General features: G+C 41.2%; 51 protein-coding genes, 1 pseudogene and 1 other annotated feature (1 of these 53 cut by a window edge). Of the genes and pseudogenes, 42 read left to right on the top strand and 10 right to left on the bottom strand.

What is annotated here, in order from left to right:
* The 10 genes from IEW82_RS03750 to IEW82_RS03795 all read left to right on the top strand — a co-directional run.
* Positions 1-891, top strand: the 3' portion of a protein-coding gene (locus tag IEW82_RS03750; protein ID WP_188689403.1) for a flavin monoamine oxidase family protein. It extends 564 nt beyond the left edge of the window; 891 of the gene's 1,455 nt are visible here — the last part of the coding sequence; its start codon lies off the left edge, out of view; it ends in the stop codon at positions 889-891.
* Between the two features lie 972 nt (positions 892-1,863).
* On the top strand, positions 1,864-2,652 hold the full coding sequence (locus tag IEW82_RS03755) for a DeoR/GlpR family DNA-binding transcription regulator (RefSeq protein ID WP_188689406.1): 789 nt from the start codon (positions 1,864-1,866) through the stop codon (positions 2,650-2,652).
* Positions 2,653-2,675: 23 nt separating this feature from the next.
* Positions 2,676-3,482, top strand: coding sequence for a BtpA/SgcQ family protein (locus IEW82_RS03760; RefSeq protein ID WP_188689409.1), 807 nt, complete (start codon positions 2,676-2,678; stop codon positions 3,480-3,482).
* 58 nt (positions 3,483-3,540) lie between these two features.
* Entirely contained in the window at positions 3,541-3,819 is a 279-nt protein-coding gene (locus tag IEW82_RS03765; protein ID WP_188689412.1) for a PTS sugar transporter subunit IIB, read from the top strand.
* 33 nt (positions 3,820-3,852) lie between these two features.
* Complete coding sequence (locus IEW82_RS03770; protein WP_188689416.1) at positions 3,853-5,211, top strand: PTS galactitol transporter subunit IIC; 1,359 nt, start codon at positions 3,853-3,855, stop codon at positions 5,209-5,211.
* A 48-nt stretch (positions 5,212-5,259) separates the two neighbouring features.
* Entirely contained in the window at positions 5,260-5,748 is a 489-nt protein-coding gene (locus IEW82_RS03775; RefSeq protein WP_188689419.1) for a PTS sugar transporter subunit IIA, read from the top strand.
* A gap of 20 nt (positions 5,749-5,768) precedes the next feature.
* Complete coding sequence (gene rpe, locus IEW82_RS03780) at positions 5,769-6,440, top strand: ribulose-phosphate 3-epimerase (protein ID WP_188689422.1); 672 nt, start codon at positions 5,769-5,771, stop codon at positions 6,438-6,440.
* Between the two features lie 52 nt (positions 6,441-6,492).
* Positions 6,493-7,590: a M42 family metallopeptidase gene (locus tag IEW82_RS03785; RefSeq protein WP_188689425.1), complete on the top strand. Its 1,098-nt coding sequence runs from the start codon at positions 6,493-6,495 to the stop codon at positions 7,588-7,590.
* A 40-nt stretch (positions 7,591-7,630) separates the two neighbouring features.
* The gene (locus tag IEW82_RS03790; RefSeq protein WP_188689428.1) at positions 7,631-8,407 is read left to right on the top strand and encodes a Cof-type HAD-IIB family hydrolase; all 777 of its coding nucleotides are present in this window, start codon (positions 7,631-7,633) and stop codon (positions 8,405-8,407) included.
* 149 nt (positions 8,408-8,556) lie between these two features.
* Complete coding sequence (locus IEW82_RS03795; RefSeq protein ID WP_188689431.1) at positions 8,557-9,195, top strand: hypothetical protein; 639 nt, start codon at positions 8,557-8,559, stop codon at positions 9,193-9,195.
* Between the two features lie 307 nt (positions 9,196-9,502).
* Here IEW82_RS03795 and IEW82_RS03800 read toward each other — a convergent pair whose 3' ends face one another.
* Entirely contained in the window at positions 9,503-11,026 is a 1,524-nt protein-coding gene (locus IEW82_RS03800) for an NAD-dependent epimerase/dehydratase family protein (RefSeq protein ID WP_188689434.1), read from the bottom strand.
* Positions 11,027-11,377: 351 nt separating this feature from the next.
* On the opposite strand from IEW82_RS03800, the gene IEW82_RS03805 reads away from it, so the two are divergent.
* On the top strand, positions 11,378-11,935 hold the full coding sequence (locus IEW82_RS03805; protein WP_188689437.1) for a TetR/AcrR family transcriptional regulator: 558 nt from the start codon (positions 11,378-11,380) through the stop codon (positions 11,933-11,935).
* Between the two features lie 432 nt (positions 11,936-12,367).
* Positions 12,368-12,547 (top strand): hypothetical protein, encoded by a 180-nt coding sequence (locus IEW82_RS03810; protein WP_188689440.1) that lies wholly within the window; start codon positions 12,368-12,370, stop codon positions 12,545-12,547.
* A 155-nt stretch (positions 12,548-12,702) separates the two neighbouring features.
* On the opposite strand, the gene IEW82_RS03815 is transcribed toward IEW82_RS03810, so the two are convergent.
* A complete protein-coding gene (locus IEW82_RS03815) occupies positions 12,703-13,335 on the bottom strand; it encodes a cupin domain-containing protein (RefSeq protein WP_188689443.1) in 633 nt (210 codons plus the stop codon).
* A gap of 675 nt (positions 13,336-14,010) precedes the next feature.
* Positions 14,011-14,634: a helix-turn-helix transcriptional regulator gene (locus tag IEW82_RS03820; protein WP_188689445.1), complete on the bottom strand. Its 624-nt coding sequence runs from the start codon at positions 14,632-14,634 to the stop codon at positions 14,011-14,013.
* A gap of 214 nt (positions 14,635-14,848) precedes the next feature.
* Here IEW82_RS03820 and IEW82_RS03825 point away from each other — a divergent pair, with 214 nt between their 5' ends.
* The 7 genes from IEW82_RS03825 (at position 14,849) to IEW82_RS03855 (ending at position 20,704) form a co-directional block, all read left to right on the top strand.
* On the top strand, positions 14,849-15,469 hold the full coding sequence (locus tag IEW82_RS03825) for a superoxide dismutase (RefSeq protein WP_188689449.1): 621 nt from the start codon (positions 14,849-14,851) through the stop codon (positions 15,467-15,469).
* Between the two features lie 195 nt (positions 15,470-15,664).
* Positions 15,665-15,901: a ferredoxin family protein gene (locus tag IEW82_RS03830; protein WP_188689452.1), complete on the top strand. Its 237-nt coding sequence runs from the start codon at positions 15,665-15,667 to the stop codon at positions 15,899-15,901.
* Between the two features lie 33 nt (positions 15,902-15,934).
* Positions 15,935-16,792, top strand: a complete 858-nt coding sequence (locus IEW82_RS03835; protein WP_188689456.1) for a hypothetical protein — start codon at positions 15,935-15,937, stop codon at positions 16,790-16,792.
* 85 nt (positions 16,793-16,877) lie between these two features.
* Complete coding sequence (locus tag IEW82_RS03840) at positions 16,878-17,414, top strand: YwhD family protein (protein ID WP_188689460.1); 537 nt, start codon at positions 16,878-16,880, stop codon at positions 17,412-17,414.
* 248 nt (positions 17,415-17,662) lie between these two features.
* On the top strand, positions 17,663-18,712 hold the full coding sequence (desA, locus tag IEW82_RS03845; RefSeq protein WP_188689463.1) for a Delta(5) desaturase DesA: 1,050 nt from the start codon (positions 17,663-17,665) through the stop codon (positions 18,710-18,712).
* 259 nt (positions 18,713-18,971) lie between these two features.
* The gene (locus IEW82_RS03850) at positions 18,972-20,108 is read left to right on the top strand and encodes a sensor histidine kinase (protein ID WP_188689466.1); all 1,137 of its coding nucleotides are present in this window, start codon (positions 18,972-18,974) and stop codon (positions 20,106-20,108) included.
* Positions 20,105-20,704 carry a response regulator transcription factor gene (locus IEW82_RS03855; protein ID WP_188689468.1) on the top strand — a complete coding sequence of 200 codons (600 nt, stop codon included), beginning with the start codon at positions 20,105-20,107 and terminating at the stop codon, positions 20,702-20,704. The genes IEW82_RS03850 and IEW82_RS03855 overlap by 4 nt, the downstream gene beginning before the upstream one ends.
* A gap of 535 nt (positions 20,705-21,239) precedes the next feature.
* On the opposite strand, the gene IEW82_RS03860 is transcribed toward IEW82_RS03855, so the two are convergent.
* On the bottom strand, positions 21,240-22,103 hold the full coding sequence (locus IEW82_RS03860) for a LysR family transcriptional regulator (RefSeq protein WP_188689471.1): 864 nt from the start codon (positions 22,101-22,103) through the stop codon (positions 21,240-21,242).
* A gap of 167 nt (positions 22,104-22,270) precedes the next feature.
* Between IEW82_RS03860 and IEW82_RS03865 the strand changes: the two genes are divergently transcribed.
* From IEW82_RS03865 to lacZ, 4 genes are all read left to right on the top strand, one after another.
* On the top strand, positions 22,271-23,461 hold the full coding sequence (locus IEW82_RS03865) for a M20 family metallopeptidase (RefSeq protein WP_188689473.1): 1,191 nt from the start codon (positions 22,271-22,273) through the stop codon (positions 23,459-23,461).
* 23 nt (positions 23,462-23,484) lie between these two features.
* On the top strand, positions 23,485-24,930 hold the full coding sequence (locus IEW82_RS03870; RefSeq protein WP_188689475.1) for a YfcC family protein: 1,446 nt from the start codon (positions 23,485-23,487) through the stop codon (positions 24,928-24,930).
* Positions 24,931-24,961: 31 nt separating this feature from the next.
* Positions 24,962-26,677, top strand: coding sequence for a M28 family peptidase (locus IEW82_RS03875; RefSeq protein ID WP_188689477.1), 1,716 nt, complete (start codon positions 24,962-24,964; stop codon positions 26,675-26,677).
* Positions 26,678-27,355: 678 nt separating this feature from the next.
* A complete protein-coding gene (gene lacZ, locus IEW82_RS03880; RefSeq protein ID WP_188689479.1) occupies positions 27,356-30,520 on the top strand; it encodes a beta-galactosidase, LacZ type in 3,165 nt (1,054 codons plus the stop codon).
* Between the two features lie 135 nt (positions 30,521-30,655).
* Here the strand turns inward: lacZ and IEW82_RS03885 are convergent, their stop codons facing one another.
* The gene (locus tag IEW82_RS03885; protein WP_229672263.1) at positions 30,656-31,888 is read right to left on the bottom strand and encodes a DNA glycosylase AlkZ-like family protein; all 1,233 of its coding nucleotides are present in this window, start codon (positions 31,886-31,888) and stop codon (positions 30,656-30,658) included.
* A gap of 131 nt (positions 31,889-32,019) precedes the next feature.
* Between IEW82_RS03885 and chcB2 the strand changes: the two genes are divergently transcribed.
* The 14 genes from chcB2 (at position 32,020) to IEW82_RS03950 (ending at position 46,081) form a co-directional block, all read left to right on the top strand.
* Positions 32,020-32,763 carry a cis-4-hydroxycyclohexanecarboxylate dehydrogenase gene (chcB2, locus tag IEW82_RS03890; protein WP_188689482.1) on the top strand — a complete coding sequence of 248 codons (744 nt, stop codon included), beginning with the start codon at positions 32,020-32,022 and terminating at the stop codon, positions 32,761-32,763.
* A 149-nt stretch (positions 32,764-32,912) separates the two neighbouring features.
* On the top strand, positions 32,913-34,103 hold the full coding sequence (locus tag IEW82_RS03895) for a M20 family metallopeptidase (RefSeq protein WP_188689484.1): 1,191 nt from the start codon (positions 32,913-32,915) through the stop codon (positions 34,101-34,103).
* Positions 34,104-34,378: 275 nt separating this feature from the next.
* Positions 34,379-34,459: a putative holin-like toxin gene (locus IEW82_RS20360; protein WP_373285694.1), complete on the top strand. Its 81-nt coding sequence runs from the start codon at positions 34,379-34,381 to the stop codon at positions 34,457-34,459.
* Positions 34,460-34,901: 442 nt separating this feature from the next.
* Entirely contained in the window at positions 34,902-35,225 is a 324-nt protein-coding gene (locus tag IEW82_RS03900; protein ID WP_188689486.1) for a PadR family transcriptional regulator, read from the top strand.
* On the top strand, positions 35,218-35,781 hold the full coding sequence (locus IEW82_RS03905) for an HAAS signaling domain-containing protein (RefSeq protein WP_188689488.1): 564 nt from the start codon (positions 35,218-35,220) through the stop codon (positions 35,779-35,781). Before IEW82_RS03900 ends, IEW82_RS03905 begins: the two co-directional genes overlap by 8 nt.
* On the top strand, positions 35,771-36,568 hold the full coding sequence (locus IEW82_RS03910) for a DUF4097 family beta strand repeat-containing protein (protein WP_188689490.1): 798 nt from the start codon (positions 35,771-35,773) through the stop codon (positions 36,566-36,568). Before IEW82_RS03905 ends, IEW82_RS03910 begins: the two co-directional genes overlap by 11 nt.
* A 414-nt stretch (positions 36,569-36,982) precedes the next feature.
* Entirely contained in the window at positions 36,983-38,062 is a 1,080-nt protein-coding gene (locus IEW82_RS03915) for a Gfo/Idh/MocA family protein (protein WP_188689493.1), read from the top strand.
* A 597-nt stretch (positions 38,063-38,659) separates the two neighbouring features.
* A complete protein-coding gene (locus tag IEW82_RS03920; RefSeq protein WP_188689495.1) occupies positions 38,660-39,961 on the top strand; it encodes an ABC transporter substrate-binding protein in 1,302 nt (433 codons plus the stop codon).
* Positions 39,962-40,011: 50 nt separating this feature from the next.
* Complete coding sequence (locus IEW82_RS03925) at positions 40,012-40,956, top strand: carbohydrate ABC transporter permease (RefSeq protein WP_188689498.1); 945 nt, start codon at positions 40,012-40,014, stop codon at positions 40,954-40,956.
* A 32-nt stretch (positions 40,957-40,988) separates the two neighbouring features.
* Positions 40,989-41,816 carry a carbohydrate ABC transporter permease gene (locus IEW82_RS03930; protein WP_229672265.1) on the top strand — a complete coding sequence of 276 codons (828 nt, stop codon included), beginning with the start codon at positions 40,989-40,991 and terminating at the stop codon, positions 41,814-41,816.
* 376 nt (positions 41,817-42,192) lie between these two features.
* A complete protein-coding gene (locus IEW82_RS03935; RefSeq protein ID WP_188689784.1) occupies positions 42,193-43,614 on the top strand; it encodes a YVTN family beta-propeller repeat protein in 1,422 nt (473 codons plus the stop codon).
* Between the two features lie 39 nt (positions 43,615-43,653).
* Positions 43,654-44,184 (top strand): hypothetical protein, encoded by a 531-nt coding sequence (locus IEW82_RS03940; protein WP_188689500.1) that lies wholly within the window; start codon positions 43,654-43,656, stop codon positions 44,182-44,184.
* 155 nt (positions 44,185-44,339) lie between these two features.
* Positions 44,340-45,041, top strand: coding sequence for a response regulator transcription factor (locus tag IEW82_RS03945; RefSeq protein WP_188689503.1), 702 nt, complete (start codon positions 44,340-44,342; stop codon positions 45,039-45,041).
* Positions 45,038-46,081: a sensor histidine kinase gene (locus IEW82_RS03950; protein ID WP_188689505.1), complete on the top strand. Its 1,044-nt coding sequence runs from the start codon at positions 45,038-45,040 to the stop codon at positions 46,079-46,081. Before IEW82_RS03945 ends, IEW82_RS03950 begins: the two co-directional genes overlap by 4 nt.
* Before the next feature lie 96 nt (positions 46,082-46,177).
* Here IEW82_RS03950 and IEW82_RS03955 read toward each other — a convergent pair whose 3' ends face one another.
* Positions 46,178-47,260, bottom strand: a complete 1,083-nt coding sequence (locus IEW82_RS03955; RefSeq protein WP_188689509.1) for a Gfo/Idh/MocA family protein — start codon at positions 47,258-47,260, stop codon at positions 46,178-46,180.
* 19 nt (positions 47,261-47,279) lie between these two features.
* Positions 47,280-48,155, bottom strand: a complete 876-nt coding sequence (locus IEW82_RS03960; RefSeq protein ID WP_188689512.1) for a sugar phosphate isomerase/epimerase family protein — start codon at positions 48,153-48,155, stop codon at positions 47,280-47,282.
* Between the two features lie 405 nt (positions 48,156-48,560).
* On the opposite strand from IEW82_RS03960, the gene IEW82_RS03965 reads away from it, so the two are divergent.
* The 5 genes and pseudogenes from IEW82_RS03965 (at position 48,561) to IEW82_RS03985 (ending at position 53,380) form a co-directional block, all read left to right on the top strand.
* Positions 48,561-49,697 carry a GntR family transcriptional regulator gene (locus tag IEW82_RS03965; RefSeq protein ID WP_188689516.1) on the top strand — a complete coding sequence of 379 codons (1,137 nt, stop codon included), beginning with the start codon at positions 48,561-48,563 and terminating at the stop codon, positions 49,695-49,697.
* Positions 49,698-49,859: 162 nt separating this feature from the next.
* The gene (locus IEW82_RS03970) at positions 49,860-50,513 is read left to right on the top strand and encodes a cupin domain-containing protein (RefSeq protein WP_188689518.1); all 654 of its coding nucleotides are present in this window, start codon (positions 49,860-49,862) and stop codon (positions 50,511-50,513) included.
* Positions 50,514-50,654: 141 nt separating this feature from the next.
* Positions 50,655-50,873, top strand: a binding site (T-box leader).
* A 94-nt stretch (positions 50,874-50,967) separates the two neighbouring features.
* Positions 50,968-51,472, top strand: a pseudogene (locus IEW82_RS03975) (SLC13 family permease); the annotation flags it as partial.
* A 127-nt stretch (positions 51,473-51,599) separates the two neighbouring features.
* Positions 51,600-52,643, top strand: a complete 1,044-nt coding sequence (locus IEW82_RS03980) for an NAD(P)-dependent alcohol dehydrogenase (RefSeq protein ID WP_188689520.1) — start codon at positions 51,600-51,602, stop codon at positions 52,641-52,643.
* A gap of 341 nt (positions 52,644-52,984) precedes the next feature.
* Positions 52,985-53,380, top strand: a complete 396-nt coding sequence (locus IEW82_RS03985; protein WP_188689523.1) for an acyl-CoA thioesterase — start codon at positions 52,985-52,987, stop codon at positions 53,378-53,380.
* Positions 53,381-53,456: 76 nt separating this feature from the next.
* Here the strand turns inward: IEW82_RS03985 and IEW82_RS03990 are convergent, their stop codons facing one another.
* The 3 genes from IEW82_RS03990 to IEW82_RS04000 form a co-directional block, all read right to left on the bottom strand.
* Entirely contained in the window at positions 53,457-54,467 is a 1,011-nt protein-coding gene (locus tag IEW82_RS03990) for an LLM class flavin-dependent oxidoreductase (protein WP_188689526.1), read from the bottom strand.
* Positions 54,468-54,703: 236 nt separating this feature from the next.
* Positions 54,704-55,843: a hypothetical protein gene (locus IEW82_RS03995; protein WP_188689529.1), complete on the bottom strand. Its 1,140-nt coding sequence runs from the start codon at positions 55,841-55,843 to the stop codon at positions 54,704-54,706.
* Positions 55,844-56,470: 627 nt separating this feature from the next.
* Positions 56,471-57,661 (bottom strand): histidine kinase N-terminal domain-containing protein, encoded by a 1,191-nt coding sequence (locus IEW82_RS04000; protein ID WP_188689533.1) that lies wholly within the window; start codon positions 57,659-57,661, stop codon positions 56,471-56,473.
* Between the last annotated feature and the right edge of the window lie 10 nt (positions 57,662-57,671).

Here is a 57,671-nt window from a genome sequence, read left to right on the forward strand (position 1 = left end):
GCTTCACTTTCTTCAGGCGCTGTGGAATTATGTAAAGTTTTACTGGGACTTGAGGGGTTTCCTAATCTCTCCTTCCCGGCTATTCTTCGTGAGCTTCTTCCTTTGCTTACACCAAACATGCTATTTTACGAAATAAAGGGGGGAAACGACCATCTCCCTCAAGCCTTTATGTCGCAATTAAAGGATAATATTTTTTTAAATCAACAAATGATAAAAATCTCCCAAGAGCCTCATCAAGTGACGATCCACTCCATTCATACACAAAGTCAGCGCCCGTTACAAACAACGGGTGATTTGGTCATCTTAACCATTCCTTTTACAATGCTTAAATTTGTCGAGATAGAACCGCGTCACTCTTTTTCCCATAATAAACGCAAGGCGATTCGCGAGCTGCATTATGTCCCTTCGACCAAAATTGGTTTGCAATTTCGTCATCGTTTTTGGGAAGGAGAAGGTCTGAAAGGAGGAAGCTTAGCCACAGATTTGCCCATTCGCTTTGCTTATTATCCAAGCCATCTTATTGGTTCGACAGGCTCTGGGATTGTATTGGCGAGTTATACGTGGGAAGACGATACACTTTCTTGGGATAATATTCCTGAACCAGATCGGATTCGCAATGCCTTGGATAATTTAGCTACCGTTCATGGCGAGCAGATTTATGACGACTTTTTAGTTGGTGCCTCTCATAGCTGGTCGCAATACCGCTATACTGGCGGGGCGGCTTTTTCCATGTTCAAGCCCAATCAAGAAACCGATCTTTACCCGTCTATCTATACCCCTGAAGGTAGAGTCTATTTTGCTGGTGAACATACCTCCACCCATCCTGCATGGATCGAAGGCGCTGTTCAATCAGGAATCAGAGTGGCCAATGATGTGAATTACTTACTATAGTGCCGTCTTTTGAGTAACTATTTATAACTTTAAAAAACAAATGGACTTCAATGTGGTGCGTGGATGTTAAAACCCCATATCTAGTGTTTATTGCTTTTTTAGGGACTCCGATAACGGAGTCTATTTTTTACTATCGGAATTTATAATTTCGTTGACGCTCTCAAAGGAAGAGAGTATAAGTGTAACTTTGGCTTTTACCTTTTAAGGCTTGGCGAAAACCTAAGTGTGTGATTTGCAAAAATCACATCAGGAGTACCAGCGAAGTGGTGCAAGCCAAGTTTTCTAAAAAGATAAGAAACCACTGTGGCTTCGCATTCGCGTAGCCACCCTCCCCCATGAAACTTTTGATAAGCGTGTATGTCTTCGTTCAGTATTGACAAGACTATGTAGGTTTTACTAGATGACATACGTTTGTTTTCATACAAAAGTATAAAATTTCTGATCATGAGGACAGCAAACGTTTCTGCTCCATGCCGCTCGCTTTCCGCGGGGGAGTGATAAGCCCTTTGCGCCGCGCGTTGCGGGGTCTTACCGATTTCCTACTTCACGCAGGACTCTCGTATTGCATCATGAGTCAGCGGCGCTCCAATCCGCTTGACCAGGCAATGAAGCCTCTTCCATATCTGATGATGCTCTTATAGCTAGACCAGGACCGGGCACGCTTTTAAGCCTGGTTTTTCTCATGATTAGAATGTATAACTTTGCGGGATGTCCTTATAAGTATGCCTTGGCTTTTGCAACATGAAGATTGCCAACAACATTAGTGTATGATTTGAAAGATCACATCAGGCTGTGCCTAGCGAAGTGGTGAAGTATAATCTAAGCTTTTTTAATTTAAAATAAGAAAATATTAAAAAGTCATAAAATAATGTTGTGATTCAAAACAAATCATGATATTATCAAATTAAATCATAATAAATCATTAAAATTCATAAAATGATCAAAGTAAATCAAAATAATAGGTGATTAAATATGCTTCCAATTGAACGCTTAGAAAAGATTTTAGAGTATGTAGATGAAAAAGGAACAGTCAATATCCAAGAATTAACTGAAGTGTTTAATGTCTCCAAACCAACTGTACTTAGGGACTTAAAGGAATTAGAGGGGCAAGATTTGATTATTCGAGTGCATGGTGGGGCAACAAGTAAAAGGAGAAAAGGCACCAATTTTGAGCCTAAAAATGCGGTAAAAGAAAAAGAAGCAAGAGAAGAGAAAGAAAGCATAGCAGAGATGGCTCTTAAGCATATTCATTCAGGTGAGACAGTCATTTTGGATACCGGTTCAACAACATTGATGCTAGCAACGAAGATGCTTTCGGTGAAAAATGTAACTGTAATCACCAATGATATAAAAATAGCAATGATTCTTAGTGATAATGACGATATTGATCTCGTCGTTATCGGTGGGCAAAAAAGAAAGGGGGTTTATAGTCTAATAGGCCCACTAGCTGAAAATGTATTAAAACAATTAAATGTTGATAAGGTCTTTTTAGGAGCTGATGCTGTTGATTTTAAAAAGGGAATAACCAATTCCAATATTGAAGAGCTCAATATCAAAAGGGCAATGCTCTCTGTTGCCCAAGAAAATATTTTGCTCGTAGACAGCAGTAAATTTAATAAAACGGGTTTTGCAAAAATTGCCGACTTGGACATTTTAGATAGGATCCTCACTGATGATTGCATTTCTGAAGAGGATGTTCAAATGCTTCAAGAGCGTCAAATCATGGTAGAGACACCCCGTGTTGGGCTAGAAAACAAATAGGATTAGATAGAGGAGAGAATACGATGACTTGGTTAAAAGAAATAATAGGTTCAGAGAAAACAATTATTGCTATGTGCCATTTTCAACCCTTACCTGGAGACCCATCTTACAATAAAGATAAGGGCATGGAGTATGTTGTAGAAATGGCGAGAAAGGATCTTTGGGCCTTGCAGCGAGGGGGCGTTGATGCCGTTATGTTCTCCAATGAGTTTAGTCTCCCTTATTTGACAAAGGTTGAACCAGAAACTGTGGCTGCAATGGCGCGAATTATCGGTGAATTAATGAGTGAAATTGAGATTCCATTCGGCGTGAATGTTTTATGGGATGGAAAGCTTTCCCTTGATTTAGCAGCCGCTACAGGAGCAAAGTTTGTACGTGAAATTTTTACAGGAACTTATGCCAGTGACTTTGGAATTTGGGATACAAATGTTGGAGAAACCGTAAGGCACCAGCATCACATCGGTGCTGAAAAGGTGAAATTGTTGTTTAATATTTTGCCTGAAGCCGCAAAGTATATTGCCGATCGTGATATAGAAGAGATTGCGAAATCCACTGTCTTTAACAATAGACCCGATGCTTTATGTGTTTCTGGATTGACAGCGGGAGCAAAAACCGATTTGCAAATATTAAAAAAGGTTAAAAATATTGTTCCTGAAACAGTTGTCCTGGCCAATACAGGAGTAACAATAGATAACCTAGAGGAACAGCTGAGCATTGCTGATGGTGCAGTTGTGGGCACGGCATTTAAATATGAAGGAAAGTTCGAAAATCATGTAGACCAAAAAAGAGTAGAAGCGTTTATGAAAAAGGCGAAGGCGTTTCGTTCTTAGCACTCAAATTTATCAAAAAAAGATTTTAATCTATAAAAATATTAAGGGGGAAAACAAATTGAAAAATGTCATAGTGGCTTGTGGCGGGGGAATTGCGACATCAACAATTATTGCGGATAAAGTACGGGCGGTATTGGATGAAGCAAATATTGAGTATACTATCACTCAATGTACTTTATCGGAGTTGACTTATGAAGTCAGTTCAGCAGATTTGATTGTAACGAGTATGAAGGTTGAGACAGATTTTGGTGTACCCAATGTCTTAGGAGCACCCTTTTTGACTGGATTAGGTGAAGAGGAAACAAAGGAAAAGATTATAGAGATTCTGTCAAGGTAGGTTAAAAAACTAAATAAATGAGGGGGAAAAACGATGCATGCTGCAATGAATTATATTTTATCCCTTGGAGGGACCATTTTTGTACCGATAGTTTTGATTATCATTGGTCTTTTATTTCGGTTAAGCATTTTAAAATCTATTAAAGCAGCAGCAACTGTTGGTATCGGATTTTTAGGACTTAATTTAGTTGTAAGCTTGATTAGTCAGTATTTATCACCTGCTGTTCAAGCAATGGTTGATCGATTTGGCTTAAATCTAACCGTTATTGATGTCGGCTCAGGTACTTCAGCAGGTATTGCCTTTTCAACTACAGTGGGAGCGCTGATTATTCCTATTATATTTGGCTTAAATGTGCTTTTACTTCTCCTTAGATTAACCAAGACAATGAACATCGACATTTTCAATTATTCTCATTATGCATTGACAGGCTCCATTGTAACCTTGATGAGTGGGCATCTTATTTATGGCCTGATAGCTGGCATGTTCCACGCCATATTTTCTCTTATTATTGCAGACTTTACCGCAAAAAGAGTACAAAAAGTTGTTGGGATCGATGGTATTTCTATCAGTCAGGGGTACGCCACTTCAACCGTTCCTTTATATGCTTTGTTAGATAAAGTGTTCGATGGCATTCCTTTTCTTAAAAATCGAAACATGGATACTCAATTTATCCAAAGAAAATTCGGAATGTTCGGTGATCCGGTGATTATTGGGGTCATTTTAGGCCTGATTTTAAGTCTTCTCGCTGGAACAGGCTTTAAGCAAGGTGCAAATGTTGTTATTGTCGTTGCCGGTATCATGATCTTATTTCCGAGAGTTATTCGGATTATTGTCGAAGGCTTACTTCCGATCTCAGATGCTGCGAAAAAATTCTTTAATAAGAGATTCCATGGCAAAGAGCTTTTTATCGGTTTGGACTCTGCTGTTACGCTTGGACATCCAACAACAATAACCGTGGGCATATTGATTATTCCCATCACTCTATTACTTTCAGCGCTTTTACCAGGAAATCATGTGCTGCCTCTTGCTGATTTAGCATTTGCTCCCTTCTTTATTTGTATGGCGACGATTATGCATAAAGGCGATGTGATTCGCACATTAATTAGTTCAACAATAAATATGGTACTTGTTCTATATATTTCAACCTACTTTTCGCCTTATTATACGAACCTTGCAAAGAATGGTGGATTTGATGTTGCTAAAAATGGAACAAAAGTGTCAGCGCTTTATGTAGGAAATGTATTTGACTTCGTAATTGTTCAACTGATGAGGCCTGGGATTTTAGGTATAGTGGCATTAATTATTATTTCAGGATTAGGGATCTATTTTTCCATTAGAAGACGGCAGAGTCAATCAGAGAAGCATGACAGCAATATTACTATTGACCAATGATCACCAAGGAAATTTTATAATGTCAAAGAGGGCTGGAGGAAAATAAGTATGACCATTGACCATAGCAAAAGTCAATTAATACTAAATGAAGAATTAATTCGGTTATCTATACAAGCTCATCATTCTGAAGAAGTGCTCATACAATTAAGTGAAAATTTTAGAAGGAAGAATTACGTAAAGGCGTCTTTCACTGACGCATTAATTGCAAGAGAATTAGAATACCCTACTGGTTTATTAACGCAAAGCGTTGGAATAGCAATTCCACATACAGATCCTAAGCATGTGAACAAAGGGAGTATTGGAATTGGTGTCTTAGAGCACCCAGTTCTATTTAAAACAATGGATACGCGTGAGGAAATTAATGTAAGTATCGTGATTATGCTGGCCATTACCCATCCCTCAGATCAACTGAAAATGCTTCAAAAGGTAACAGCTATCATTAAGGATAATCATGTATTGTTAGATATGATGCATGCTCAAAGTGCTGAAGAGGTGATGCGTTTATTACAGCCCTTCTTCGGTGAAATGATCGAGTGATAGACAGTTGAGGTGATGTAATGAAGAATATGATAGCGCCTTCGATATTAAATGCTGACTTTGCCAATCTTAAAAGGGAAGTGGAGGCCGTTGAAAACGCAGGTGTTGACTATCTTCACCTTGACGTGATGGATGGCGAATTTGCGCCTAGTATTTCTTTTGGTGATCAGGTGATTTCAGCTCTTCGCAGTCATTCTCATTTATTTTTTGATGTTCATTTGATGATTCAGCATCCAGAAAGGTACATCTCAACATTCATCGCTGCGGGGGCTGACTCAATTACGGTGCATGTAGAAGGAAACGCTCATTTGCATCGTTTGATTTACCAAGTGAAAAGTGCCAATAAACAAGTGGCGGTCGCCTTAAACCCTGCAACACCACTAGAAGTCATTAAGCACATCATCAGGGATGTGGATATGGTATTACTCATGAGCGTTAATCCCGGCTTTGGTGGCCAACGGTTTATTCCTGAAGTCATCCCCAAAATTCAAGAATTACGGGATATGATTGAAAAAAGTCATGTTGAAGTCAACATTGAAGTAGATGGTGGAATCACCCCTGAGACGGCGAAACAATGTTTAGACGCTGGTGCCAATATTTTTGTGGTAGGTTCATACATTTACAAGCATAGAAATGATGCAGATAAGAAGCACGCTATTAAGACGATAAGACGTGCCATTAATCATCCATGAGAGAAAGAAAATTATTTAAATTGATAGCCTTTAAAAAGATAGGGTGATAAAAATGAAAGCAACGAAGACGTATTTGCAGGAATTGACGGCATTAAATGCAGTCAGTTCAAAGGAAGATCCTGTGATTCAATATATGAAAATGCATTTTTCTGAGTATTCAAATGAGGTCACGGTTGATAGGATTGGTAATGTGATTTGCCATTTTCCTTCCAATAAAGAGGACAGTAAGAAAGTAATGATTTTTGGTCACATGGATGAGGTTGGTTTTATGATTAGATATATTGATGAGAAAGGATTTATTTATATTGAACGGATAGGTGGATCAAATATCAATGTTCTGCCAGGTTCAAGGGTAGATATTATTGGTGAAAAAGGTACGGTTATCGGCTTATTTGGAACAAAGGCCTATCACTTTTTAAAGCCTGAGGAAAAAGGGACATTGCCTAACCAACAGAGCCTTTATATTGATATCGGCGTGAAGTCTAAAGAAGAGGCAGAGGCTATGGGGGTCAAAGTTGGGTGTTGGGCTTGCTACCATTCTGATTTTATTGAGAGAGAAAATGGTTGGGTGACCAATAAAGCGATGGATAATCGTGTGGCTTGCACGATTCTTCTACAATTAGCAGAACAACTGTCAACGGTTTCAACCCCCTTTAATTGGGATATTTACCTCGTTGCATGTGTTCAAGAAGAATTTAATATCAGAGGGGTGTTACCAGCTGTCCGTAAAATTAATCCAGATGTATCGATTGGAATAGATGTGACGCCTGCTTGTGACACACCTGATCTTAATCATTATTCTGATGTTGTTTTAGATGGTGGGCCCGCTTTGACATTTCTTAACTATCATGGCAAAGGAACGCTGGCAGGGGTATTGCCTGATGAGCAATTACTCCAGGCATTTATACAGATTTCAGAAGTAAATAATGTGCCTTATCAGCGGGAAGTTGCTGTAGGGGTTATTACTGAAAATGCGTTTATCGTATTTGAAGAATACGGGGTTGCTGTGGCCAACGTTTCCATCCCAACACGCTACACCCATACACCTATAGAAACGATTAGTTTACATGATCTAGAACAAACGGTGAGGTTACTTTTTAACTTTTTAACTCATTTGGATGAATCAAGCCATTTTGGAAAAAACCATTGAACATGTGAGTGTAAAACTAGATGATAAAGGTAGAGACAAAATGTATAAAATTGTTTTTATAGATATTGATGGAACATTAGTGAATGAAGATAAGATTGTATCGAACGAGACAAAGGCGGCAATTAAGCAGTTACAGCAGTCTCGTGTAGAGGTTGTTTTATCAACAGGAAGGCCCCCCTATCATTTTAGTGCATTAGCTAGAGAACTAGGTATTCATTCCTATGTATCTTTTAATGGTGCGTATGTGTGTTATCGGGGTAAGGGCGTTAAATCCTTTACAATGAATAAAGTATATATCCAAAGATTAGTTGAACTATCAAGTGAGCATGGCCATCCCTTAGTATTTTTAGACAATGAAAAAGCCGTCTGTAACGAAGAGAATCATCCGCACATTATTCAATCCTTCAATGATTTGAAATTAGCTTATGCACCTAAATGTAATCCCGATTTTTGGAGGGAGACAGAGCTCTTTCAAATGATGCTTTATTGTCAAAAACATGAGGAAAGGCTTTATCATGAGCAAATGTCAGAGCTCTCCCTTGTGCGTTGGCATGAATACGCCTTAGATGTTATGCCAGCTCATGTGTCTAAAGCAGTAGGCATTCATTATTTGCTGCACTATCTTGACATTTCCCCTGATGCTGCCGTAGCAATAGGAGATGGCCTAAATGATAAAGAAATGCTGGCCTACGTTGGCATGGGGGTTGCAATGGGGAATGCTCATCCAGACCTCATGGAGCATGCGAACATGATCACTAAGGATGTCAATCATGATGGGGTGTCGTTTGCACTAAAAAAGTTACGGTTAATAACTTAGTGGCAAGAGTCAAAAGCCGGTTGCTTTCCTTTTATTTCTTATATTAATTTTCAAAAATCAGGATGCTCTCAATTATAATTTGCGAGCATCTTCTCTTTTTGTATAAACTAAAAGTAAACTTGAATCACTAGGTATAAGGAGATGCTGATTTGTATCAACAAAACTATGTATGGTATGCGTCATATGGCTCTAATATTAATAGAGATCGTTTTCTTTGTTATATAAAAGGTGGAATCCCTGTTGGGTCTACTAAAATGGAGCGCGGGTGTCGTGATCAATCACTCCCAGTGGATGAGCAAGCATTTATTATGCACCATCAGCTCTATTTCGCAAAAGAAGCAGAGAGATGGAACCGGCAAGGGGTGTGCTTTATTGACCTGGAGTGTGATCAACGCTTTAAGACGTATAGTCAGATGTATTTAATTACAAGAGCGCAATTTTTAGATGTTCTTGGTCAAGAAAATAACATGGAGCAGGTTGAGCTTGATCTGGAAGAGGTAATGGGCAAGAAAAGTAAGGTTTTTAGAGCGTCTTGGTATGGCAATATTTTATATCTAGGCGATAAGGGGGGTTCACCTATTTTTACCTTCACCACCACCTCCCCTCTAAATAGAGAAGAACTTAACCGGCCATCTAGTGAGTATTTAAGAACGATTGTTATTGGCATGAAAAAAAAGTTAGGACTCACTCAGTCTGAGATTGTGGATTATTTTATCGATAAGCCAGGCATTCAAGGGAATATGGATAGAGAAGCATTAGAAATGCTTGTTGATGATGCGAAAGAATAATGTCGTTTAATAAGTCTTTTGCCACTGCTCGCGTTTGCTATTGAAGCGTTAGATCACAATCTAATCAAAGTTGAGGTAGAAGATATAAGCTTCTACCTCAACAAGTATTTTCCGTACGCATCTAATTACTGATGCTTTTGTCACCTAATCCAATAAATTGTTCTGTCATAAATAGAGGAGCTTCCACAAAAATACTTTCAAGCGTTATCCTAATTATCAGTGGATTGAAGGTTCATGTTAAAATTATTGATTAATAAAGCGCGATTTATGCGACTCAATTATTATGAATTTACTCACTTATAAACAATTAAACATCCAATTCCGTAATAATTTTAGTATATTCCCTTTCCGGTTCACTCGTATCATGAAGAGGATTCCAAACCTGTGCAAAAAATGGATCGACTTTTGCTCTTGCGGAATAATTCCAACTGTCTCTTTCGCAGTGGGGACACCAGTGTCCACCTTCTAAAACCAAGCGAGGGCTTGCCGTAAACTTGTGCCCAAAAGCACATTTGAAATTGAGCTTGCTTCTCCAGTCCCCTTTATTCATAATATTTGATAGGCATTCTCCCCCCCTAAAAGTGGCAGCGCCTTTCATGTCTGAAAGGTCCAGTTCACTTTCTGGCTTTGTTTCGTCATATCCGTGGTCGATTCTGATGACCTTATCCCAATTTGTAAAAGGCTTAAAGTCGTCAATAGTGTCAGGTGTATTTTCCCAATTTTTACGACTCCCCCAATAAGCGTCGATTCTATCCTCCATATTATCTTCAATAAACCGCACCGTTCCGTGTTGGCTTCTGGCGTCCTTTAAGAACATCTTTTTCATGATATTACCCATAAATCTCTGCCCACCGGGTAATTTACAGATGAATCGGGATACCACAGCTGTAAATCCGAGATTTTTAATGTAGGCATCATAGAAATACTGCATGGAATCATTTCGGAAATGTAGATAGTCATCCAGTTTGTCCGAATCCAGATAATACTGACCGTGAAAATTGCGGGTCGCATACCATTTTGGTGAGATGACATATTTTAAGTCCTTAAAGCCAATTGCCCCATACATCACTTTATACATGGTATAAGTATCCACACGGCAACTTTCCCCGCCACCGATGTTATAGATATGTCCCCAAAACTCCTCCGGCAGCTCCCCAGTGTAATCGTAAAGGGCAAGGTTGCGCAACAGAATCCCAGAATCTCGGTCGGAAACATATTCCAAAACATTATCAAGACAGTTGTGAAACATAATAGCATCTCGAATCTTGCTCATGGCAGGCCCCATAATGCCGGTCTGTCGAAGGCTCACCCAGTATGTCAAACCCGATTCAATCAACAGACGTTCCGCCGCAATTTTAGATACAGCGTAATAATCGAACATACTTGGCTTTATTGGATCTCCAACACGCCCCCAATGGAGTGGAGGCATCCTATCGCCAGTTTCAGCAATTGTACCAATGGAAACGAGCTTAACTGTATCCATCCGGTTCTGCTCTCTGATTGCTCGGATGAGATTTTTCATTCCGCCGTAATTGACCTTCATTGCAAGCTCGGGGTGGTAATCAGCGGCTGGAGATACCAACGCCGCGACATGCAAGATAATATCCGCGTCTTTTACACATGAATAAACATCATCATAATTTGTCAGGTCACCCCAGTGAATGGTCAGTCCTTTTCGATTTTCATAGCCGTCTAGCTTCTTTCTATCACGTTCTGTATCTTGGACTAGAATCACAATATCTTGTTTATCCGTATCTTTCAATAGTTCGTTGAGACCGTTGAAACCCATACCACCTGTGGCTCCAGTTAAGAAAACTTTTTGCTTCTTCATAAATTACTCTCCTTCTGTGTTCAGTGTCTAAAACCTTATGTCTATAGTACGTTGCATAGCTTGATTGAGGCTCTGCTAGCTTGGTCAATAGCGTCCAACCGTACGCCGATTTTGTCTGAAGTCTGGCCGTCTAGTTCACCAACATATATCGTTTCATGATGACTACAACCAGTAGATTTGTTATCTGTTGACCATTTCGCCCGATAATTTTATAATAGTGACACTGTGTTGATTTCACAACCATCAGTTGATTTTCTATTGCTTTGTAATAAACATTTTTGTTAAATTTGTTGGATCTACAACAAAATGAATAAAATTAATCTAAACTTACTCAAGAAAGGATTATCCATTATGGTCACTAAGAAGCAAAACCAAAGAGTGAAATTGACGAGACAGCTACTTAGAAATAGTTTGATAGAGCTGATGGGCAATAAGCCTATTGGAAAAATAACAATTAAAGAAATATGCGAGAATTCAGATATAAACCGTTCGACATTTTATGCCCATTATACGGATCAGTACGCCCTGTTATGTGAAATTGAAAATGAACTGATAGAGCATGTACAAGAGCATTTAAAGAAGATTGATTCCAATGCCGGCAGTGTACAATATTTAGAGGCGTTGCTATCATACATTGAAGGACATGCGGACATTTTCCGTATATTATTATGCAAGCAGGAGAACCTATCGTTCCAATCGGTGTTTATCGAGAATTCTTTTTTTAACTTAAAATTAAATCTTTCTCTCAATTGTTCTGAATCCGTTGCTAGTTACGTCTACAATTACCTAATTATGGGGTGCCTTAGTGTGATTAAACAGTGGATTGAAGCGGATTTTGACATGTCTAGTAAGAATTTAGCGGACTTGATTTTTCGATTATCTGACAAGGCGGCATCCGTTGTTTATTAGACCAAATTTTTGTGGGGAAATGCGATTCAACAACATTGTGGAGAGATAAAAACAAGTCAGGTGTTGAAGTGATTGTGGTAGCTTAATCGTGTTCTTGAATTACAAATCCATCTTAAAGACCACTGCCAGAGGGTGGTCCTTACGGCTTCTTATGATGTAATCAAAAAGTGACGTGAATATGAAAGAACGAACACAGTGATTCTTAATGTTTATGTCAAACCCATAGCGAGTGACTATATAGATTGGATTAAAAGTTGAAGGATCATCGTACTAATAGCTTCAATGACATTATGTAATCTAATGGTGAGACAACGACCTTTAAACATTCAAAAATTTCCCTGATTAACATGGTTGGGTCTAGTCAATCGCCATCTTGGGGTGTTTCTGGCAGGCATCGAGGTTCCCCCAATCGTTTGTTTATAAAAAGAAAAAATGGTGAAAAAGTCGGTCCTCTTGGTATGCTTTCTCGGTGTCACCTTGATCACAGCTACTGGTGGCGGATATGGATTGCCTGAACGTAGGCCTATTGAAAAGATCCGACATGATATGAAAAACGGTTATTTTACAAAGGAGCAGGTGGAACGATTATTTTATTTGGAGCATACAGATTAAAGAAGGGTTGGGCCATATCTTTGGAAGGTAACCAATTAAACTGCTCCCCCAATGAGTTGACATCAACACCAATTGGAGGTGCAGTTTTCCATGAATTTGTTTCCATTCTCCTGAGTTTTTTTACATACAGTTAAGAGGTAAATGAGAAATCTTTGCTATAAATCAATCGGCTTATGATTAATGTTGACGCTGATTTCATGATTTACTTTATCGTTTGCATGCTGGTGAGCATTCGCAGGCTTTGTAGGTGGTCCAATGACCACGGAGTCAGTAATAGAGGAGAAGGCCTCTGCTACCTTTTCGCTATTGACACCATATGCGGCTTGAAAAACCTCGGGCGGAGTTAAACGCAGTGTATCTGAGCCTTCGGCTGATTCAAATTGATCGTTGTTGAAAAATAAGTGGAGGTGGAGTTTAGCGGATAAGGGCCTAATCCAATGCCACCATGCCATAGGGATAAAGACGACCTGTCCTGCTGTGGCTTTATAGTTGTGCAAAGTTCTCGTATCGGGATCGACGATGGAGACCATTGCTTCCCCTGAAACAATGACATCAAGCTCCCAAGCATTAGGATGCCAATGCGGTTCACGCATGTGTCCTTGTGTTAGATAAAGGTCAACAAAAGCGCCTCCGACCATGGCAGGGAGTTGTGTAGAGGTCACTTTATAAGCGATATTATGGGCATTCCTTTTAAAAAAGAGGCTATCCTTTGTGTTAAAAAACAGATTGGGTGTTCCACTTGTTTTCTTTAGATTGGAATTATTAGGGACAAATCCAGAGTTCACCATGTCATTTCACCTTTTATATGGAATGTATCGGCGTTAATGAGTGTTTAGCCTATTACATTTGTATATGTGTGGAGGGGATAAAAGGTGACACGAGCAGCCTGTCCCTTTGTTTAGCAGGAAAATTGCGCATGAAGGCATTGCCCGAAAAGAGGTATTTCTAAGTAAGGATTATTTAAGGGGCTGGGACAAATGTATTCAGTACATAGAGAATCTAAACGCATTCATAATTTTGAAGGGATGCGTTCGAATTTTTAAGTAAGTCATGAAGCGCCCCATCAAAACACTCCGGTTTCCAAGGACACGGCCTCAGGGCGTACAATCGGGTTCTCGAAAAGTGTCCTTTACTTTTTGGGGTGGGAGTGATGTGCTAGCTTCGACGTTGTCACATGAATGTGATGCTTTTAGTCGAAGTGCCTTGAAGGATGTAAGGCACCTAGAGAAACCTTTTTATAAGGGCTCCTAAGATTTATGACCAAAAATCCCCTGTTCCTGTGTCGACTCGTATCGCTTCAACGTCAGCTTCCTCGGAACAACGCATCGTTTATTCGTGAAATCACGCCACCGCGTCCCCCGTAGGCGTCTCCGTATTTTGACTACATTCCCGGTTTCACTGGCACCTTTAACAATCTTATCGTTCGGTATAAAGGTGGTCTCTTTTCGTTTTGTCTCGCCCTCTTATTTAAACTGTATCACGAACTTACAGTGTGCATGACCTTCGGTTCGGCAGCAGGTTCTGTCTATCTGATCGGCGGTAAGAACGCGTTTGAGCATGCTTGTTTCAGAGCGGCAGGCCACTTTAAACTCATTGGCAATCGCTAGAATGGGACAGTTGTATTCCGTTATCTCAAAAGTCCTTTCATCAAGCTGCTTCAGTTCAGCCATATAGCCTTTTTCATTTTGAATATTGATAATTTCATGGAGCCTCTCAACCGGGGATTTGTTCGCCATGCGCACAAGATAATTTTCACTCTGACGTGTTTCTCTTCTTTTGAATAAATGATGGATCGAAGCTTCGCCATGTAAATCTTTGATATCCTGTAAAAATTCGACGCTTAATCCTTCGTAATTGTTAGGAAAGAGTCTTTCGCCTTTATCAGATAAGGAATAGGTTAATAGGGGGCGTCCCATGGCCTGTTTGACCTCAACGGATTTAATCAGTCCGTCCTTTTCTAAGCTATTGAGGTGCTTGCGGACAGCCATGTGAGTAATCTCTAGGTGGGTAGTTAACGCACCTACAGTTAGCGTGACTTCTTTTTTTAAGAGCTCAAGAATTTTATCCTTCGTTGTTATGGTTGCCATCCGAACCTACCCCCTTAACGTTCTTTACTTAAAAAATAATTATATATTAAAGTTGGACAGAGAAAAAGTATAACACTCTTGATGAATGAAGAGCTCAAATAACATTGAGCAAAATGTTTGCCTTTTTTACTTGAGATCATTTATTCTATTTTTATACTTTATATACTTTTTTGTATATAAAGTATAAAAACTATATCCTAGGAGGATGATGAAGATGGCGAATTACATATTACCAAGCTTAAACTATGGCTTTGATGCATTGGAACCTTATATTGATAAGGAAACGATGGAAATTCATTATAGTAAGCATCATCAAACCTATGTCACCAAATTGAATGCGGCGCTTGAAGGACAAGAAGCGTTAGCGAGCAAGTCTTTAGAAGAAGTGTTGGCTGATTTGACTGCCGTACCAGAAACTATCCGTACAGCAGTCAGAAATAATGGCGGCGGACATTTGAATCACAGCTTATTCTGGGAGGTCATCGATCCTTCCTCCGGCAATGCTTTGACAGGCCAATTAGCTGAGGCGATTACCGGTACTTTTGGCAGCTTTGAGAAATTTAAAGAAATTTTTGCAGATGCTGCTGCGTCGCGTTTTGGTTCAGGATGGGCTTGGCTAGTAGTGAATGCAGACGGTAAACTTGAAGTGATGAGCACACCTAACCAAGACAACCCAATTATGGAAGGGAAAACAGCCATTCTTGGTTTAGATGTTTGGGAACATGCTTATTATTTGAAGTACCAAAACCGTCGTCCTGAATATATCGAAAACTTCTTTAAGATTATTAACTGGGATGTTGTCTCAGCAAAATATTTGCAAGCGATTGGTCAGTAATAGATGAGACAAATGTTTCAGAAGCAGAAGGCCTAATATGGGTCTTCTGCTTTTGTGGTGTTTAGATTTTATAAATCTTAAAAACACCTGGTGTTAATCATGGAAGATCCTCATGCCTGAACGTAAAAACACGCTTCACCTCAGATAGGCATAACGAGAAAAGGGGAAATGATTGTTTTAAGGGGTTGTATAAGTGTGGCATTTGTCGTAACATCACGTTGTGTAGGTGAAAAATGGGCAGAATGTGTTGAGGTCTGTCCTGTTGATTGTATTAAAGAAGGCAGTAACATGTACTTTATCGATCCGGATGTGTGTATTGATTGTGGAGCCTGTGCCAGCGCATGTCCTACAGAAGCAATCTATGAAAGCTCAGAAGTTCCTAGAGAAGAGCAGGCCTTTATACGTTATAACAAGGAATTTTTTTCCTTTTGAAGATACAAAATATAAATGAATGGTGTTAAAACGATGGAAGTCATTGATATCACATATGAACCGCCACGCAATCAGGAGCCTATTGTCCTTTGTATTGGGAAATTTGATGGCGTGCATTTAGGCCATCAAAGGTTACTGCGGGTTGCTGCGGATTTAGCTGCGGGAAAAGCCGAAATGGCAGTGATGAGCTTTTCTCCACATCCTGCTTGGGCGCTCACCGGCAATGAGACATATAAAAAAGCCTTAACGCCAATTGATGAAAAGCTACGCTTGCTAGAAGCGTTAGGGGTTTCGCGTTTTTATCGCGTTCGTTTTACAAAAGAATACGCCAAAACCGATGTGGATACTTTTGTTTTTGAGCATCTCTCGCGCCTTAATGTTAAGGCAATTGTTGTTGGTGAAGGCTTTAATTTTGGTAAGCCTTATGACTCTGGAACGGAGGTATTGTCTAAGCTTTGTCAGCAGATCGGTATATCGGTTATCGTCGTTCCAGTAATTCGTGATGGAAATAGTAAATTGAGCAGTACGATCATTCGTCATTGTGTCACGAAGGGAAGCTTTGAGAAAGTACAAACCTTGCTAGGTCGGCCGTATCAAATAACAGGAACGCTGGTTGAAGGGAGCCTTCCCGGAGATTATTTGCTGCACTTAACCAGTGAGGGGAATGATGGTATTGAGGATTACATCTTACCGTGTGAAGGCAGCTATAAAATGAAAGTGTGGGCACGCTCAAAGAAAATTGTGGCAGCCTCCCATTTTTATGCTCAGGGTTCTTGCTTAGCTGATGAAGAAAATAGCTATCGGCTTAGTTGTCCTGAAACGGAGGTTGCCCTGATCAAGCCCTTTATCAATCAAGAGGTTTGCGCAATGTTTATTCATCGATTAGGATAAAAGGAGAGAGCATGTATAGTCTCAGCTTGTGTGTAAGCAGCAGGCGTACTAAAATGAATATATCCTGATTGAGTGGAGGTTAAGTATGTCAAACGATATCTTTGATAAGAAAAATAAAGAACAATTTACGATATTGAGCGGCGATTCTACTGGTGGGGATGGAAGCTTTGGTGTTGGCACGATCAACTTGGATAATGTCACACCTGTTATTGTCGATCCACAACGAGAAGACGTGTTTATTGATATGCAGGCGATGCATGGGCGGAGCCGAGTGGAAAAAAGAGTGCGCTTTAAGCCGAGTAAAGAAGGCTTAGAGGATGCTGATTTGTATTGGATTGTATGGGTGGTTGTTGATCGCGATAAGAACGGCCCAAAAATTAGCGGGATAGCCGCCTGTGAGATTTTAGTATCTACAGAAGAAAGACGAATCAGACCCGGGTATAAGTCAATGCCAGAGCATGTGAACCATCTCGATAAAGCACTAAAAGGGAAAATTATTGTGGAGCAGATGGATGCCCCATCGAAACAATTGTTACGGGCCTTTTTAGAAAAAGAACACGACGATTTATGGAATAATTCAAGCGATGCCGTCAAGCAGTCATTGGAAAGCGAGTCATTTTAATATAGGGAAATGCTTTAAACGCTTATTAAAAGCTGAACGGATAAGAACATAACTAGCTAAACTAATGAAAAAGGTTCCGATTATCGCTCTTTGATGATCGGAGCTTTTTGCGGTTAATACGCTTTAATGCCATTAGTGCCTATATGACATTTGTCATAATCGATTGCTGACGTTTGTGTCTGTTAGTAGGAGACTCCCCCCGTTAGAATGAAGGAAAGCAGGGGGTTTACCCTACTAAGGAGGAAGACATGAGCAAACAAAAAATCATGGAGCTACGAAAAGCGGTGGCTCCTTTTGCCAAGTCTGATAAAAAAACAAGTATTGGACAATTGCTGAATACATTTATCCCTTTTTTCTGTTTATGGTTTCTTGCTTACGAAAGCTTACATGTATCGATCATCTTGACGATACCAATTGCTGTATTAGCAGCGAGTTTTGTAATTCGCATCTTTATCATTTTTCATGATTGTGCCCATTTAGCCTTTTTTAAAAGCAAGAAGGCCAATCGTATTCTTGGAATGATTACGGGGATCATCACGCTATTTCCTTACGAACAGTGGAAACATGAGCATGCCATTCACCATGCAACCAGCAGCAATTTAGATAAGCGTGGGATAGGTGATGTTTGGGTGATGACTGTGGAAGAATATGTTCAGGCATCATTTTGGAGAAGATGGCAATATCGGCTTTACAGAAATCCTTTCATTTTGTTTGGATTAGGTCCTATTTACTTATACCTTGTAAAAAATCGTTTTAATCGGTCAGGTGCCAAGCGAAAAGAAAGAATCAACACTTATATAATGAACAGTGCCATTTGCGTGCTTTATGGCTTGTTAATACTTCTCGTTGGTTGGAAAGCATTATTGATCATTCAACTTCCAATTCTAATGGTAGCCGGTTCGCTGGGGATTTGGCTCTTTTATGTCCAGCATCAGTTTGAGGATTCTTATTTTGAAAATGAAGAAGAATGGGATTTTGTCAAGGCGGCAGTTGAGGGGAGTTCTTTTTATCAGCTCCCTAAGGCCTTGCAATGGATCACTGGCAATATAGGGTACCATCATGTTCACCATTTAATCCCCCGGGTGCCCAATTATGCTTTGGAAAAGGCGCATCAATCGACCCCTGCCCTCCAGCATGTGACCGTCATTACCTTATATACGAGTCTCGACTCCCTCCGTTTCCGGTTATATGATGAAGAAAATAAGACCTTTGTCAGCTTTAAGGATATAAAGCCACTTTTGGAACAAAAACATAGAGAGCTTACATTTAAGAAAACAGTAAATATACAAGAAAAATAACGCGAGATAAAGAAACCTTGGTTTTTTACCCTATTGCTGGCTCTGCCGGGGTAAGGTAAATCCCAAGATCATGGGTTAATGGTGTGATCAAGCCGGGACGTAACCTTTAATTGCCATTTGCGGGTTATAAATTACCTCTTTATAAAAGCATAAAAAACTCTCCAAGTTATGGATTGGAGAGTTTTGTGTGATACGCTTTGTTATAATGAGAGTAATATAAAAAGATAAATGGTGTATAAAATGGATAATGGAGGGCGTTATGCGACAGTGGTTTCATATTATTCCTAAGAATACTGGGCTTAGTGCCTTTGTATGGATCATCTTTTGTATTCTTCCTTTTTATTTAATTAGACGCTCATCCACCCTCACTGATATAGGCTTTGGGATTTTATTAATCAGCTTATTTTTTATTGCCTACCGTCTATCATTCACTGCTAAAAGTAAATGGGTTTATTTATCGGTTAGCTTGGAAATGGCGATTAGTATTTTTACAACGTTACATTTTGGCTACGTATATTTAGCTTTATTTTTAGCTTTTTTTATTGGAAAGGTTCAGCATAAAGGCGGTTTTTTTGCCTTATACATCCTTCACTTGGTAACGACGATTGCCGCTATTACCATGGGCTTCTTTCTTGAAACGCATCTCTTAACCACCCAATTGCCCTTTGTCATCATAACTGTTATTGGTATTATTTTACTGCCCTTTAATATGTATAATCGCATGAATCGCGAAAAGTTGGAAAATCAATTGGAGTACGCAAATAAAAAAATTTCAAAGCTTAGCGTTTTAGAAGAACGCCAGCGCATTGCACGTGATTTACACGATACGCTTGGTCAGAAGCTTTCATTAATTCGCTTAAAAAGTGATTTGGCTGAAAAATTAATGGAAATTACGCCTGCAGAAGCAAAAAAAGAAATTCGCGAGATCAATCAGACTGCCCGAACGGCTTTAAAAGAAGTGCGGGAAATGGTATCCGATATGCGGGGGGCTAAATTAGAAAATGAAGTGGTACGGATTGGGCAAATATTAAAGGCGGCACAAATCGAATGGACTTTGACAGGAGCTTCAAAGCTCGAGAATATCCCGCTTTTAGTTGAGAATGTGCTTTGTATGTGTTTAAAAGAAGCCATAACGAATGTGGTTAAGCATAGTCAGGCAACATGGTGTGTTGTTGAGATGAACCAAACAAGTTCTGAATTTACTATTGATGTAAGAGATAATGGTGTGGGAGTATTGGAGCCGCTGGCTTCTCTAAAAGGACACGGTTTACGTGGAATAGAGGAACGATTAGAATTTGTTAATGGCACGTTAGAAGTGCTATCTGCAGAGGAGACAGTCCTTCATATTCGTGTTCCTAAGGTTCTCCAACCGAAAGAACAGGAGGAAATACTGTGATTCATATTGTTCTTGCTGAGGATCAGCGCATGCTACTTGGCGCATTAGGTTCGTTATTAAATCTTGAAGAAGACATGAAGGTTGTTGGAATGGCACAGACTGGTGAAGAAGCACTCACGTTGGTCAATCAGCTTCACCCCGATGTCTGTATTATGGATATAGAAATGCCAGCAAAAACGGGGCTTGAAGCTGCCGAGTTATTAAAAGAGCACCCATGTCAGGTGATTATACTTACAACATTTGCTCGGCCTGGCTACTTTGAGCGTGCGCGTTTGGCAGGAGTGAGTGGCTATTTGTTAAAGGATAGCCCGAGTGAAGAATTAGCCCATTCCATTCGTATCATTATGGAGGGCAGACGAGTCTATGCCCCCGAATTAGTGGACATGGCCTACAGCAGTGAAAGCCCGTTAACTAAGCGTGAGGAAGAAGTGATCAATTTGATTGCTGAAGGGAAAAATACAAAGGAAATTGCTAAGCAGCTTTTTATTACGAACGGGACAGTGCGCAATTATATCTCAGTCATCTTAGATAAGCTCAATGTAAGCAATCGCATTGAAGCCGTTTCCCGTTTCAAGGAAAAGGGCTGGGGCAAGTAAAAAATAGGCAAGAGAGGCTGGACCAGAAGTCTTCAGCTCATAGAGAATCCGACCGCATTCACAATTGTGGATGCGGTCGGATTTTGAGTGAGTCATGAAGCACTCGTCAAAACCCTTCGCTTTCCATGGACACGCCTCAGGCGCGCAGGATGTGCTAGCTTCGGCGTTTGACGCACCATCGGGGTCCCCGAAAAGTACTTTATACTTTTGGGGGGAGTGATGTGATCGCTTCGGTGTTATCACATGAATGTGATGTTTTTAGCCGAAGTTTGCTTTAAGGATTCTCAAGTCTATGAGACCCAAAAATCCCCTGTTCCTGCGTCTGCTAGACTTCTTTGTCGCCAGCTTCCTTGGAACAACACGTCGTTTAGTCGTGAAGGAAACCTCGGCCCCATTCTGTAAGCGTCTCCGTATTTTGACTCCGCTTCCCTGGCTACTTATCGCTTTTAGTATTAGGGAGATTTCTTTTCGTATTTCTCACCCACTTTTAGAATACTTCTACAAAAAATGAAGGCAGTCTGAAAAGCTATCCCTTTTAATGATGATGGTATTGGCGAACATAAGCGATAAAGTGTTGAATAATGGGAATAGCGTAAGTCTGCGTTTTATAGAGTAACCAAGTTTTATTAATGACGGGTTCTCCGTTCAGAGAATGGAGCTGATATTTGTGGAGAGAGTCAGTCTCGGTCAGTCCAATATCAGAAATAATGGCAAAGCCTAATCCTCTTCTAACCATTTCTAGACAAGTTTCTAATTTGTCCACCTCCATCGTAATGGAAGCTGGTTTATGATAGTGCTCCTTCCACCAATCCTCAATTTTTTTCACAATGGTACTGTTAGTTTTTAAAAAGATGCGGGGCTTTGACGGCAAGTGTTCTAAGTCAATAGTCTCTTTTGAGATGATGCAATAATGGTCCTGACTAATGACTTCCTTCTGCTCAGTCCAGTGCATCTCTTCACGCGTAATGGCAATGTGACTTTCATTATTTTGCATGAGTTGAAACACACTAGAACTCCAGCCTGTCTGTACTGTAAAACGAATCTTTGGAAAGCGACGATTAAATTCGGCTAACAGACTAGGTAATTGATAGAGTGCATAATTACTAGAAACGCCCAATCGGATGATGCCATTTTTGTCTCTATTCATGTTATAGAGTTCATCTTGCACCTTTTGATATTCTAGTGTCATTTGCTTAGCATAGGCGACCAAACGTTCACCTTCAGGCGTAAAGGTGAGTGCTTTATTGTTTTTTATGATGAGCTGAACATTGAGTTCCTTCTCAAGTTGCTTAATGCGGTAGCTTAAGGCAGGCTGAGAGGTAAAGAGGCTCTCTGCTGCCCTTGTGAGATTGCGCGTCTCATAAATGGTTTGTAAAATCACCCAATCACGATTATCCATGGCCACCCACCTTTTCATCATTGAATATTTCTATGGAATAATAAAAAATATTTATGATTATCAGTATAACTTAAAAAAAATGATTATTTAACACAGAAGAGAAAAATAACTATAATCAAACTACTTGATGATAGAGTAAAAAATATTCAGAAAGTAGTGATTGTGACATGTTAGATGAAGAGGTTACAGACTATAAAGAAAAAATTCAAAAAACGATTGATGCATTGGATGGAGAGTTAAGAGAACTGGCTTTAAACATTCATGCCCACCCTGAAATAAGCTTTGAAGAATTTCAAGCGATGGAGTGGCTAACAGACACTCTAGCAAAAGAGGGATTTGAGATTGAAAAAGGGATCGCAGGTCTAGAAACGGCGTTTATTGCCAGCTGGACTCATCAAAAAGAAGGACCGACGATTGCTTTTTTAGCGGAATACGACGCCTTGCCAAGACTTGGACATGGATGTGGTCATAATTTAATAGGGACGGCATCCGTAGGAGCGGCGATAGCTCTGAAAAAGGCGTTTCCTGAACTGCCTGGGAAGCTTTTCGTTATCGGAACACCTGCTGAGGAAGAGGGGGGCGGAAAAATTATCATGGCTAATCATGGTGTGTTTGATGCTATTGATGCCGTCATGATGTGCCATCCAAGAAATCAAACCGTGGTGCTGCGTGGTGGTTTAGCTTGTGTGGATGCGGTCGTAAAATTTTATGGGAAAGAGTCGCATGCTTCCTCGGCACCTGAAAAAGGGATTAGCGCTCTTGATGCGGTAATTAATAGTTTTAATGCAATTCATTCATTACGCGCCTACCTTCCTCGTGAGGCTAAAGTGAATGGCATCATTACCAAAGGTGGCGATGCGACAAATATTGTTCCAGGATTTTGTGAAGCCAAATTCTTAATGAGAGCCGTAGATACTATCGAACTCAATAGAGTAAGAGACAAGGTTTATCGCGCGATTAAAGGAGCTTCAGAATCTGTGGGCGCAACATGTGAGGTTGAAGAAGGGTTAATTTATGCTGAGCGCAATAATAATGAGGAGCTTGCAGAGCTATTCCGGCAGAACCTTGTTTCTATGGGGATTGAAGTGGAGCCAGCCGAAGGAGGCATTGGATCTTCTGACATTGGGAATGTTGGGCAGGTGACAGCGACGATCCATCCGTATATTAAGATCGGTGAAGCGGACAATCATACACCTGCGTTTGTTGAAGAGGCGAAGTCAGAGACGGGGTTAAAAGGGATGAATCAAGCGGCGAAGGCTTTAGCTATGACGGCTTTTGACTTATGCACAGATCAAGCGGCTTATCGAAGAGTGCGCTCGGAGTATGAACAATGGAAAGCCCGTCATTCCCATGAGTAACGCTAAAAAGGAGGTTCCTGAAAATGAGTAAAGAAAAGCAAGCGTCTCAAGCTCTCGTCTATCCATCAGAAAAGCGGCCATTCCAGCGCTTTTTTAAAATGCCTCATACTTATGTCATTCTATTTATCATGATTGTCATTGCAGCTGTATTAACCTATATCATTCCGGCAGGTGAGTTTAAAAGAGTAGATGACAAGGTATCCGGTCAAACCGTCATTGTGCCTGATTCTTATCATCATCTGACTCAGACACCGACCACACTTTTGGATATACCTACAGCCATTGTAGATGGCCTGAATGATTCGAGTGACGTTGTCTTTTTTATATTGATCATCGGCGGGGCCTTTCAGATTATTACAGCCACGGGGACGATCGAAGCAATCACAGGTAAAGTCGCTCGTGCCTTTCAGAAAAGGGCAAAATTAATTGTCCCTATATTTTTAACGCTATTTTCTATCGGTGGCTTTACCATGGGAATGTCAACGGAAGTGATGGTGTTTGTTCCCATAGGCATAGCGATTGCCAGATCCTTAGGCTACGACGCTCTCACAGGTACCGCAATGATTACGTTGGGGGCGTCCTGTGGCTTTACAGCGGGTCTGCTCAATCCCTTTAATGTCGGGGTCGCCCAGTCGATTGCCCAATTGCCACTGTTTTCCGGCCTGTGGTTACGTGCCCTTTTATTGGTCGTCTTACTCATTGTGACAAGCCTTTATATTATCCGTTATGCTTCTAAAGTCAATGCGAATCCTTCAAAAAGCATTATTGCAGATATGGAGAAAAATGAAGACAAGTCAATGAAGGATCACTTGAAGGAGCTTCCCCATTTGCAGCTTCAGCATTACCTTACTTTGCTCGTTTTGGCACTAGGCATCGCCTCGTTAATATGGGGAATTTCGACACAGGGGTGGTACATCAAAGAGCTTTCCGCTCTCTTTTTATCAATGGGTGTGATCTCAGGCTTTTGTGCACGTTTCGGGCCGAGTAAAATCGCTTCAGAATTTGTAACAGGGGCAAAAAATATCATCTTTGGCGCATTGATCGTTGGGATTGCCCGTGCTGTTTTAGTTGTTTTTGAGCAAGGGCATATCATTGATTCTGTTGTCAACGATTTAGCGGCTGTTGTTGGAGAAGTGCCTGGTTTCTTGCAAGTGTTAAGTATGTATAGCTTTCAAGTGATCATGAACACCTTTGTGACGTCAGGAACAGGACAGGCGGCGATTACAATGCCGCTGATGACACCGCTGGCTGATCTGATTCATGTTACACGACAAACGGCTGTTCTCGCCTTTCAGATGGGGGATGGGTTTACGAATATGATTCTGCCAACCTCTTCTGCTTTAATGGGAAGCCTGGCTGTCTCCGGAATACCCTATCAAAAATGGGTGAAGTTTATTTGGCCATTAATGGTTATGTGGCTAGTGATAGGTGGTATTTTTGTGGTGATGGCTAATATGATTCACTACTAATGCTTGAGTAAGTAAATGAGGGGATTGAAAAATGACTGAAGAAGAAAAAAGTGTGCTTTTATCAGAAGTCAATCTGGAAGAAATGGATAACCTGTTAAAGGTCTTTAGTCACTTGAACCGTTTAAGTGGTGAACAAGAGGCGGAACAGGCGGCACAGTTCATTTTAAATAAGCTTGATGCATATGGCATCTTATATGAGAAACAACGCTGTGACCTTTATGTCAGTAATCCCATTTTCGGTGAATTATCTATTATCGAAAGCGATGAATGTATCCAAGCAAAAACGCGATCCTTTTCAGCTCATTGTCCTGACGGCAGAAAGGGGACGCTGCTCTATGATCCATATAGCAAGTCAAAAGAAACGCTTACACCTATGGAGGAAAAGAAGTGGTACACATCGGTTAAGGATAAAATTGTTGTGAGCTGGAATGGCTATGAAGACTATGTAAAAAAGGTGGAAAAGTATGGAGCGATGGGAGTTGTTCACATATGGCCGTCTTCTGAGCCAGTCATTCATGAAGAAACTGTTGGACCGATTTGGGGGGCACCGTCCTTAGAGACCATCCATGATCTTCCGGTCCTTCCGGTTATCGGCATTGGCCATGCAGAGGGGCTCGCGTTACTCGAGAAAATGGAGCAAGGCATGGTGAGTGCCCGCATTAAAACCAGGGTTGAGACAAAATGTGTTCAAGCAACGCTGCCAATTGCCCATATTCCAGGACGATCGACCGATTATGTTTTACTGTCAAGTCACTATGATTCATGGCATGAAGGTATGACAGATAATGCCGTAGGCAATGCTCTCTGCTTAGAAGTAGCTCGGATACTTTCACTTCATACCCAACGCTTGGAACGGGGATTAAAAGTAGCATGGTGGCCAGGGCATTCTAATGCTCGGTATGGTGGCTCGACATGGTATTGTGATCACAATTGGCAGGATTTACAGGAGCATTGTGTCGCTCATATTAATGTGGACTCTCCGGGCTCAAAGGGGGGTGACGCTCTTCTTGTCAACAGAAGCGGAGTTGAAGATGTAGGTTTCATTGATGAGGTCATTCGATCAGTGACTGGTCAATCTCCGAAAGGGTATAGCTATTTAAAAAAGGGTGCGGATCAATCGTTCTGGGGTGTGGATATTCCCGTTCATATTGCTTTAAAAAATGTCCCAAGTGCTGATATAGCTCGTTATCATTCTCCTGGCTCAGGCGGAGGATGGTGGTGGCACACAGAGGAGGATACTTATGATAAGGTCGATCATGCCCTTTTATTAAGAGATACACAGATTCACCTATTGCTTGTAGAACGCCTATTAAGTTTGTCTTGCTTGCCTTTAGAGCTTAACGACCATCTTAAAAATATGAAGCAAGTGATTGCAGCGTTAGATGCTAGCTCAGATTCTGACTTGAGTTTTCAATCTGTATTCTCCAGCTTAGAAGCGCTCACTGAAGCGATTAAACAGCTTGGGAGCCAAAAGGATGATGGGGACAAGGCATGCCTTCAGCAAATAGGTGGCCACTTGAATCAATTGATTTATTCCTATTCGGATCCTTATCGTTTTGACATTGCTTATATGTCAGGGCCTTTTCCAGGATTTCAAGTAGTCAAACAGATTTATAGAGAGACAACACCAGAGACGCAGTATTTATTTATCAAAACGTTTTTTGTAAGACAGTGTAATCGCTGGGTGAATGAAGTGAAGCGAATGATTGAACAGTTCAAAGATGATTGTGAACTAAAAGACGCATAATACAAGCTTTAACATGCTAGCTCTCATTCTTGTTTAGAATCACTTCATGAAAGCAGTTTTAACCTACTCTTTTTGGATGATAGTTACAACCTGTGCATGTACGGACAGAAACGAAAGCAAGAAGGCAGTTAGAGTCCGAAGTGAAGAGCAGTCGCTTCGGACTAAAAAATAAATTTAACAGTAGAATTCTACTGGTTGAAATTGAGGCAACGGTTATTTTTAATTAAAGAATACACGTAAGAGGAGTGCGATAAGGATAATGGAGATTCTAAATGAGAATTGGGCTTAATAACGGCCTGTGCAAGCTAACAAAGCGAGTCGTGAACCTAGTCTGTCCATAAGAGCAGAAAGGCTGGAGGCTCTATAGTCAGAAAGCTTTCCACATCTTTAGCCCCACAGTTAGTCCTTTCATCTGTCAGTCTTTTTAGTTCAAGCACTCTTTTATTTTACTTCCATCCATTTGGTAGTACGGTGTGTATGATCCATTTACCAATAGCGTTCACTCCAAATTTGAAACTCCCAATAAAGCTCGCCTTTTTTAGTTTTATCTTTTATTCGAATACAAGAGCTATAGACTTGACGCTTATGCATTGCTATGGTCTAATATAGTAAATTAAATTAATAAAGAAAATTAAGACAAAACGAGAAAGCGATTACAAAAAGTTTGGAGGAGAAACGATGACAGCTTTACCTGATTGGCAAAATCTCAATGTACTTGAACGCCATCGTCTAAGAGATCATGCCTACTTTTTTTCTTATCCATCGAAAGAAACCGCGCTGACCAATCAAAGGGGAGCGAGCACATGCTTTAAATTATTAAATGGCGTTTGGAAATTTTTTTATGCAGACAATCCACATGCGGTCCCTGAACAGTTTTATGCGGGAGATTACGATTCCAGTGACTGGAATGAATTAAGGGTGCCCTCAAGCTGGCAAATGCATGGTTATGGTCGTCCACACTATACTAATGTGCAGTATCCTTTCCCAATTCAGCCGCCTTTTGTACCGACAGAAAATCCAACAGGGTGCTATATTCGCAGCTTTCAGCTTTCTGAGGAATGGCTAGGGGGGCGGGTAATCTTACGGTTTGAAGGTGTAGACAGTGCCTTTCACGTCTGGATCAATGGAAAGGAGGTTGGCTATAGTCAAGGGAGCCGTGTGGCCAGTGAATTTGATATTACTGGAGCGCTCGGAGTCGGAGAGAATCATATAGCTGTTAAAGTCTACCAATGGTCAGATGGCAGTTATATAGAGGATCAAGATATGTGGTGGCTGAGTGGCATTTTTAGAGATGTCTATCTGGTTGGGAAGCCTAATGTACATATCGATGATCTATTTATTCACACAGATTTAGATGAGGCCTATCAAGATGGCTACTTACGTGTCGACACGCGTGTGCTCAACCAATTGCCCTCTTCAGTTGAAAACTATGTCATTGAAGCGGAACTCTATGATCATACTAATCAAAGGGTGGCCTCGAGCACTGAAATATTAGGGCTATTGCCGCCGGCTTCAGAAAAAGAAATGACCTTGAACATGCCGATTCAACAGCCGGAAAAGTGGTCGGCAGAGTCTCCTTATTTATATCAGTTACTGCTTATTTTTAAGGATGATAAGGGGAAGGTAGTTGAGGTGATTCCGCAACAGGTTGGTTTTCGCAAGGTGGAACTGCATGAGGGCGTGATGCGCATCAATGGTGCAGCGATCAAGCTGAAGGGCGTTAACCGCCATGATCATCACCCTGTCTATGGGAAGGCGGTTCCGCTGGACTGGATGGTAGAGGATGTAAAATTAATGAAGCAGCACAATATTAATGCGGTTCGAACGTCTCACTATCCAAATGATCCTAGATTCTATGAATTATGTGATCGCTTTGGGCTTTACGTGATTGATGAAGCTGATCTTGAGTGCCATGGCTTTGAAATAGCAGGAAATGGGGATCAAATCAGTGATGATCCAGAATGGGAAGCCGCTTATTTAGATCGAATGAGGCGCATGGTTGAACGGGATAAAAACCATCCAGCCATTATCATGTGGTCATTGGGAAATGAGTCAGGCTATGGATGTAATCACCAAGCCATGGCTTGGTGGGCAAAGGAACGTGATGCTAGCCGTTTAATCCACTATGAAGGGGAAACGAGAAAATTAATGAGTGCCGCTGGAGGTGAAAATTTTCCCCAAGAGGACCCCGTTTCTTCGGATGTTCATACGACAATGTATACCTCTGTAGAGATTATGGAGCAATTAGGTCAGCGAACGGATTTACAGAAACCTCATATTTTATGTGAATATGCCCATGCAATGGGCAATGGTCCAGGAGGATTAAAGGCGTACTGGGAAACCTTTTATAAGTACCCTAGGTTGCAAGGAGGCTTTGTTTGGGAATGGCTTGATCATGGCATCAGACAAGAAGCGGAAGATGGAGAAGTGTACTATGCTTATGGAGGAGACTTTGGTGATCAGCCGCACGATTCTAATTTTGTCATTGATGGCCTCGTTCGTCCTGATCATACGCCATCGCCTGGATTGCTTGAATATAAGAAAGTTATTCAGCCTGTGCGTGTGACTGCAGCAGATTTGCAAGCTGGGAACCTTACAATTAGGAATTTGTATGATTTTATTTCCCTCGATCATTTGCACCTCTCTTGGTCCATTGAAGCCGATGGAAAAGTGGTAGATGGAGGTAAAATAAATCTTCCTACTATCTTTCCAGGTGATCAACGGGATGTCCACATTCCATTTTCACTTCAGGAAGAGACCATTCAGGCGAATACCGACTATTGGCTACAAGTGGCCTTTCGGCTTGGCTCGGACACGTTATGGGCACCTGCTGGCCACATGGTCGCTTGGGAGCAGTTTAAACTGCCCGTCGGATTTAAGAAAGAGCGCCGTGTTTCATTTGACAGGCTGGCACCACTTTCTCTTGAGGAAAACACAACGACACTCTTTATAAAAGGTGATGATTTTACTCTCGCATTTAATAAGATCTATGGAGTGATTGATGCTTGGCAGGCCCAAGGGGAAGAAGTATTAGTCGAAGGGCCGAGACTTAACTTATGGCGAGCACCTATTGATAATGACTTTTGGTCCCAATCGGACGATAGAGATATGGGAACCTTTGCCGATTGGACATCATATGGTCTTCGCGATGTTCAACACCACGTTTATTCTGTGGAAACAGAAATAAAGAACCCATGCATAGATGTAATAGTCAAATCGCGTGTTGCGCCACCACGGCTTGCCTGGGGGATGGCTACCACATATACCTATTCCATTTACAGAAATGGGGCGGTGCGTCTAGAGGTGCGTGGTCATCCAGAAGAGAATGGTCCGAAGACGCTGCCGAGAATCGGCTTACAATTAAAGCTGCCCAAAGTATTTGAACAAGTGAAGTGGTATGGAAAGGGACCAGGAGAGGCTTACGCCGATAGCCAACAGGCTAATCGTTATGGCGTATGGTCGACCACCGTTGATGACCTCATGACGAACTATGTTGTTCCTCAAGAAAACGGCTTACGCTATGATGTCAAATGGTCTGCCCTCACAACTCAGGAAGGGTTAGGTTTAGCGATCATGGGTGCACCCCATTATCATTTTAGTGCGCACTACTTTACAACTGCTGATCTTGAAAAGGCTAGGCATACGCATGAACTTACAAAACGTGAGGTGATCACATACACGCTTGATCATAAGCATCACGGGCTAGGTACAGCCAGCTGTGGTCCTGATGTTCAAGACCCCTATCGGCTTTATACAGAGGATTTTCACTTTAAAGTGCTCTTCAGACCTTTTTCAACGAGTGAATGGCAGGCAGAAGAGATTGGAAAACAGCCTTTTGATTGATGAGATTGAGGTTAGGGATAGAAGTATTCATTCCTTATGTATAGAGAAGCTAAACGTATTGACACTTTTGAACTGCATTCCGATGGTTAGACACAGCTAACCATCGGAGGTGCAGTTTTCCTATATCTTCCTTGATTAGTCAAGGATTAGACAGGGATCTACAGTCTTAGGCTCCACTTTCTCAATGGTTATGGATTTGGCACCATGCGTTTTAGCGAAGGTATTGATGGATCGGTTTAATTGTTTGATTAACGTTTTGGTGATAGGAACATGTGGTTCGATCTGCAGTAATCGCACCGTCAGATGCTGTTCTTTTTTTACGAGCACGGGATCTATTCGACCAATAAACCGATCTTTCCATAAGATCGGCATGGCGTATGGGCCGTAACGGCGCTTAGCCGTGGGGACATAGATCTCCCACCGGTAATTGAAAGCAAACAAATCTTCTAGGCGGTTGCGGCTCCATAAGAGATTATCCAATGGAGGCAAAAAGACCATGGCAGAGGAGCGATACGATTGGGCGGTTGATTCGATGGCCTTTAGTCGATCAAGATCCTCCGTTAAAATATAGTATTGGCGCTTGACCCCTTCAATTGCAAGAGGAATGATTTTGTCTTCGTTGAGCAAACGCGCAATCTCCACTTTTCTTTCTGTTGCATTCATTTTATACCATCCAAAGCGGGCGTTCTGCGCATCAAAGATACGATAGCTTCTCATGTATTTATCAAGTAAAGACTGCTTCGCTTCATGCATAGAAAGCCGTTCAGAGGTATCCAAAAAGCGTTTGGGAATAACGTGCTGGGTGAGATCAAAGAAACGCTCTGAGCCTTCTCTTTTGACGATTTGTAAGATTCCGGCATCAAATAACACGTTAAGTGCATGAGACGTTTCTTTTGTTTTGGGCTGTTCATTATCCCAATAACCATGGACTCTATTTGCTGATAAAAAAGCGCGTGAAGGGAGGGCACCTTCTATAGTTAGGCGTTGGAGGATGCGATGTGTAACGTCCTTAAGCTGATGAAGAACGGGCTGCAATCGCGCTTGTCTATAGTCACGAATCGGTTTTAATAACGGATAGTCTTCTACAGGGAGAATGCACATGGCATTGGCTGCATATTCAAAGACCGCTCCCTCTTGGAGGAGGTCAGTGAGCTGGGAGGATTGATAGTCTTTAAGGCGAGCACTCATCACAAGATGCTGGTTTTTTGTGACGGAGGCAACAGAATCGATTTGCACACATTCCAGCCTTCGAAGCATATCCAAAACATCTTCAGAAGTTGCCTTCGGCATGGGGGACTTGAACAGGTGCTGACTTTCTATTAATAACTGAATGAGTGCTTTTTTTGTTGTTGGATAAGACGGATGCAAGGGAATTCCCTCCTTAGTTAGCGTTAGTGTAAACCAAATGGTGAAGTTTAGCAAATAAGTAAAGTCTTGCAGTTTTTTTAATAAAAAGCTTACAATTTGAGTGGGAAGAAAGATGAAAGGGAGTGAGACAAATGTGGTTGGAGAATAAGGTAGTGGTGATTACAGGTGGGGCTTCGGGAATCGGTGAGGCAACGGCTAAAAAGTTTGCAGAGGAAGGTGCAAAGGTTGTCATCGGAGACATTGCCGAACAAGCTGAAGCTGTTGTAGAGCATATCAAGTCGAATGGCGGTGATGCCTTGTTTGTAAGCTGCGATGTGACGGATGAAGAGAGTGTCAGACATTTAATGAAAACCACTACACAAGTATATGGTAGAATTGATATTCTCGTTGCCAATGCGGGAATTCCTGAGAAGAAAGGACCACTGCATCATTTACAGATGGAAGAGTGGCAGAAAGTCATGGCGATTGATTTGAATGGCGTTGTTATAACCAATAAATATGCCCTTCAACAGATGGTTAAGCAGGGCTCTGGGGCGATTGTCAATATGGGGTCGATTTTAGCACATGTTGGACAGGCAAACAGTGCCGCCTACTCCGCGGCTAAAGCGGCTGTTGTTAATTTGACACGTTCAGAGGCGCTGACTTATGCCACTCAAGGCATACGCGTCAATAGTGTGTCCCCTGGCTATGTTGAAACGCCGTTACTCAATCAGTTACCGAAAGAGACCAAGCAAGCGATGGTCGCCAAACACCCCATTGGTCGGTTGGGACAACCTGAGGAGATTGCTGAGGCAATTCTTTTTTTGGCAAGTGATAGAGCATCTTATATTACAGGAACCGTTTTACACGTGGATGGCGGATATACTGCGATTTAGTGATAGAACGTTATAGACTGGCGCCAATTTAAAAGTTGACTGATAGAAAAGAAATATTATAAAATTAAAAAATAATTGAAAAAAGCGGTAGCGTATTGTATTATAGAATATTTATGTTTTGAGTGAATTTTGGAGGGAGTGGAGCGTTAGTGGAACAATTGTTTCAAAGATTAGATGCGTCATATAATGAGCTCGTCGATATTCGTCGTTATCTTCATCAACACCCAGAGTTATCTTTTAAAGAGGTAGAAACACCAAAATACATCGCTGAATATCATCAGAAATTGGGACATGAGGTCCGTACAGGTGTTGGAGGGCGGGGTGTGGTAGCCAAGTTATATGGTGCAAAGCCGGGACCAACAATTGCCTTGCGCGCTGATTTTGATGCACTTCCCATTCAGGAGCAAAATGATGTGCCTTATAAGTCAAAAAATGATGGGGTTATGCATGCCTGTGGCCACGACGGACATACGGCTGAGCTCCTTGTACTCGCTAAAGTCTTGAATAGCCTAAAAAGTGAATTGATGGGAACGATCGTGTTCATTCATCAACATGCGGAGGAGCTTCAGCCCGGAGGAGCGGTTGCCATGATTGAAGATGGCTGTTTAGAAGAGGTCGATGTGATCTTCGGGACGCATCTTTGGGCCCCGCTTCCTTATGGAACCATTGGTTATCGTTCAGGCCCCTTTATGGCAGCAGCTGATCGGTTCAGCATTACCGTTCAAGGTCAAGGCGGCCATGGTGCCATTCCACACTTTACAAAGGATTCAGTAGTGATTGCCTCGCAGCTCGTCTTAAATCTGCAGCAAATTGTAAGTCGTCGTGTCAATCCGTTAGATTCCGCGGTGTTATCCATTGGCAATTTTGTCGCGCAAAATGCATTTAATGTGATTGCCGATACCGTTCAGCTTGATGGAACGGTCAGGACCTTTAATGACGATGTGCGCGCATCGATTGAAAATGAAATGGGACGGATCATCAAAGGCACGTGCTTGGCGGCGGATGTTGATGTGGACTTTAAGTTTTTCCGTGGGTATCCTGCGGTGGTCAATCATGAAGAGGAAACGCGTTTCTTAAGTGATGTTGCTAAAGCTGTCACAGGAGTCGATGCCGTTTTGGAAGTTCCTCCAGAAATGGGTGGCGAGGATTTTGCTTATTATCTGCAGCATGTCAAAGGGACCTTCTTTTTTACAGGGGCAGGGAACGGGGATGTGACAACCAGCTATCCTCATCATCATCCAAAATTTAATATCGAAGAAAAAGCGATGCTTCTTGCTGCGAAAACACTTGGTAAAGCCGTTTTGACCTATGCCGAACGTCATGCTGAAGTGAAAGCTTGATATTGCATCGCTAATAAGAAAGCTTAGCTTGCGCCTTTACCTACACCGTTTCACTGATGCGTCTGATGTGATTTTCAAAGCACACATTGAGGTGACCTGCAAACTCCAGGGAGTGAAACAAGGCTGTAGCCTTGCATGGATTAGGTATAAAGAAGTGTTTTTACTGATTTTAGGGAACGTACATTTCTAGTAAATTATTTTTCTTGTATAATAGTTATAAGACAATTGGTTTTCCAAGGGTGGTCGGCGTGCCTCGAGAGGGGGTGACGCCTCTTATGTCCATATATCAGGCCTTGACTCTCATGATCTCTTTCGGTCTTCTGATCATTGCTTTGTTGAAGGACAAAGCAAAATAGACCGCCCTTGGGCTTTAAGGGAACGGTCCATTCCTGCACAATCTTGTGTTGTGAATGACGTGTGTCGACCCTCTTTGTAGGGAACCAACTGTCCGTGGTCGCAGGTGTTCTCAGCACCTGTGACCATTTTATTATATACAAATTTTTATTTTCTAACATCATTATATGCTTTCTTTTTTTGGTTTTCAAATGATCATGAACCCCTAGAAATTCAATGCTAAAAAAGCTTTTAATTTCCAATAAATAATAATTATTATTCACTCTAACTTCTATTATCGTGATTCTTTTCTATAACAATAAACCTTACAAAAAAATTTTCCATTAGTACCTTGCAATATATAGTAGTTGTTGGTATAGTAATATCAACATGTTAATAAATAAATATAAACAGGTACTAAATAATATATAGTACCATATAAAATATAATGAGGTGAGGATCAGTTTGAATGTCCAGTTTAAAAAAGGGGTTTTAGAGCTCTGTGTCCTTGTATTGTTAGACAAACAAGATCGATATGGCTATGAGCTTGTCCAAAAAATTTCTGATCGCATAGAAATTTCGGAAGGAACCGTTTATCCATTGCTCAGACGTTTAACAAAGGAAGAATATTTTACGACTTATTTGAAGGAGTCTACGGAAGGTCCGTCCAGAAAGTATTATACATTAACTGCAAAAGGCCGAGACTATCTTCATCAACTCGTTCAAGAATGGCGGACATTTTCTGAGGCTGTCAATCTATTGATAAAGGAAGGTGTGGCGAGTGAATAAAAAACAATTTTTACAGCGTTTAGAGCAATCCTTAAAGAAGCTCCCCGCTGAAGAGCGAAGGGATATCTTGGCCGATTATGAGGAACACTTTGCTATCGGAATGTCTGAAGGTCAAACGGAGGAAAACATTGTAGAGGCGCTTGGCAATCCAGGACAAATTGGTAAAGAGACGCTAGCGTCGTATCATCTCGAAAAGGTTGGGACAACCGTGACAACGGGCAATATCATGCGGGCCGTTTGGGCGGTGATAGGATTAGGTTTTTTCAATCTGGTTGTCGTGTTAGGTCCGTTTATCGGTCTGAGCTCCATTGTTGTTGCAGGCTGGGCAGTGGGGGTTGCTTTTATTGCATCTCCATTACTTGTCCTTGCTGATGTGGCAATTTCACCAACCACTTTTCATTGGTTTCAATGTTTTGCAGCGATTGCGTTATGTGGTTTAGGATTTTTCATAAGCATCGGGATGCTTTTTACAACAAAGGCATTTACAAAAGGGTTTATTCGCTATTTAAATTATAATGCCTCGCTTGTGAAAGGAGGAATGAAGCGTGAAGTTTAAAAAGGTTTCTATTTTGGCACTCGTTTTGATTATCATAGGACTTATTGGGTGTGCGTTGACTTGGCATAGTGCCGCAAAGACAACAAAGCTTTCTGAGGAAAAACGAATTCAGAGCACTTTTTCTTCACTCGATGTGCAATCAGGGAATGCGCGGGTCGATATTCTGCCAATAACGGGAGAACAGGCAAAAGTAAAACTAGAAGGAAGTGAAGCGGCTGATGCTAGAACTAAACTAAATGTTAAAGTTTCTGGGCAAATGCTTCATATTCAATGGCATCAACCTTTTAGACTTTTCCACATTGATCTCGGCTCTGCATTTTCTGAACCTCATTTGTTCATCTATCTGCCTAAAAAGCAATATGATGCCATTCACATTGATAATGATAATGGACGAGTCAAGCTTGATAAGCTAAGGATGAAAGAGCTTGATGCCACTACGGATAATGGGGAACTAGAATTAAGTGATATCTCGAGTCAGAAGGTTAATGTGCACTCGGATAATGGCGGAATTTCCTTGCATCGTGTCACAGGACGATTGCATGGGGAGACAGATAATGGAAGAATTACATTAGTCACAAAAAGTTTGGATCGTCACATAGAACTTAGTAGCAACAATGGCAGAATTGATATTAAGTCTTCTAAGCAACCAACTAATGCCCGATTTGATGTCCATGTAGACAATGGGCGTGTGAATCTTTTTAATAAATATAATGGGAATGCGGTAATTGGTAAGGGAAAGAATCTTATCAAATTATCTACAGATAACGGAAGTATCACAGTGAAATAAGTGAATGAAATAATAAATATACTAAGAAGAGTGGGTAAAGTCATTGCTGGAACTTTACTCACTATTTTTCTTCTTTAGTCCCCGCACCGAGCGTCTTTTGCGAGGGAGGAGGCTAAGGCCGTGCCCACGGAAAGCGAGGGCCAGAAGCGCAAATCACCTGCCAATGCCATACCAACTTCAAGAAGTATGCCCAAAAACAGGTAGTTTTTTACTATGCGATTATTATAAATGCTTCGTTGCAGTGAATCTCTCAATATTATTTTCAAAAAAAGCTTGGCCTTGACTACAAATCCTATTTTTTTGAGTATGAATAAATCAGGTTCACTTTAGATTTTTTACTTTAAAAAATTGTGCATTCATGAGATAGTAGGAAAGTAAAATGTTAAAGCTTTGCACACTGTTGGGGGTGGAATAATGACAAGTCAGTTAAAAGTAGGGATTATTGGTTGTGGTGGCATTGCAAATGGTAAGCATTTACCGAGTTTGTCAAAATTGAAAACGGTTGCTCTCGTGGCCTTTTGCGATGTCGTTGTTGAACGTGCTGAAAAAGCTGCGAAAGATTATGGGCAAAAAGCTGCAACTGTTTACTCGGATTATAAAGAACTGTTAAAGGATGCTACAATCGATGTGATTCATGTTTGCACGCCGAATGCTTCCCATGCGGATATAACGGTAGCCGCTTTGGAGGCCGGTAAGCACGTCATGTGTGAAAAGCCAATGGCTAAAACATCCAAAGACGCTTTGCGAATGGTTGAAGCGGCCAAAAGAACAGGAAAAAAACTGACGATTGGCTACCAGAATCGATTCAGACCAGACAGTCAATACTTACATACAATTTGTGAACAAGGTGACCTTGGTGAGATTTATTATGCTAAAGCACATGCCATCCGTCGTAGAGCTGTTCCAACGTGGGGTGTTTTCCTGGATGAAGAACAACAGGGGGGAGGCCCACTTATCGATATTGGGACACATGCGCTTGACTTAACATTATGGATGCTCAATAACTACAAGCCGAAAGCCGTTCTCGGTACGACTTTTCATAAACTTGGGCAGAAAGAAAATGCAGCAAATGCATGGGGATCGTGGGACCCTAAAAAATTCACTGTTGAAGATTCGGCCTTTGGCTTTATTAAGATGGAAAATGGAGCGACGATTGTCCTTGAATCGAGCTGGGCTTTAAACTCACTTGATGTCCGCGAGGCGCAATGTACACTTGCTGGTACAGAAGGTGGCGCTGATATGGTTGATGGGCTGCGGATCAATGGTGAAAACCATGGGAAACTCTATACGACCCAGGTGGAGCTTAACTCAGGCGGTGTTGCATTCTATGATGGGACCCAAGAAAGCGATGCTGATCTAGAAGCACGTCTCTGGATTGAGAGCATCATCAATGATACTGAACCAACAGTCAAGCCAGAAGAAGCGCTTGTTGTTACCCAGATCCTAGAAGCAATCTATGAATCCTCCAAAACAGGGGAAGCTGTCTATTTTTAAAAGTCAATTAGGAAAGCGTCCAACTCTTAAATAGTCTGTCCCAAGAGTAAGGGCACTCCCAACTACAAAAGTGGGAGTGTTTGACATTTTACTTTTGTGGACAGTCTTTTTTTAGGCGAGTTTTTGGCATATAAAATAATTAGTCTTGGTGGTGTGCGTGTATCTGTTGAGAGTTTAAGAGGCAACTGTTAAGTGGGAAAGCTGTTCATTCACATCTTGGTTTTATATAACAAATGTTTCATTTATGTGTAATATAGCATACGATGATTTGTGCGTGGTTGATAGTATCAGGAAATGTTTAAAGTGAATGGAGATGTTACTGGAAAGCAAGGTAATAAAGTCTATTTATCCCAAGGCATTCAATCAAGTCTATAGCTTTTTATTCTGAAGAGGTCGAAATTTGTCCTTTTTTATTTTATTTCATATTTACTGATTATATTGACATATCAAATATTATTATTATAATAATCCATAAGAGTCGCGCGCGATATAAAGTCTTTCTAAACGTTTTTATTTGTAAGCGCTATCTTTCCTGTGTTTGGGAGTGAAGCGCATCTGTTTTTATGTTATGTAAGATTACTTTAGGGAGGTCCTTATATGCGTCAATCGATGAAAAGAATTCAGCTGTTTTTACTTGCGACACTTATTGTTTTAGCCTTTGCTCTGGTTGGGTGTTCGAATGGAGCATCTTCCTCTAAAAAAGGGGTCACGACCATTACCTTTTGGAATAATGCGACAGGTACTGGAAAGGACGCGCTTGATGCAGTTATTAAACAATTTAATAAAACGCACAGTAAAATTCAGGTTAAATCTACTTACGTTGCTTCGAACGAATCTTCAGATGATAAGCTTCTCACTGCTGTTACAGGGGGAAATCCACCTGACATCTCTTTATTTGACCGCTTTAAAGTTGCTTCATGGGCCAATCAAGGGTCACTAACCGATTTATCAGAATATGCCAAAAAAGATGGAATTACCAAGGATAAATATTATCCCTTTGCTTGGGATGAATCAAGCTATAACGGGAAATTGTATGCGATTCCAATTTCTACTGATGCACGGTTACTTTACTATAACAAGGATGAATTCAAAAAGGCTGGATTAGATCCAAATAAGCCTCCGACAACCATTGATGAGTTAGAAGCAGATGCGGATAAGCTAACCATTAAAAAGGGAAGTCGTTTCCAACAGCTGGGCTTTGCACCATGGTTAGGTCAAGGATGGCTTTATACATGGGGTTGGGCGTTTGGCGGAGATTTTTATAATAAAGATACGGATAAAGTCACACTTGATAATCCACAAGTAGTAAAAGCTTTACAATGGGAGCAAGATTGGGCAAAAACACATAATGTCGAGGATATTACGGGATTCCAGGATTCTGCAGGGTCCGATGCTCAGGATCCATTTCTTACAGGTCAAATTAGCATGCAGGTCAATGTAACGGGTACGGTGGAACAGATCAAGAAGTTTAAACCTGATCTTAATTATGGTGTAGCCCCTATTCCTACGCCCACAGGAAAAGACTTTACAACATGGTCTGGTGGATTCTCCTTAATCATACCTAAAGGGGCCAAACATCCGAAGCAAGCATGGGAGTTTCTTAAATATTTAGGGAGTCCAGAGGGGCAAAAGCTGTATTGTGGTACATCTAAAGGGGATCTTTCTGTGATCGATTCAGTGAATCAAGACTTATTTAAGGACGATCCGATCATGATGCAATTTGTTGATCTTCTTAAGACATCACATAACAGACCGTCAATCTCTCAAGGACAATTATTATGGAATGAACTTGATAGCGCAGTAGACAAAGCCATTCACGGCAAAGGAGATCCTAAGAGTCTTTTAGAAAAGGCGAATAAAAAAGTGAATGATGCCTTGGCCAAAGATAAAGCAAATTAAAGAGATAAGGGAGAACCTCTCCCTTATCTGACCTGTAAGGAGGAGAGCGTATGGCGCGTACAGAGAAGGCTATCTCGAAAACGTCAGTGAATCCAAGGAGTGTTCCCAAAAAGAAGACAAAGATAAAAAAAGGATATGCGGGCTGGTTATTTGCCTCACCATGGATCATCGGCTTGCTTTTATTCTATGCACTCCCGGTAGTGTCCTCACTTTATTTTAGTTTTACCACCTATAGCATCCTACAGCCAGGAGACTTTATTGGATTTAAGAATTATAGTGATTTGATTCATGATCATCTTTTTTGGAAGTCAATTGGAAATACTGTTTATTTTGCAGTGATTTTTGTTCCGCTCAGCATTATCTTTGGCGTGGCTCTTGCCATGATGCTGAATATGCGAGTGAAAGGCATGAGCATCTATAGAACAGTCTTCTTTTTACCAACTTTAGTTCCGCAGGTCGCTCTTGCTGTCCTTTGGATGTGGCTATTAAATCCAGGATTTGGTTTGGTCAATGGCATGTTAGACAAAATTGGTATATCTGGCCCAGCTTGGCTTGGCAGTGAAACCTGGTCAAAGCCATCGCTTATTTTTATGTCGCTTTGGGGAATTGGACAGGCGGTTGTCATTTATTTGGCGGGACTTGGCGATATTTCAAACGAATATTATGAAGCGGCAGAAGTGGATGGGGCCAATTGGTTTCAGAGAACCTTTTACATTACGCTGCCACTCTTGACGCCAGTCATTTTTTATAATCTCGTCATGGGCGTTATTGGTGCCTTCCAGCAATTCACCCTGCCATATACGTTGACACAAGGCAGTGGGAAACCGAATAATTCTCTTACCTTTTATGTGAGCTATTTATATGATAACGGATTCAAGTATTTTAAAATGGGCTATGCCTCGGCGATGGCGTGGATTTTATTCATTATTATCATGATTCTAACGCTATTAATCTTTTGGTCATCGAAACGCTGGGTACATTATCAAGGCAAATAAACCTTGGTCATGATTAAAAGGAGGCAAAGAAGTTGAACACGATAAAGTTAAAATCCACAGTCGCTCATATCTGCTTGATCATTGCATCACTTTTCTTTATTATTCCGTTTCTATGGATGCTTTCAACGTCCTTAAAACCGATCACTCAAGTTTTTTCCTTTCCTCCTGAGTGGATTCCAAAGCCTTTTCAATGGAGTAATTTTAAAGATGCCATTGAAGAAATTCCCTTCTGGACTTATTTGAGTAATACGGTTGTCATTACGATTATAAGTACGCTTGGTGCTGTTTTATCTTGTCCATTGGTGGCCTATAGCTTTGCAAAATTACAGTGGAAAGGGCGTAACGTTTTATTCGGACTGACCTTGGCAGTCATGATGATTCCTGGTCAGGTGACAATGATTCCACTGTTTTTGCTCTTTAATAAGATCGGTTGGGTGGGGACACCTTTGCCTTTGATCGTCCCGTCCTTCTTCGGTATTCCGCTATATATTTTCTTATTAAGACAGTTCTTTTTGGGCTTGCCAGATTCTTTGCGTGATGCCGCTAAAATTGATGGAGCGAGTGAATGGCGTATCTATTGGCAAATCATGCTGCCCCTAGCCAAATCAGCTGTCTTATCTGTTGGGTTATTCCAGTTGATGGCGAGTTGGACAGATTTTATTGGGCCACTTCTTTATCTTACCAATGAAACGTCCTATACCCTCTCACTTGGTTTACAACAGTTTCAGAGTGCGAAGGGCTCTGAATGGAACTTGATGATGGCTGTGTCAACGATTATGACCTTACCTATTATTGTATTATTCTTCTTTTTACAAAAGAAATTTATTGAAGGTATTACATTTAGTGGTATCAAAGGCTAAACATACTCGTAAACATCATCAGAGACTGGATGATGAGTGCGAGGGGGAGCCCTCTATTATCATTCTATTCCTCAAAATGGAAGATAACGATGAGAAAGGATTTACCCTAAAAGCACTAAGGGATAAGAAAAACCTGTTGTGGAGCTTATTAGCTTCACAGCAGGTTTTTTATTTTGAGGCTCTAGCTGGAGTCGAATCCCTTTTGTATTTTTACACTTTCTCCTTCATTTGTCCTATTAAAAGGTTTCTGGCATCTAAAAAGTTAATAATTTATTAATGATTCTGTTAGGGTTTGATAAGCTTTTCTTTTTATTCTTTCTTCAAGGAGGACATAGGATTTCAAAAGGCTAATCACTGATTTGGAGGAGGAAAATTTATGTTACAAAAGGTTTCTGTTCGAAAATGTATAGGCTTCGCACCGCTCCTGGTTTTAGGTCTTGTGTTGATGCTCGCGGGCTGTGGAAGCAGCACGAGTCAATCAGAAGCTTCATCGCATTCGAAAAAAGTACACCATTCAGAAATTCCCGCTAATATTCAACAGCTGTTATATGTGAATAATAGTGGATCCAACACTTTACAGGTCATTGATTCGAAAACAGATAAGGTTGTCCAAACGATAAAGGTTGGCAAGCAACCGACCTATAATGAAGTAACGCCTGACGGTCATTTTGATTACGTGGTTAATAGTGGATCTAACAATGTTTCGATCATTGATACTCAGACGAATAAAGTGAAGAAAACGATAGCGGTGGGCAAAACACCTAAAGGCGTCAATTTTACACCTGATGGGAAATGGGCTTATATCGTTAATGAAGGTGAAGATACTGTTACCCCAATTAATCTAATGGACATGAAGGCGGGGAAGAAAATAGAAGTAGGAAACCACCCGCATAACGGTGTTTCCAGTCCAGATGGGAAGCGGTACTATGTGACTAACACAGGCTCCAATTCCATCTCTGTTATTGATACCTCCACACAAAAAGTGATACAGACGATAAGAGGTGTGGAAAATATGCCTCACAATATTACGGTGACTTCTGATGGGAAAACCTTATTGGTCACTTTAACAGGCTCTAATGCTGTTGGGATGGTGGATGTCCAAAAAGGAAAGATGGTTAGAACGATTCCTGTTGTCACAGGGCATCATGTTGTCGATCTAACTCCTGATGGGCACTATGCCTATGTTGGCGGAATCGGTTCTGATTCAGTCTCAGTCATTGATCTGAATCAACAAAAAGTAATTAAGACAATCAAAGTTGGACAGGGCCCTCATGGTGTAGCCGTTTCTCCGGATGGTCAAAAGGTGTATGTCGGTGTGACGGGAGAAAATAAGGTGGCTGTGATCAGTACGTCGACAAATGATGTTGTTCACACCATTCCAACGGGGAAGGTTCCCTTTTTTGTTAGCTTTTTAGGAAGTCACGCCAGCGCTCATCATCATAGTGCAGTTCATCAAGGTGCAGCGGCGGATCATCCATCAACAGACCATCAGGTGGCAGCTAGTCAGAAGAGCAATGATTCACAAACACCTAAACGGCTTGTCGATTCTCCACTATTAGACAAGGGGAAATCATTCAGCTACACATTTAAAAATGAAGGAGAATACAAGATTCTCTGTAAGCTTCATCCATTTATGACCATGACGATTAAGGTTGCGGCCAATGGTGTAACAGACAAAAAGACGATTCATATTAAAAATTATAAATTTACCCCAGGTAAAGTGACCGTTTCACCGGGGACAAAAGTGACTTGGGTCAACAATGATGACGAACAGCACAATGTGGTCATTGAAAAATAAACATTGAGCCTGTAGGAAGAAGAAAGGAAGGATCACTTGATGTCGAGTAAGCACGATTTTCAGGGACAAACGACGCACTGGGTGATGATGCTGTTTCTATTATTTATAGGATATGAGTGGTTGATTTCTGGCATTAATAAGCTATTAAGTGGATCATTTGTTAATGCCTTTCAGAACGTTGTTAAGAGCTCTCTCAATGCGGGGTCAGCCTATACCGTTTATAATCCCATTCTTAGGCATATTGTTCTCCCTTATTCAAAACTCTTTGGTGGGCTGATAGAGACCGTCGAAGTTGTCATTGGTGTTCTATTCATTCTCTTAACCATTATTGGATTTTCTAAGATCAATGCGTGGATCATCCGTTGTGGGATGGCGGTAGCGCTTATAGCGGCTTTCTTAAGCCTCAATATATTCTTTTATACAAAAGGATCATACTTTATTTCGACAGAAAAGTCCTTTGATGGCGGAGTTTCTATTAATTTATTACTCTTTTTATTTGAAGGTGTTATATTTGTCTACTTCTATAGCTTACACCGTGTAGATAGAAGGCAAAGATTGGCCCCTAAATAAGCCTTAAAAGCTTATAATCTCTTAAGATTTATATTATATAATGAGTGTTAAGGTGCGATTGCATCCATTGCACAAAAAGAAAGGGAGTTAGGTATCATTTTTAACTCCCTTTTCTTTCACGTTTTAACAGAAAATATTCAGAAGGGAATGAGGAGATGGCCAAGGTACTGCTTGTTGATGATGAGGCAAACATCATCGATGTATCCAAAAGATATTTAGAAAGAGATGGCTTTCAGGTCATCACAGCTTCTGATGGAGAAGAGGCCATGTGTCTATGGCGTACAGAAGCACCAGATCTGCTTGTCTTGGACTTAATGATGCCCAAAAAAGACGGCTTTCAAGTTTTTCAGGAAATAAGGCACGAAGACGATGTGCCGATCATAATATTAACCGCACGCTGTGAAGAAATGGATCGATTGGTTGGTCTCACAATGGGTGCTGACGACTATCTAACCAAACCTTTTAGCCCAAGGGAATTAGTCTTGCGCGCTCAAACCATCCTGCGACGCGTAGCTATCGGAAGAGGGAAGAAACCAACCTCTTTTGATCAACTCAAATATGGTCCTTTGCACATTGATTCAGACAAACGAATGGTCCAAATTAACCAGCAACTGATTAATCTAACAGCAAAAGAATTTGATTTGTTATGGTTGTTAGCGAGTCATCCTAAGCAGGTTTTTTCTCGAAATCAATTGCTTGAACGCATATGGGATTTCGAATATGAGGGAGATACAACAACTGTCACTGTACATATTAGACGCTTAAGAGAGAAAATTGAGGAGCTGCCTTCAAAGCCTAGGTATATCCAAACGGTATGGGGGATTGGCTATAAATTTGAGGGAGATGATGATTCGTGAGGTTGCGAACACAATTGATTGCTGTCAATGGGATCAGCTTTGCCTTTATTTTTGTCATCTTGATGTTTAGCTATACACAGATGGTCTTTTTCAATGGTGAGGCCATTCTCATATTATTGCTGGTAACTGTGGGGGCGGGAATGGTTTCGTTTTTTACTCACTATTTTTTGACGAGGCCCATTCAACAAGCTATTCAGCGCATTTCCTTACAATCAAAAGCAATTGCTGCTGGCGAGTTTGATGGCAGGGTTCCGGTCATTGGTCCGATGGAATTTCAAGAGCTGGCCAATAATTTTAATGAAATGAATCACAATCTTCAAGAGAGCTTTCAGAAATTGCACCAATCTGAGGCTTCTAGAAAGGATCTTGTGGCGAATATTTCCCATGATTTACGGACACCGCTGACATCGATCCAATCGTTTGTTGAAGCGCTGCAGGATCATGTCATAGAAGATGAAGAAACCTTACGTAAATATTTAAAAACGATTCAGCTTGAAACACAGCGCATCAGTCATCTTATCAACGATCTCTTTCAGCTATCACAATTAGATTCAGGCATCTACCAGCATCATCCAGAGCCCTATCATTTGGATAATCTCATTGTTGAGACATTGGAAACTCTCACATTTCAAATAGAGAAAAATAAAATCAACATCATTGTGGACATGCCAAATCAGATTCCAGCAGTTTTTATAGACCCTTATAAAATTAAACAGGTCCTCATCAATTTAATTCAAAATGCCCTCAGATATTCAAGGATAGGCAGTACAATCAAGATAAAAATAGAAAAATTAGAAAAAGCGTCTGTTAAGGTCACCCTTATTGATGAAGGTGAAGGGATTCCAGAAAAGGATCTTTCTTCAGTCTTTAATCGCTTCTATCGGGTAGAAAAATCGAGAAATAGAGGACATGGTGGAGCCGGGCTAGGCTTATCCATAGCAAAGTCAATTGTTGAACGGCATGGTGGAGCCATTGGTGTGGATAGTAAGTTAGGAGAAGGCAGTTCTTTCTGGTTTACTCTTCCAAAATATCAATCCTAAAGATTTCAATGCATAAGCGTCCCTTTTTAACGACACTTGTTAAGAGGGGACGCCTAGAGGTTACTGCCTTATGATCAGCTTTTTCGTTTTGAAAGGTTACACATTAGGAACGTTCACGTCAACTTCACGGCCAAGATCTGCTGAACGTAAGATGCCATCAATGATCGCTTGATTGATCAAGATTTGCTCTGCTGGGATTGGAGCGGGTCTATCTTCTTTAATCGCGACAACAAAATCACGAACTTTTTCATAAAAAATATTAAGAGAATGCGATTGGACAGGAATGGACGTATCGACGTGTTGTCCGTTGATATCGTGGAAGAGACCAATTGTCCCAATGCCACCATCCCAAACCCCACTCCATGGTCCTTTTCCAGCTGGCGTCAATTTTAAACCGGCATCTTTGCCTAAGAAAAGTGTTGGTCCCAAGGAATCCATGTGCATGGCCCACGAGATTTTAAAGTTAAGGACACGATCGCCTTCGAGCCGGACTAAAGCGACACCAAAATCCTCGACTTGGAAGGCATCTGCTTGCGGATGGTATTTGGGATTTGTGCCAAAGTGATTTGAAGCAAACGCCGAGACCGTCAAGGGTTTTGGATAATCTAAGGCATTCAGCGCTAAGTCAAGAGAATAGCAGCCGATATCTGCAAGCGCACCGGCGCCAGCTAATTCCTTATTAATAAAGGTTCCCTGGGGCATCCCGCGCCGACGTCCCCCACCCGTTTGGATATAGTAAACATCACCAAGCTGTGTCTGGACGATGTCTTTTACAGTTTTCATATTAGGATCATAGCGGGGCTGGAAGCCAACCGTGAGCATCTTACCCGTTTGTTTAGCGGTTTGTACCATTTCCACACCTTGTTCGAGGGTGACAGCAAGCGGCTTTTCGACTAATACATGCTTACCGGCCCTCAGTGCATCAATGCTCGTGCGATGATGGGCAACATTAGGCGTACATACACTCACCCCATCGAGTTCTAATTGAAGCAGGGCATTGTGATCATCAAAGCCTGCCGCTTGATCGAGCCCCAGCTTTTGAATGAATTCATCAGCTTTTCCTGGAATAATATCTGCAACAGCAACGATTTCTACATCCGGCATTTCTTTATATGCTCGAGCATGTGCGGCGGCAATCCCACCGCTTCCAATAATGCCAATTCTAATTTTGCTATCCATGTCGTTTCTCCTTTACATCTTATTTAAAATAGAGCTCCAAATGCTCCTTAGCCTTAATAATCCCTTTTTGTTCAGCTTCAAGGGATCCCCAAAATCTATGATCCTCTAATTCAATGCCAATATTTCCTGTGTAGCCAAAGCGATCCAGGCGAAGGGCTACTTCTCCCCAATCAACGGAACCTTGGCCGGGAATAGTATAGCGCCATGACCCCTCGGAGAACCCGTAATGCGCACCAAAGGTGGCCGGTAGTGTGCCACTTTCATATAATTCCTCGGACAGGATGCGGGTATCTTTTCCATGGCAATACGTAATCCGATCAGAAAATTCTTCAAGTGCTCTTAAGTAGTCTATGCCTAAACGGACGAGATGAGAAGGATCATAATTAATGCCGAAATGCTTGGATGGAATGGCTTCTAGCATCGCTCGCCACATCTCTGGTGTACAGCCAATTGTTGGATAATAGGGTGCCGGCCCTGGCCAGCCCTCAATAGCCAGTGTAACATCATTGTTTTCAGCGTGTTTAACGATATCGGGAAAGGTCTCTTTCCAAATCGCAAAGCTATCAGCACGGCTTTGTGTGCTATCATCAGGAACGAGGCACATAAATATGACCTTACCATCAAGTTGGGCAATCGTAGTTATTTGTTCTTTGAGCGCGTCAGCAGCATTTTGACGCTCGGCATCATCCTTATTTAGGAGTTTAGTAGAGCCGACTGCACCAATGCCATCAATGGAACCAACTTCAAGTCCATTTTGTTCAAGAATATGCTTAATGTCTTGATCATATTTGGGGACATCGATGACATCTAATCCAATAGATTTTGCCCATTTTGCAAGGGATTCCATACCTAAAGCGCCAAGTTTTGGTGGAATACGCATACCTATTTGTGTCATAAGCTTACTCCTTTCAATTGTTAACCCAGCTTCGTAAAGACAAGTCCATTAAATGGAAAAAGGCGATTAAAATTTAAAGCATTGAACTAAGCACATGGCCTCCTTTATGTAGACAGCTGAAAGCAATGGCGTGAAATAAAACATACCTTTGGATGTTTAGCTGTACTTTTTTATTATAATGATTATACCGAATTTAAGAAAGCGCTGTCAATATATCAAATATTATTAACATATCATTTATATTGCCTTATACTAAAAGGTGATTGCATCCTGACCTTTTCAAAGGTTGAAGGAATGAAGGGAAAGGCGATGAAGGAGAATAGTAGGTCAAAGGACCTAAACTTATTGAACCAATAGATACTAATGATATGATGTAAAAATAAAGCTTTGAAAGGTGTGACTGGCATGAATTCTGATAAACCGCTTTATGTGCAGATTCAAGACTATCTTAAAAAATTAATTATGGAAGAAACCCTGAAAACCAATGATAAGATACCGACTGAAAAAGAATTGATGGAACAATTTGATGTGAGTCGGATCACAGTGGCTAATGCCTTGTCAGAGATGGCTAAAGAAGGCTGGATCAAGCGCATTCCTGGGCGAGGGAGCTTTGTAAGAGAGAGGCGTACTTATCAAGAGAATGACATGGCTCATATGAAAGACCAGGATCGGAATCCTGAGGCTCCACAATTTGTGGCACTTATTATTCCTTCGATAGAAGACTTTTTTGCGATACATATTGTTAAGGGGATTGAAGAAGCTTTAAAACGAACACCCTATCACTTGACCATTTTATTGTCTGAAAATTCCAAAGAAAAGGAGCAAGCGATTATTATTCAATTAATTGAAAAAGGGGTAAAAGGCTTAATCATTTTTCCCGCAGATGCCCAAACCTACAATGAAGAAATTCTCGCTTTGAAAATGAGTAAATTTCCTTTTGTTTTAATCGATCGCCGCTTACCCGGTGTAGATACCCATTTTGTAAGTGCAGACAGTTATTTAGGCGCTGAGCTTGCTGTGAATTATTTGTGGGAGCTTGGACACAGGCATATTGCAATATGTTCAGATTCACCGCTGCCAACATTGACGGTTTCAGAAAGAATTTCTGGTTATATGGAAGCGCTTAGACAGAAAGGGACCGTCATTAATCCTGGTTTGATACTTACAGACTTTACAGTTGATTATTCTCGCTTTGATGAAGAGAGCCCGCTCTATCCTTTTCTTATGAACCGAGAAGCCACGGCTATCATTACTTTAAACGCAAGGCTGGGGCTATATATCAAGGCCTTAGCTACTATAATGAATCTGCGTGTCCCTGAGGAGCTTTCTATTCTAACTTTTGATGATCCCATTCCGATGTATGATAAAATCGATGGCTTCACACATATCAATCAGTTTGAAAAGGAGATGGGGAAACGAAGCATGGAAGTGCTGCTGCATGTGATTGAGAATCCCCAAGATTATCAAGGGCATTACGAAAAAATTGTGTTAGAGCCTGAGCTTGTTGTGAAGCACTCAACCGCTTCGATACGGAAGGAATAATGGAAGGTGTCATGATGATGTGCTTGGAAAAAGGAAAGTGACAATCATAAAAGCTTGTGCTTGAAGCAGAGATGGGGTGTTGTAAATCACATTAGACGTTTGTCACATTGTATCTTTGTCCTACATAAAATGTTTTGGAAGGATAAATAGGAGTGATGAATTGTGACAATTTCATATATGGATTACACCAGTCCCAATGTCCAATACTTTTCAGATGTGAATAAAAATCGTTTAAATACGCGGAACTCAGAAAACTTCATCAATCGATTAGGTCGGGATGTTTTAAACACGCTGGGAGATGTTTCACTTCTAGATATATACTTAACGAAGGGACGTTTTGTTGAGCCGCATTATCACCAGAATGCTGCGGAGCTTGTCTATTGTATTTCTGGAACAGCGGCGGTATCATTAATTAATCCGTTTACGAATAAGGTGCATACGATTCCCATAACTCCTGGACAAGTGGCTAACATCCCTCAAGGATGGTGGCATTGGGAAGTAGCAACCGCTGATCACACCCATTTACTTGCTATTTTTGATGCTCCTTATCCAGAATATATTTTTGGATCGGATATTCTAACGAAGACACCTATTGAAGTATTAGCGCAGACGTATTGCCTTGATCCTAATCTATTACGTCAAACCCTTGCGCCTTTAAGAAATCAAACCATTGTTATCGGCCCAACTGATGAATGTGTCGCTCAGGCTCAGCAAAAGGGCTATTCGCAAATGATGGGCAATGCCCCTTCAACTTATTATCCTCCCGGTTCAAGTGCTTCGCCGATGCAACAATGGTATGGATATTCGACTCAGTAGAGAATGCTGCATCCAAAGAAGTGGGAATGGCTTAATTAGGAATTATATTCATTTTTGGCTTAAAATTTAAAACAAATTAACAATTGGCTTGACCGTTTGGAGTGTCCTATTATAATAAAATTTAATCTAAAATTTTATATCCTCCCTTCGAAGATAGGACAAAGTAGTGAAGAGTTCCTTGTTTTTAGAGAGCTGATGGTTGCTGCAAATCAGTATATTTCTCTTCATGAATACCTCCTGGAGAATTTCCTGGGAAAGCTTTGTAACGAGTAGCAGGAAACGGCTGGCTGTCCGTTAACAGTGAAGTGGAATGTCTTTAGGCATTCAATTTGGGTGGTACCGCGATGATTCGTCCCTTTATTGAGGGGCGTTTTTTTGCCTTTAGCATTTATAACTTTTTCGGAAGACGTTATAGGTTTGGGCTTTGGCTCTGCTACCTAAGGCTTGTGGACAACTTATGGTCAATTATCCACGACTTGAACAACAAAAAGAGCGAATCGCCACTTATGCAGGGAATGCCTTATCTGTCGTCTCAATGGTTTTTGCCGCAGGTATTTTTACGGGAATTCTTTCCGGGACAAAAATGGTGGACGCCATGGCTCATGTGCTTATTGCCCATATTCCTAGTGCATTGGGCTCGCATTTTGCCATCATCACAGCCATCATCAGTGCACCGTTCACCTTTTTCATGTCTAATGATGCCTTTTATTTCGGTGTATTACCACTTCTAGCGAAGGCAGCGAGTACGTACGGGATTGATCCAGCAGTGATTGGTAGGGCCTCTCTTTTAGGGTTACCTGTCCACTTACTCAGTCCATTAGTTCCTTCCACTTATTTATTGGTAGGGATGGTCAGAGAGGAATTCGGTGACCTGCAGCGCAAATTTTTGAAATGGGCCTGTGGTTCGGCCGCCGCTTATGATTCTTGTAGCTATTATTCTAGGCATTATCTCTTTTTGACTGAAGCAAAGGAGAAGGATAGAGGCTTTGTCTCTGTTTCTTTAACTAAAAAACGTTCAAAAGAAAGGAATGTTGGAGGCGCTTGTCGAATGCTTTAAATAAACATAAGTGAAAGGTTGGAATGGATATGAAAGCAGCGATTTTAGAAAAGCCATTATCCATTGATGTACATCAAATTGAAAGACCTGTTCCACAAGCTGATGAGGCATTAATCAAGGTTGCCTGTATCGGAGTTTGTGGCTCGGATTTACATTATTATGAACACGGAAAGATTGGACGCTATGTTGTAGAAAAACCGATTATTCTAGGGCATGAGCTGTCTGGTGAAGTCATTGAGGTTGGTGAAAACGTAAGCGGTATCAAACCGGGAGATCGGGTGGCTGTGGAGCCCGGAATTACTTGTGGTACGTGTGATTACTGTAAGGCTGGACGCTATAATCTGTGTCCCGATGTCCAATTCTTAGCAACGCCTCCGGTAGACGGTGCTTGGGCAGAGTATGTAAGCATTCGCAGTGATTTCTTACATAAGATCCCCGATAGTATGAGCGATGAAGAGGCAGCACTCATCGAGCCTTTTTCAGTCGGCTTTCATGCGATGAAACGCGGTAAGGTTGGTCCGGGAGATCGCGTGCTCATTCAGGGATTGGGTCCTATTGGTTTATTGGCTATTCAAGCAGCAAAACTCTTTGGGGCTTCAGAAATCTATGCGAGTGATGTGATCGATTTTCGATTAGAAGCTGCCGAGAAATTAGGTATTAATGGTACGATTCATCCTCTTAAAGGTGATAGTGCGGCACAGCTGCAGGCGTTGACCGGTGGTCGTGGAGTGAATAAGCTGATTGAAACCTCAGGCAATGAGAAAGCGGTAAGTGATGCGATTCATCTCGTTAATAGAGGGGGGACCATTGTTTATGTCGGTCTCCCAGTGCAAAGTGCCATTCCAATGGATGTTGCTGCTCTAGTGGATGCAGAGCTTGATATTTACGGTGTGTTTCGCTATGTGAATACCTATCCGGCGGCCATTCAAGCATTAGCGCATTCAGATACAGATATTCGTGGTATTATTACCGACCGCTTTGCATTAGATGATATTAAAGAAGCTGTAGAGAAAGCGCGTCTAGCAAAAGAGACGACTTTAAAAGTAATGATCTATCCAGATGGCATGAAATAAGATGTGCTTTGCTTTGAACAGTCTCCTTCACTTTTGGTGAGGGAGATTTTTATAGAAGTCAGCCCATTAAGCTGATTTTTTCTAAGAAGAGGTAAGACTTCGGACAGTCATTGGTCTAGCTGGTGTTCAGAGTCTGAATAGCTGGGGACTATTTCAGACTATCAGCTTCGGTGCCGGCACATGGATGTAATGGTTTTAGTCGCAGCTCTTTAAGGGTTCTCAAATATTTATGACTCAAAATCTCTTGTTCCCACCAGAGTCTCGCGTCTTTTAGCCCAATCTACCGATAAGAAGCATCGTGATATAATAAAGGAAAAGTTGATATTAAGGGGTTAATTTTAATGGAAGTGGATTTAGATGTTATTGTCCGTTCAACAGAGATTGATGTCAATGGTCATGTGAATAATGCCAAGTATTTGGAATACATAGAGTGGGGACGAGAGGAATGGTATGAAAAAGTAGGTTTGACTTATGCTGTCTTCTTAAAAATGGGCATTCAGACTGTGACAGTCAACATTAATGTCAATTATCGTAAGGAATGCGTACAAGGAGATCACCTTAGAATTAAAACCCGTCCGGACAAGGTAGGCAATACAAGCTATGTGATGGTTCAAGAGATTATGAATCAAAATGGTGAGCTTTGTGCAGATGCCCGGGTGACATGTGTCACAATGGATGCAAAAACGCGACAAAGCCGCCCAGTGCCAGAAGCACTGCGAAGATTCTTTGGGTGTTAATGACCATCTGTTCAATATGTTAAAAGGGAGAGCCATGTCCTAGTATCACTTGGCTCTCCTAGATGCAAGTAAGTTTTTATTCCATTAGCTCGCTCACAATTTCAAAGGAACGTAAGCGATCGTTATGGTGGAAGATTTGTGAGTTAACAATAATCTCATCGGCTTCCGTTTGTTCGAGAAATGCATTGAGTTTTGCTTTTACGGTCTCTTTTGTACCAATAATGGTAGCTGGTGAAAGTAGGGATTGCTCAACAGCGTGCTTCTCAGTGACTGACCAGACCTCGTCGATGTTATCAATAGGTGGTTTTAAGGCAGTAGGTTGTCCACGGCGTAAGCTCAAAAATTGTTGTTGCTGGGAGGTTGCTAACCATTTGGCTCGCTCTTCTGTATCCGCTGCAAAAATATTGACAGCCACCATCGCATAGGGTTTGTCTAAAATAGCAGAGGGTTGAAACTGGCTGCGATAAAGGTGTAGAGCTGGTAGCGTATAGTCAGGCGAAAAGTGACTTGCAAAAGAGAAGGGCAGACCTTTGGCTGCTGCTAGCTGTGCGCTGAACCCACTTGAACCTAAAAGCCAGATTGGAATCGATAATCCTTCCCCAGGATAGGCGTGCACTCGAGCATTTCCTTCAAAATAGGCTTGGAGCTCTTCGACTTGTTCAGGAAAATCATCTGGACTGCTGTGGAGTGTGCGGCGAAGAGCATAAGCCGTGGCTTGGTCACTTCCTGGTGCTCTGCCCAGACCAAGGTCAATTCGATGGGGGTGCATGGATTCTAATGTCCCGAACTGTTCTGCAATGACAATGGGGGCGTGGTTAGGGAGCATAATACCACCTGAACCAACGCGAATGGTTTGAGTGGCACTGGCAATGTGACCGATGACAACAGATGTGGCTGAACTAGCAATGCCTGGCATATTATGATGCTCAGCAACCCAATAACGTTTATACCCCCAACGCTCACCAGCCTGAGCTAGGTCAACCGTGTGTTTAAAGGATTGTGCAGGGTCACTGCCTTCATTTATAGGCGCCAGATCCAGAATGGATAATGGGATACCATTAAATCGTTTGTATGAATGCGAACTCACTTTATTCCCTCATTTCAAGTAGGATTCTGTTAGAATGATACGGCGATTCTAAGCCATCGTCTAATAATATGCTTATTGCAGTGTTCCTTTCGCTTCAAGTGAACTGCTTTTGCCCCTGGTGAGTTAAACATAAAAAGCACCCACCTCTATAAGAGATAGGCTCCCCTTTATGCCGCAGATTAAAAGTCAATCAAGGGACTTAATAGGGGAAAGCGCTTTTGGAAGTGGGTGGGAGTTTATTGATAATCAATGACAGCAGGGGCGGGATCAAGCTGAAGCACTTGTTTTGGCTGAAGTAAAGGCTGATCATTTTTGTAAAAGAGTTTAAAACCGCCGTACTGTACGGGTTCGTTTCGGACTAAGCCTCGGTAGCTTGCCATTTTACTTCCCGGAATGCCAAAGCCATCGTAATTTAGAGCAATCTCGATGTGGTTCGTCGGTTTAATGGCTTGTTTATTTTGAATGATATCGCCCTTAAATTGATGGACGACAACCACTTTATCTGGCAGATGATTATTTTCAACGAGATTCGAGACATAGTTCACAGCTTTTTGAATGTCTGCGCCATTAATATGGCCAAGATTTACTCCTGGAACTTGTCCTTTATGTACATGAAATTCTGTATCAATTGCTAAATAAACATAAGGGAGCTTTAAATACTTTTTCAATAGCTTAACTTGATGGATTGGCGTATCGCGTCCCAATTGAACATCTAAAAGCAGAATCGCACCGTTTTCCTTAGCAAGCTTAGCAAAGGTTTGGATATCCTTTTCTGGCGTTTCATGATAGTACAAGCCTTGAGATCCGGGATCACGCTGGGCGATTGTTGTGATAAGCTCAAGGGTTGGAATGGCCGGATGAGATGGGTCAGCATTGGAATAGGCAGCAGCTTGATGAATTAATTTTTTCATCAAAGTCTCTGGCGGATATTCACCTAAAACCCCCATTTGTTTGGAGTGGGGATTGCCATAAAAGGATACCATCCGATAATGGTGAAGTGGACCCGCCGTTTGATCCGCCATGCCCTTTAATAAGGTTTGTCCGATGGGAATGCTGCGTTCCTGCCCGTTTCCATGTGCTTCAAGCTTGGGCATTTTTGTTATCTCTTCTGCTGTATAATGTGTTTTAAATGCTTTAGCATCTTTTGCTGGTGGGAGTGCTTTAAAAGGCTCGCCTTTTTTTGAGCTGTCTGTTTTATTTGGTGGTGATGTGTGATTATTTTTTTCAGGTTCTGGGGACTTGTGATTTTCCACTTTCTTGGCTGATGATTCATCTTCTGAGCCTTGGTGGACTTCTGTCGAGGTTTTCGCTGAACAAGCACTTAAAACTAGGCATAGCGTAACAAGAATAATAGATTTGAGTGTTATGGCTTTCAAAGCTTCACTTCCAATACATTTGACATGATTCTTTTATCTACTAGTCTAACAAACTTTTCGTCATATAAAATGATAAATCGACATTTTTTTTACGGTATTAGGAAGTCTAAATTTTCGTTTATTTAAGTGAAAATTGTTTTTCGTTAGCTGAGATTTAAGGGCAGTCTAGTGTGTCATTTGAAAAATGATATCAGGAGTACCTAATAGAGTGGTCGATACATACTGGTGGTTTATGTCGGTTTTTGTCATTAGAATTTATGAGAGAGGTAATTTTACAGGTGAATGGGGAATGACGGCAAAACTGTCATTCCCTCTCTTTGTTTTATGGTCGCTAAATCTCCCATTCATTACTAATAAGGATAGGGGTAGGGATAAGGGGGGTAAGGATAAATTGGTGGATAAGGTAATGGAACAGGGAGCGGGAAAATCGGAGGACGAAAGGGACCCCAGTAAGGCGGAATAGGGCGCCCCCAAACTCTCCCTTCATATATCCCATGCTGCCTTTCAGGATACATTGCCATTTCTCCTTTTTTAATAGGTCTCTATTTCCTTATTAAGATATGTCAGGTTGTGGCAAATGTTCCTGTGAAAAAAGCCTAATCTACTGGGGGGTGGCGTTTAGGCATGTTATGCAATGGGGAGATAAATATCAAAGGTGGTTCGTGTGGCATCGGATTGACAGTCGATATGTCCCCCATGTTTTTCAATGATCTTTTTACAGACGTATAAGCCAATCCCTGTTCCCAACTCTTTAGTGGTATAAAACGGTTCAAAAATGGTTTTTAGGGTGTGCTCTGGAATAGCTGGTCCATTATTGGACAAACTGATTTTTATCGTTTGTTCTTCCTTTTGACAGGAGATGTAAATCTTTCGAGGAGAAGACATGAGTTTTACGGCATCAATAGAATTTAATAAGATGTTGATAAAGACTTGCTTAAGCTCATCCTCGCTGGCATGAACGGCTTTAGTGTATTTGAAGTCGGTGACGATTTCTATATCGCCATCCAATAAGCTCGGGTAGATAAAGTCCAAAATTTCATCAATGAGAAGAATAAGAATGACATCCTTCTTATTCTTTTCTACAAACTCAATTTTTGAGGTGTGAAGAAATTGAGTGATTCTAAAATTGAGCTGACTTAACTCATGTTCAATAATATCTAAATACATAGGTTCGTTCTTACCGGATTTTAATAGTTTAACAAAGCCCATTACTGAAGTGAGCGGGTTGCGAAACTCATGAACGAAGCTAGAAGACATTTGTCCTAATAATGATAAGCGCTCTTTATGGGATTGGTTGATATACAGGACCTTCTCTTGTAAATCTTTTTCCTTTAATTCTGTATACTTCTTAACGGCATAGTAGGTAAATTCATTAAAAGTAGTATTCAGCACATCAATGATAGAATATAAGTCCTTAACATCAATACCAGATCGGTTGATAAAATGAATTAATATGCTTTGACCAAGATTGACGTTATAGACAAAATCGCCAATATTAATGTTGGCCTCGGCTCTTTCATGTGCTACTTTATCTGCAAGCTTTTGTATTTCCTGTAGGGAAAGGGTGTGGGTTAATGATCTTACAAATAGATGATACATTGCCAGGGCATTTTCAGGTGCTCTGTCTTTGTAGATATCTTCTTCGTGAATATAATTATGGTTCTTCCATTCCTCTATGAACTGCTCACGGTTAGCCTCTAAATGCTCGATCACTTTTAGAGCACTTGATGAAAGGGTAGACAATGGGCTATCATCCTCACCTAAAAAATTGATATCAATGCGTTTTATAAGGCGTGTATCGTGAAAAGAATCTAGCATTTCGGTGCGA

Origin of the sequence: Pullulanibacillus camelliae (assembly GCF_014642655.1) — a bacterium.
GTDB classification, from domain to species: Bacteria; Bacillota; Bacilli; order Bacillales; family Sporolactobacillaceae; genus Pullulanibacillus; species Pullulanibacillus camelliae.

Coding starts and splice junctions, on each gene's coding strand:
- IEW82_RS03980 (WP_188689520.1), top strand. CDS start 51,600: ATGAAAGCAGCGATTTTAGAAAAGCCATTATCCATTGATGTACATCAA.
- rpe (WP_188689422.1), top strand. CDS start 5,769: ATGAAGAATATGATAGCGCCTTCGATATTAAATGCTGACTTTGCCAAT.
- IEW82_RS03815 (WP_188689443.1), bottom strand. CDS start 13,335: ATGGTGAACTCTGGATTTGTCCCTAATAATTCCAATCTAAAGAAAACA.
- IEW82_RS03915 (WP_188689493.1), top strand. CDS start 36,983: ATGACAAGTCAGTTAAAAGTAGGGATTATTGGTTGTGGTGGCATTGCA.
- IEW82_RS03805 (WP_188689437.1), top strand. CDS start 11,378: ATGGTCACTAAGAAGCAAAACCAAAGAGTGAAATTGACGAGACAGCTA.
- lacZ (WP_188689479.1), top strand. CDS start 27,356: ATGACAGCTTTACCTGATTGGCAAAATCTCAATGTACTTGAACGCCAT.
- IEW82_RS03945 (WP_188689503.1), top strand. CDS start 44,340: ATGGCCAAGGTACTGCTTGTTGATGATGAGGCAAACATCATCGATGTA.
- IEW82_RS03800 (WP_188689434.1), bottom strand. CDS start 11,026: ATGAAGAAGCAAAAAGTTTTCTTAACTGGAGCCACAGGTGGTATGGGT.
- IEW82_RS03840 (WP_188689460.1), top strand. CDS start 16,878: ATGTCAAACGATATCTTTGATAAGAAAAATAAAGAACAATTTACGATA.
- IEW82_RS03875 (WP_188689477.1), top strand. CDS start 24,962: ATGACTGAAGAAGAAAAAAGTGTGCTTTTATCAGAAGTCAATCTGGAA.
- desA (WP_188689463.1), top strand. CDS start 17,663: ATGAGCAAACAAAAAATCATGGAGCTACGAAAAGCGGTGGCTCCTTTT.
- chcB2 (WP_188689482.1), top strand. CDS start 32,020: ATGTGGTTGGAGAATAAGGTAGTGGTGATTACAGGTGGGGCTTCGGGA.
- IEW82_RS03810 (WP_188689440.1), top strand. CDS start 12,368: ATGGTGAAAAAGTCGGTCCTCTTGGTATGCTTTCTCGGTGTCACCTTG.
- IEW82_RS03955 (WP_188689509.1), bottom strand. CDS start 47,260: ATGGATAGCAAAATTAGAATTGGCATTATTGGAAGCGGTGGGATTGCC.
- IEW82_RS03770 (WP_188689416.1), top strand. CDS start 3,853: ATGCATGCTGCAATGAATTATATTTTATCCCTTGGAGGGACCATTTTT.
- IEW82_RS03760 (WP_188689409.1), top strand. CDS start 2,676: ATGACTTGGTTAAAAGAAATAATAGGTTCAGAGAAAACAATTATTGCT.
- IEW82_RS03865 (WP_188689473.1), top strand. CDS start 22,271: ATGTTAGATGAAGAGGTTACAGACTATAAAGAAAAAATTCAAAAAACG.
- IEW82_RS03935 (WP_188689784.1), top strand. CDS start 42,193: ATGTTACAAAAGGTTTCTGTTCGAAAATGTATAGGCTTCGCACCGCTC.
- IEW82_RS03985 (WP_188689523.1), top strand. CDS start 52,985: ATGGAAGTGGATTTAGATGTTATTGTCCGTTCAACAGAGATTGATGTC.
- IEW82_RS03790 (WP_188689428.1), top strand. CDS start 7,631: ATGTATAAAATTGTTTTTATAGATATTGATGGAACATTAGTGAATGAA.
- IEW82_RS03925 (WP_188689498.1), top strand. CDS start 40,012: ATGGCGCGTACAGAGAAGGCTATCTCGAAAACGTCAGTGAATCCAAGG.
- IEW82_RS03920 (WP_188689495.1), top strand. CDS start 38,660: ATGCGTCAATCGATGAAAAGAATTCAGCTGTTTTTACTTGCGACACTT.
- IEW82_RS03785 (WP_188689425.1), top strand. CDS start 6,493: ATGAAAGCAACGAAGACGTATTTGCAGGAATTGACGGCATTAAATGCA.
- IEW82_RS03825 (WP_188689449.1), top strand. CDS start 14,849: ATGGCGAATTACATATTACCAAGCTTAAACTATGGCTTTGATGCATTG.
- IEW82_RS04000 (WP_188689533.1), bottom strand. CDS start 57,661: ATGCTAGATTCTTTTCACGATACACGCCTTATAAAACGCATTGATATC.
- IEW82_RS03775 (WP_188689419.1), top strand. CDS start 5,260: ATGACCATTGACCATAGCAAAAGTCAATTAATACTAAATGAAGAATTA.
- IEW82_RS03820 (WP_188689445.1), bottom strand. CDS start 14,634: ATGGCAACCATAACAACGAAGGATAAAATTCTTGAGCTCTTAAAAAAA.
- IEW82_RS03835 (WP_188689456.1), top strand. CDS start 15,935: ATGGAAGTCATTGATATCACATATGAACCGCCACGCAATCAGGAGCCT.
- IEW82_RS03755 (WP_188689406.1), top strand. CDS start 1,864: ATGCTTCCAATTGAACGCTTAGAAAAGATTTTAGAGTATGTAGATGAA.
- IEW82_RS03960 (WP_188689512.1), bottom strand. CDS start 48,155: ATGACACAAATAGGTATGCGTATTCCACCAAAACTTGGCGCTTTAGGT.
- IEW82_RS03870 (WP_188689475.1), top strand. CDS start 23,485: ATGAGTAAAGAAAAGCAAGCGTCTCAAGCTCTCGTCTATCCATCAGAA.
- IEW82_RS20360 (WP_373285694.1), top strand. CDS start 34,379: ATGTCCATATATCAGGCCTTGACTCTCATGATCTCTTTCGGTCTTCTG.
- IEW82_RS03860 (WP_188689471.1), bottom strand. CDS start 22,103: ATGGATAATCGTGATTGGGTGATTTTACAAACCATTTATGAGACGCGC.
- IEW82_RS03850 (WP_188689466.1), top strand. CDS start 18,972: ATGCGACAGTGGTTTCATATTATTCCTAAGAATACTGGGCTTAGTGCC.
- IEW82_RS03940 (WP_188689500.1), top strand. CDS start 43,654: ATGTCGAGTAAGCACGATTTTCAGGGACAAACGACGCACTGGGTGATG.
- IEW82_RS03965 (WP_188689516.1), top strand. CDS start 48,561: ATGAATTCTGATAAACCGCTTTATGTGCAGATTCAAGACTATCTTAAA.